Annotated in this window: 44 protein-coding genes and 2 other annotated features; of the genes, 41 read left to right on the top strand and 3 right to left on the bottom strand. The window is 39.7% G+C overall.

What is annotated here, in order from left to right:
- Nucleotides 1-132 precede the first annotated feature (132 nt).
- The 11 genes from OCF96_RS07580 to OCF96_RS07525 all read left to right on the top strand — a co-directional run bounded on the left by OCF96_RS07580 (nucleotide 133) and on the right by OCF96_RS07525 (nucleotide 11,123).
- Nucleotides 133-783, top strand: coding sequence for a helix-hairpin-helix domain-containing protein (locus OCF96_RS07580; RefSeq protein WP_084927567.1), 651 nt, complete (start codon nucleotides 133-135; stop codon nucleotides 781-783).
- Nucleotides 767-3,007: a DNA internalization-related competence protein ComEC/Rec2 gene (locus OCF96_RS07575; protein WP_261446840.1), complete on the top strand. Its 2,241-nt coding sequence runs from the start codon at nucleotides 767-769 to the stop codon at nucleotides 3,005-3,007. Before OCF96_RS07580 ends, OCF96_RS07575 begins: the two co-directional genes overlap by 17 nt.
- 412 nt (nucleotides 3,008-3,419) lie before the next feature.
- Complete coding sequence (locus OCF96_RS07565) at nucleotides 3,420-4,007, top strand: ABC transporter ATP-binding protein (protein ID WP_261446839.1); 588 nt, start codon at nucleotides 3,420-3,422, stop codon at nucleotides 4,005-4,007.
- A gap of 3 nt (nucleotides 4,008-4,010) precedes the next feature.
- Complete coding sequence (locus OCF96_RS07560) at nucleotides 4,011-5,195, top strand: hypothetical protein (RefSeq protein ID WP_261446838.1); 1,185 nt, start codon at nucleotides 4,011-4,013, stop codon at nucleotides 5,193-5,195.
- Between the two features lie 160 nt (nucleotides 5,196-5,355).
- Nucleotides 5,356-5,487: a sequence feature (ribosomal protein L20 leader region), on the top strand.
- Nucleotides 5,488-5,502: 15 nt separating this feature from the next.
- The gene (gene infC, locus OCF96_RS07555; protein WP_000848180.1) at nucleotides 5,503-6,033 is read left to right on the top strand and encodes a translation initiation factor IF-3; all 531 of its coding nucleotides are present in this window, start codon (nucleotides 5,503-5,505) and stop codon (nucleotides 6,031-6,033) included.
- Nucleotides 6,034-6,065: 32 nt separating this feature from the next.
- Complete coding sequence (rpmI, locus tag OCF96_RS07550) at nucleotides 6,066-6,266, top strand: 50S ribosomal protein L35 (RefSeq protein WP_001125943.1); 201 nt, start codon at nucleotides 6,066-6,068, stop codon at nucleotides 6,264-6,266.
- A 51-nt stretch (nucleotides 6,267-6,317) separates the two neighbouring features.
- Nucleotides 6,318-6,677 (top strand): 50S ribosomal protein L20, encoded by a 360-nt coding sequence (gene rplT / locus OCF96_RS07545; protein WP_000124834.1) that lies wholly within the window; start codon nucleotides 6,318-6,320, stop codon nucleotides 6,675-6,677.
- Between the two features lie 58 nt (nucleotides 6,678-6,735).
- Nucleotides 6,736-7,116 carry a lactoylglutathione lyase gene (gene gloA, locus OCF96_RS07540; protein ID WP_000157153.1) on the top strand — a complete coding sequence of 127 codons (381 nt, stop codon included), beginning with the start codon at nucleotides 6,736-6,738 and terminating at the stop codon, nucleotides 7,114-7,116.
- Nucleotides 7,117-7,364: 248 nt separating this feature from the next.
- The gene (locus OCF96_RS07535) at nucleotides 7,365-8,165 is read left to right on the top strand and encodes a dihydroorotate dehydrogenase electron transfer subunit (RefSeq protein WP_261446837.1); all 801 of its coding nucleotides are present in this window, start codon (nucleotides 7,365-7,367) and stop codon (nucleotides 8,163-8,165) included.
- Nucleotides 8,128-9,114: a dihydroorotate dehydrogenase gene (locus tag OCF96_RS07530; protein ID WP_192852008.1), complete on the top strand. Its 987-nt coding sequence runs from the start codon at nucleotides 8,128-8,130 to the stop codon at nucleotides 9,112-9,114. Before OCF96_RS07535 ends, OCF96_RS07530 begins: the two co-directional genes overlap by 38 nt.
- 128 nt (nucleotides 9,115-9,242) lie before the next feature.
- Complete coding sequence (locus tag OCF96_RS07525; RefSeq protein ID WP_261039273.1) at nucleotides 9,243-11,123, top strand: glucosaminidase domain-containing protein; 1,881 nt, start codon at nucleotides 9,243-9,245, stop codon at nucleotides 11,121-11,123.
- Nucleotides 11,124-11,329: 206 nt separating this feature from the next.
- Here the strand turns inward: OCF96_RS07525 and pavA are convergent, their stop codons facing one another.
- Nucleotides 11,330-12,985, bottom strand: coding sequence for an Rqc2 family fibronectin-binding protein PavA (gene pavA / locus OCF96_RS07520; RefSeq protein WP_261446836.1), 1,656 nt, complete (start codon nucleotides 12,983-12,985; stop codon nucleotides 11,330-11,332).
- A 104-nt stretch (nucleotides 12,986-13,089) separates the two neighbouring features.
- Between pavA and ybeY the strand changes: the two genes are divergently transcribed.
- The 29 genes from ybeY (at nucleotide 13,090) to OCF96_RS07375 (ending at nucleotide 41,368) form a co-directional block, all read left to right on the top strand.
- Nucleotides 13,090-13,587, top strand: coding sequence for an rRNA maturation RNase YbeY (gene ybeY, locus OCF96_RS07515; RefSeq protein WP_000275156.1), 498 nt, complete (start codon nucleotides 13,090-13,092; stop codon nucleotides 13,585-13,587).
- Nucleotides 13,568-13,963 carry a diacylglycerol kinase family protein gene (locus OCF96_RS07510; protein ID WP_049515195.1) on the top strand — a complete coding sequence of 132 codons (396 nt, stop codon included), beginning with the start codon at nucleotides 13,568-13,570 and terminating at the stop codon, nucleotides 13,961-13,963. The genes ybeY and OCF96_RS07510 overlap by 20 nt, the downstream gene beginning before the upstream one ends.
- Before the next feature lie 16 nt (nucleotides 13,964-13,979).
- A complete protein-coding gene (gene era, locus OCF96_RS07505) occupies nucleotides 13,980-14,879 on the top strand; it encodes a GTPase Era (RefSeq protein WP_000143264.1) in 900 nt (299 codons plus the stop codon).
- A 48-nt stretch (nucleotides 14,880-14,927) separates the two neighbouring features.
- Nucleotides 14,928-15,752 carry a DNA-formamidopyrimidine glycosylase gene (mutM, locus tag OCF96_RS07500; RefSeq protein ID WP_020902910.1) on the top strand — a complete coding sequence of 275 codons (825 nt, stop codon included), beginning with the start codon at nucleotides 14,928-14,930 and terminating at the stop codon, nucleotides 15,750-15,752.
- Nucleotides 15,752-16,357 (top strand): dephospho-CoA kinase, encoded by a 606-nt coding sequence (gene coaE, locus OCF96_RS07495; protein WP_020902909.1) that lies wholly within the window; start codon nucleotides 15,752-15,754, stop codon nucleotides 16,355-16,357. The genes mutM and coaE overlap by 1 nt, the downstream gene beginning before the upstream one ends.
- Nucleotides 16,344-17,543, top strand: coding sequence for a multidrug efflux MFS transporter PmrA (locus OCF96_RS07490; protein WP_261078420.1), 1,200 nt, complete (start codon nucleotides 16,344-16,346; stop codon nucleotides 17,541-17,543). Before coaE ends, OCF96_RS07490 begins: the two co-directional genes overlap by 14 nt.
- Nucleotides 17,543-17,692: a 50S ribosomal protein L33 gene (rpmG, locus tag OCF96_RS07485; RefSeq protein WP_001809104.1), complete on the top strand. Its 150-nt coding sequence runs from the start codon at nucleotides 17,543-17,545 to the stop codon at nucleotides 17,690-17,692. The genes OCF96_RS07490 and rpmG overlap by 1 nt, the downstream gene beginning before the upstream one ends.
- Before the next feature lie 39 nt (nucleotides 17,693-17,731).
- Nucleotides 17,732-17,965, top strand: coding sequence for a preprotein translocase subunit SecG (gene secG, locus OCF96_RS07480; RefSeq protein ID WP_020902907.1), 234 nt, complete (start codon nucleotides 17,732-17,734; stop codon nucleotides 17,963-17,965).
- A 100-nt stretch (nucleotides 17,966-18,065) separates the two neighbouring features.
- The gene (rnr, locus tag OCF96_RS07475) at nucleotides 18,066-20,420 is read left to right on the top strand and encodes a ribonuclease R (RefSeq protein WP_020902906.1); all 2,355 of its coding nucleotides are present in this window, start codon (nucleotides 18,066-18,068) and stop codon (nucleotides 20,418-20,420) included.
- Complete coding sequence (gene smpB / locus OCF96_RS07470) at nucleotides 20,383-20,850, top strand: SsrA-binding protein SmpB (RefSeq protein ID WP_001051750.1); 468 nt, start codon at nucleotides 20,383-20,385, stop codon at nucleotides 20,848-20,850. Before rnr ends, smpB begins: the two co-directional genes overlap by 38 nt.
- 14 nt (nucleotides 20,851-20,864) lie before the next feature.
- Nucleotides 20,865-21,725 carry an SAM-dependent methyltransferase TehB gene (gene tehB / locus OCF96_RS07465; RefSeq protein ID WP_261446835.1) on the top strand — a complete coding sequence of 287 codons (861 nt, stop codon included), beginning with the start codon at nucleotides 20,865-20,867 and terminating at the stop codon, nucleotides 21,723-21,725.
- A 72-nt stretch (nucleotides 21,726-21,797) separates the two neighbouring features.
- Complete coding sequence (locus OCF96_RS07460; RefSeq protein WP_261446834.1) at nucleotides 21,798-22,751, top strand: competence protein CoiA; 954 nt, start codon at nucleotides 21,798-21,800, stop codon at nucleotides 22,749-22,751.
- Nucleotides 22,752-22,769: 18 nt separating this feature from the next.
- The gene (gene pepF / locus OCF96_RS07455; RefSeq protein ID WP_261073582.1) at nucleotides 22,770-24,572 is read left to right on the top strand and encodes an oligoendopeptidase F; all 1,803 of its coding nucleotides are present in this window, start codon (nucleotides 22,770-22,772) and stop codon (nucleotides 24,570-24,572) included.
- 1 nt (nucleotide 24,573) lies between these two features.
- Entirely contained in the window at nucleotides 24,574-25,287 is a 714-nt protein-coding gene (locus OCF96_RS07450; RefSeq protein WP_261446833.1) for an O-methyltransferase, read from the top strand.
- A gap of 66 nt (nucleotides 25,288-25,353) precedes the next feature.
- Nucleotides 25,354-26,292, top strand: a complete 939-nt coding sequence (gene prsA / locus OCF96_RS07445) for a peptidylprolyl isomerase PrsA (protein ID WP_261446832.1) — start codon at nucleotides 25,354-25,356, stop codon at nucleotides 26,290-26,292.
- A 160-nt stretch (nucleotides 26,293-26,452) separates the two neighbouring features.
- Nucleotides 26,453-27,676, top strand: a complete 1,224-nt coding sequence (gene ftsW, locus OCF96_RS07440) for a cell division peptidoglycan polymerase FtsW (RefSeq protein WP_261446831.1) — start codon at nucleotides 26,453-26,455, stop codon at nucleotides 27,674-27,676.
- A 24-nt stretch (nucleotides 27,677-27,700) separates the two neighbouring features.
- Nucleotides 27,701-30,397, top strand: coding sequence for a phosphoenolpyruvate carboxylase (ppc, locus tag OCF96_RS07435; RefSeq protein ID WP_261446830.1), 2,697 nt, complete (start codon nucleotides 27,701-27,703; stop codon nucleotides 30,395-30,397).
- A gap of 96 nt (nucleotides 30,398-30,493) precedes the next feature.
- Nucleotides 30,494-30,711: a binding site (T-box leader), on the top strand.
- 110 nt (nucleotides 30,712-30,821) lie between these two features.
- Nucleotides 30,822-31,817: a tryptophan ABC transporter substrate-binding protein gene (gene trpX / locus OCF96_RS07430; RefSeq protein WP_261446829.1), complete on the top strand. Its 996-nt coding sequence runs from the start codon at nucleotides 30,822-30,824 to the stop codon at nucleotides 31,815-31,817.
- 75 nt (nucleotides 31,818-31,892) lie between these two features.
- Nucleotides 31,893-32,759, top strand: a complete 867-nt coding sequence (locus tag OCF96_RS07425) for an ABC transporter permease (protein WP_261446828.1) — start codon at nucleotides 31,893-31,895, stop codon at nucleotides 32,757-32,759.
- Nucleotides 32,756-33,514: an ABC transporter ATP-binding protein gene (locus tag OCF96_RS07420; protein WP_261446827.1), complete on the top strand. Its 759-nt coding sequence runs from the start codon at nucleotides 32,756-32,758 to the stop codon at nucleotides 33,512-33,514. The genes OCF96_RS07425 and OCF96_RS07420 overlap by 4 nt, the downstream gene beginning before the upstream one ends.
- Before the next feature lie 196 nt (nucleotides 33,515-33,710).
- Nucleotides 33,711-35,471, top strand: coding sequence for a DNA primase (gene dnaG / locus OCF96_RS07415; RefSeq protein WP_261446826.1), 1,761 nt, complete (start codon nucleotides 33,711-33,713; stop codon nucleotides 35,469-35,471).
- 2 nt (nucleotides 35,472-35,473) lie between these two features.
- Nucleotides 35,474-36,583, top strand: a complete 1,110-nt coding sequence (gene rpoD, locus OCF96_RS07410) for an RNA polymerase sigma factor RpoD (RefSeq protein ID WP_004259586.1) — start codon at nucleotides 35,474-35,476, stop codon at nucleotides 36,581-36,583.
- A 14-nt stretch (nucleotides 36,584-36,597) separates the two neighbouring features.
- Nucleotides 36,598-36,927, top strand: coding sequence for a metal-sulfur cluster assembly factor (locus tag OCF96_RS07405; protein WP_000331925.1), 330 nt, complete (start codon nucleotides 36,598-36,600; stop codon nucleotides 36,925-36,927).
- 115 nt (nucleotides 36,928-37,042) lie between these two features.
- A complete protein-coding gene (gene cpoA / locus OCF96_RS07400) occupies nucleotides 37,043-38,086 on the top strand; it encodes an alpha-galactosylglucosyldiacylglycerol synthase (protein ID WP_239822214.1) in 1,044 nt (347 codons plus the stop codon).
- A gap of 15 nt (nucleotides 38,087-38,101) precedes the next feature.
- Nucleotides 38,102-39,427, top strand: a complete 1,326-nt coding sequence (locus tag OCF96_RS07395; protein ID WP_261446825.1) for a glycosyltransferase family 4 protein — start codon at nucleotides 38,102-38,104, stop codon at nucleotides 39,425-39,427.
- Nucleotides 39,428-39,456: 29 nt separating this feature from the next.
- A complete protein-coding gene (locus OCF96_RS07390; protein WP_016399487.1) occupies nucleotides 39,457-39,633 on the top strand; it encodes a PspC domain-containing protein in 177 nt (58 codons plus the stop codon).
- Nucleotides 39,634-39,691: 58 nt separating this feature from the next.
- Entirely contained in the window at nucleotides 39,692-39,826 is a 135-nt protein-coding gene (locus OCF96_RS07385) for a DUF4044 domain-containing protein (protein WP_000863859.1), read from the top strand.
- 63 nt (nucleotides 39,827-39,889) lie between these two features.
- Nucleotides 39,890-41,200 carry a GTPase ObgE gene (obgE, locus tag OCF96_RS07380; protein WP_203213267.1) on the top strand — a complete coding sequence of 437 codons (1,311 nt, stop codon included), beginning with the start codon at nucleotides 39,890-39,892 and terminating at the stop codon, nucleotides 41,198-41,200.
- Nucleotides 41,201-41,209: 9 nt separating this feature from the next.
- Nucleotides 41,210-41,368 (top strand): hypothetical protein, encoded by a 159-nt coding sequence (locus OCF96_RS07375; protein ID WP_001808548.1) that lies wholly within the window; start codon nucleotides 41,210-41,212, stop codon nucleotides 41,366-41,368.
- Between the two features lie 43 nt (nucleotides 41,369-41,411).
- On the opposite strand, the gene OCF96_RS07370 is transcribed toward OCF96_RS07375, so the two are convergent.
- On the bottom strand, nucleotides 41,412-41,882 hold the full coding sequence (locus tag OCF96_RS07370) for an arginine repressor (RefSeq protein ID WP_001043024.1): 471 nt from the start codon (nucleotides 41,880-41,882) through the stop codon (nucleotides 41,412-41,414).
- 469 nt (nucleotides 41,883-42,351) lie between these two features.
- Nucleotides 42,352-44,634 carry a Xaa-Pro dipeptidyl-peptidase gene (locus OCF96_RS07365; RefSeq protein ID WP_261446824.1) on the bottom strand — a complete coding sequence of 761 codons (2,283 nt, stop codon included), beginning with the start codon at nucleotides 44,632-44,634 and terminating at the stop codon, nucleotides 42,352-42,354.
- Nucleotides 44,635-44,840: 206 nt separating this feature from the next.
- Here OCF96_RS07365 and OCF96_RS07360 point away from each other — a divergent pair.
- The coding region (locus tag OCF96_RS07360) for a mucin-binding protein (RefSeq protein WP_261446823.1) at nucleotides 44,841-55,699 on the top strand (10,859 nt) is incomplete at its 3' end.

Genomic DNA, 55,699 nt, shown 5'->3' with positions numbered 1-55,699 from the left:
ATGGGACTTTTTTTCTACACAAAAATAGGCTCCATAATATCTATAGGGGATTTACCCACTACAAATATTATAGAGCCGAAATTTTCGACTGTTTTTTCTTCCTCTTACGAATAATCTAAGAGAGGAGAAAATATGGAAGCAATTATCGAGAAAATCAAAGAGTATAAAATCATCGTCATCTGTACTGGTCTAGGCTTGCTTGTAGGAGGATTTTTCCTACTAAAACCAGCTCCACACACACCTGTCAAGGAAACGAATTTGCAGGCAGAAGTTGCAGCTGTTTCCAAGGATTCATTAACCGAAAAGGAAGTGAAGAAGGAAGAAAAGGAAGAATCCCTTGAACAAGATCTAATCACAGTAGATGTGAAAGGTGCTGTCAAAACACCAGGGATTTATGATTTACCAGTTGGAAGTCGGGTCAATGATGCTGTGCAGAAAGCTGGTGGTTTGACAGAGCAAGCAGACAGCAAGTCGCTCAATCTAGCTCAGAAAGTTAGTGATGAGGCTCTGGTTTACGTTCCATCTAAGGGAGAAGAAGCAGCTAGTCAACAGACTGCTTCTGGGACGGCCTCTTCAACGAGCAAAGAAAAGAAGGTCAATCTCAACAAGGCTAGTCTGGAAGAGCTTAAACAGGTCAAGGGATTAGGTGCCAAACGAGCTCAGGACATTATCGACCATCGTGAGGCAAATGGCAAATTCAAGTCGGTTGATGAACTCAAGAAAGTCTCTGGCATTGGTGCCAAGACCATAGAAAAGCTAAAAGATTATGTTACAGTGGATTAAGAATTTCCCCCTTCCCCTAATCTATCTGAGTTTTCTATTGCTCTGGCTTTACTACGCTATTTTCTCAGCATCTTATCTCGCACTGCTAGGTTTTGTTTTTCTGCTAGTCTGTCTCTTTATCCAATTTTCGTGGAAATCTGCTGGAAAAGTTTTAGCAATTTGTGGAATCTTTGGCTTCTGGTTTCTGTTTCAAACTTGGCAACAGAGTCAAGCGAGTCAAAATTTGGCGTATTCTGTTGAAAGGGTACGAATTTTACCAGACACTATTAAGGTCAATGGTGACAGTCTATCCTTTCGTGGCAAGTCTTATGGACGAATTTTCCAAGTTTATTATAAACTACAGTCCGAGGAGGAGAAAGAATCCTTTCAAGCTTTAACAGCCCTTCATGATATAGAATTAGAAGGAAAACTTTCGGAACCAGAAGGGAAGAGAAATTTTGGTGGTTTTGACTATCAAGCCTATTTGAAGACTCAGGGAATTTACCAGACTCTCAATATCAAAATAATCCAGTCACTTCAAAAGGTTAGCAGTTGGGATATAGGAGAAAATCTGTCGAGTTTACGCCGTAAGGCTGTAGTTTGGATTAAGACGCACTTTCCAGATCCTATGCGCAATTACATGACGGGGCTTCTATTAGGACATCTGGACACCGACTTTGAGGAGATGAATGAGCTTTATTCCAGTCTAGGAATTATCCATCTTTTTGCCTTGTCAGGTATGCAGGTAGGCTTTTTCATGGATGTTTTTAAGAAACTTCTCTTGCGATTGGGCTTGACCCAAGAAAAGTTGAAGTGGCTGACTTATCCCTTTTCCCTTATCTATGCTGGTCTGACAGGATTTTCAGCTTCGGTCATTCGCAGTCTCTTGCAAAAGCTACTGGCTCAACATGGCGTTAAGGGTTTGAATAATTTTGCCTTGACGGTCCTTATCCTCTTTATCGTCATGCCCAACTTTTTCCTGACTGCAGGAGGAGTTTTGTCCTGCGCTTATGCTTTTATCTTGATCATGACCAGCAAAGAAGGGAAGGGGCTCAAGGCTGTTGCTAGAGAAAGTCTAGTCATCTCCTTGGGCATATTGCCCATTCTGTCCTTCTATTTTGCGGAATTTCAGCCTTGGTCCATCCTTTTGACCTTTGTCTTTTCCTTTCTATTTGATTTGGTCTTCTTACCGCTCTTGTCCATCTTATTTGCCCTTTCCTTTCTCTATTCAGTCATTCAGCTGAATTTTATCTTTGAATGGTTGGAGGGCATTATTCGCTTGGTCTCTCAGGTGGCAAGTAGGCCTCTAGTCTTTGGACAACCCAATGCATGGCTTTTAATCCTATTGTTAATTTCCTTGGCTTTAGTCTATGATTTGAGGAAAAACATTAAAAAGCTAACAGTATTGAGTTTATTGATTACAGGTCTCTTTTTCTTTACCAAGCATCCACTGGAAAATGAAATCACCATGCTGGATGTAGGGCAAGGGGAAAGTATTTTCCTACGGGATGTAACTGGGAAAACCATTCTCATAGATGTAGGCGGTAAGGCAGAGTCTAGTAAGAAAATAGAAAAATGGCAAGAAAAGGCGACAACTAGCAATGCCCAGCGAACCTTGATTCCCTATCTCAAAAGTAGAGGAGTAGCCAAGATTGACCAGCTAATTTTGACTAACACGGACAAGGAGTATGTTGGAGATTTGTTAGAGGTGACCAAGGCTTTCCATATTGGGGAGATTTTAGTATCCAAAGGCAGTCTGAAACAGAAGGAATTTGTGGCAGAACTACAGGCGACTCAAACCAAGGTGCGTAGTGTGTCAGTGGGGGAACACTTGGCAATTTTCGGAAGGCAATTAGAAGTCCTATCTCCAAGGAAAATTGGAGATGGAGGTCATGAAAATTCCCTAGTTCTTTATGGGAAACTCTTGGATAAGTACTTTCTCTTCACAGGAAATTTGGAGGAGAAAGGAGAGAAGGATCTTCTGAAGCAATATCCTGACCTAGAAGTGGATGTTTTGAAAGCTGGCCAACATGGCTCTAAAAAATCATCAAGTTCAGCCTTTCTAGAACAGCTCAAACCAGAGATGACTCTCATCTCAGTTGGAAAGAACAATCGAACTAAATTACCCCATCAGGAAACCTTGACCCGACTGGAAGATATCAATAGCAAAGTTTATCGAACTGATCAGCAAGGAGCTATACGCTTTAAAGGGTGGAAAAGTTGGAAAATCGAAAGCGTTCGATAGGAGGAAAAGTTGTTATAGATTAGTAAGAAAACAAAAACCAAAAATCTGTTGCATAATAATGATAAAAACGATATAATGAAAGCGTGTTCAATGTTAAAGATATAAATGCAATAAAATCATTAAAAATTAGCAAAAATCGTTTAATTAGTTAGTTTATGATTATTGGTCTTTTTCAGTCCAGTATATCTGCTGTGAGCGTTCTTAAAACTTATAGGTATGATTGGAATACCTACTATAAGTCTAGTATGAATTGCTAGAGATATAACTATATTAATTCCCTGTTATGGTATCGTTATGACAGCTATTCTGAATATAAAATTGGTTCTGGTTGGAATTACGATTGTTATGAGGTAATAAACTACTACAGCAGAGGTTATTAATCTTTCAAGAGTGATAAAAAGGAGGGCTAGATATGTTGCAGCTTACTCATGTGACCTTAAAAACGCGACAAGTCATCTTACAAGATGTTGATTTTACATTTGAAAAGGGTAGTATTTATGGTATTCTTGCTATAAATGGCTCTGGAAAGACGACACTGTTCCGCGCCATTAGCAATTTAATTCCTATAAGTAGTGGAAATATCGTAGCCCCTCCTTCTTTATTTTATTATGAAAGCGTTGAATGGCTGGATGGAAACTTAAGTGGGATGGACTACCTTCGTCTTATCAAAAACATCTGGAAGTCAGGGCTGAACTTGGGGGATGAAATTGATTACTGGGAAATGTCTGACTATATCAGCCTTCCCATTCGCAAGTATTCCTTAGGCATGAAGCAACGATTGGTGATTGCCATGTATTTCCTCAGTCAGGCGAAATGCTGGCTTATGGATGAGATTACAAATGGCTTAGATGAGTATTATCGACAGAAGTTTTTTGATAGGCTGGCACAAATCGATAGACAAGAACAGCTGGTTCTTTTAAGTTCCCACTATAAGGAAGAGTTGCTTGATGTCTGCGATAGAGTAGTAACCATTCATCAGGGGCAAATAGAAGAGGTTTAGTTTATGAAAGATGTTAGTCTATTTTTATTAAAAAAAGTTTTCAAAAGTCGCTTAAACTGGATTATCTTAGCTTTATTTGTATCTGGACTCGGTGTTACCTTTTATTTTAATAGTCAGACTGCAAACTCCGTCAGCTTGGAGAGCGAGTTGGAAACCCGTCTTGTAAAAGATGAGAGAATCATCAATGAATATGAAGAGAAACTCTCTCAAATATCTGATACCAACTCGGAGGAATACCAGACTGCTAAAATTAATTTAGAATCGCAAAAAAATCTTTTTACTCAAAAGAAAGAAATTCTGGCTTTGTTAAAAGAAGGACGCTGGAAAGAAGCCTACTATTTGCAGTGGCAAGATGAAGAGAAGAGTTATGAAATTTTATCAAAGGAACCGACTTCTAGCTCTGACTTAAAAATGGCGGTTGACCGCGAACGAAAGACTTACCAAGCCCTATATCCCTTGAACATAAAAGCGCACAATTTATATTATCCGACCCACGGGATTGACCAGATTGTCTGGATTTTAGAGGCTATCATCCCAAGCTTGTTTGTGATTGCTATTATTTTTATGCTAACGCAACTATTTGCAGAAAGATATCAAAATCATCTGGATACAGCTCAGTTATATCCTTTTTCAAAAGTGGCATTTGCCATGTCCTCCCTTGGAGTTGGAGTGGGCTATGTAACTGTACTGTTTATCGGAATCAGCGGATTTTCTTTTCTAGTGGGAAGTCTGATAAGTGGTTTTGGACAGTTAGATTATCCCTACCCGATTTATAGCTTAGTGAATCAAGAGGTAACTATTGGAAAGATACAAGATGTATTATTTCCTAGCTTGTTACTAGCTTTCTTAGCCTTTATCGTCATTGTGGAAGTTGTGTATTTGATTACTTACTTTTTCAAGCAAAAAATGCCTGTCCTTTTTCTTTCACTTATTGGGATTGTTGGCTTATTGTTTGGCATTCAAACAATTCAGCCTCTCCAAAAGATTGCACATCTGATTCCCTTTACTTACTTGCGTTCAGTGGAGATTTTATCTGGAAGATTACCTAAGCAAATTGATAATGTCAATCTGAATTGGAGTATGGGAATGGTCTTACTTCCTTGCCTGATTGTCCTTTTGTTGGTGGGGATTCTATTTATTGAAAGATGGGGAAGTTCACGTAAAAAGGAAGTTTTTAATAGGTTTTAGTTTTTCTATAGGGAAAATAAGTAAAAACTAACATAGAGAGGGAATCAACTTGATTCTCTCTTTTTGATTCGAAAACCAAGCTAAACTGCAAACAAAAACTTTTCAAAAAAATAACTTTTTATCTTGACAAGGTCTAGAAAACTTGGTATCATATAAAAGTTGAGAAAAGCAGAAGTGAGAGCTTCTCGCCTTGTGACATTAAGTTGCCTGGCCCTACGGATGAAAAGTTTCTAAGAAACGCTATCATAACGTGCGGGCTTGTATATTTACGAGTCCGCTATTGTTTTTCTCTAATAAAACAAAAGAGGTGAAAACCATAGCAAAGCAAGACTTATTCATCAATGATGAGATTCGTGTACGTGAAGTTCGCTTAATCGGTCTTGAGGGAGAACAGTTAGGTATCAAGCCACTCAGTGAAGCGCAAGCTTTGGCTGATAACGCTAATGTTGACCTAGTGTTGATTCAACCCCAAGCCAAACCGCCTGTTGCAAAAATTATGGACTACGGTAAGTTCAAATTTGAGTACCAGAAGAAGCAAAAAGAACAACGTAAAAAACAAAGTGTTGTTACTGTGAAAGAAGTTCGTCTAAGTCCAACTATTGACAAGGGTGACTTTGATACAAAACTTCGCAATGCACGCAAATTCCTTGAAAAAGGAAATAAAGTTAAGGTATCTATTCGCTTTAAGGGTCGTATGATTACCCATAAAGAGATTGGTGCAAAAGTTTTAGCCGAGTTTGCTGAAGCAACTCAAGATATTGCCATCATCGAACAACGTGCTAAAATGGATGGACGTCAAATGTTCATGCAATTGGCGCCAGCGACTGACAAAAAATAATTGTCAGAAAGTTAAATAAAGGAGAAAAAATCATGCCAAAACAAAAAACACACCGCGCATCAGCTAAACGTTTCAAACGTACAGGTTCTGGTGGACTTAAACGTTTCCGTGCTTACACTTCTCACCGTTTCCACGGAAAAACTAAGAAACAACGTCGTCATCTTCGTAAAGCATCTATGGTGCATTCAGGAGATTACAAACGTATCAAAGCAATGCTTACTCGCTTGAAATAATAGCTTGACTGTAAGTAAAGAATTCTAGGAAATATTTGGAGGAAATAAAACATGGCACGTGTTAAAGGTGGCGTTGTATCACGCAAACGTCGTAAACGTATTCTTAAATTAGCAAAAGGTTACTATGGAGCTAAACACATCTTGTTCCGTACTGCAAAAGAACAAGTAATGAACTCTTACTACTATGCATACCGTGACCGTCGTCAGAAAAAACGTGACTTCCGCAAATTGTGGATCACTCGTATCAATGCAGCAGCTCGTATGAACGGACTTTCATACTCACAATTGATGCATGGTTTGAAATTGGCTGAGATCGAAGTTAACCGTAAAATGCTTGCTGACTTGGCTGTTAACGATGCAGCAGCTTTCACAGCTCTTGCAGATGCAGCGAAAGCAAAACTTGGTAAATAATAACAGATAAGACTGGAACAGGATTGTCCCAGTCTTTTTAAAAATAAAGGAGAAAAATATGGCTTCAAAAATGCTACACACTTGCTTGCGAGTAGAAAATCTTGAAAAATCAATTGCATTCTATCAAGATGCTTTTGGATTTAAAGAATTGCGTCGCAGAGATTTTCCAGACCATGCCTTCACGATTGTCTATCTAGGTCTTGAGGGTGACGACTATGAGTTAGAGTTGACTTATAACTATGATCACGGCCCTTATGTGGTTGGAGATGGCTTTGCCCATATCGCCCTCAGTACACCTGATCTTGAGGCACTTCATCAAGAGCACAGTGCCAAAGGATATGAAGTTACTGAGCCAAATGGCCTACCAGGAACTGCACCTAACTATTACTTTGTCAAAGACCCTGATGGCTACAAGGTCGAAGTCATTCGTGAAAAATAATCTTGTGAGGTCCAGTAGAATGTTCGTTTTCTACTTGACTTTTTTTAGCTGAAAGAGTATACTAATAAAAATTTAACCTTTAAGGGGAGTCCAGAGAGACTCACAAGGTGTCAGATAAAAGAATAGTACAATTTTCTAGAGGAGACTTTTTGAGTGTGCTCTCTTCTGTTGTACGATTTTAACTGAGGCCTTGCATTAGCAAGGTCTTTTCTTTGTCTGGTCCCCTTAAAATTTAAGGAGGAAAAGTCATGAATCCAACATGTAAGAAACGTTTGGGTGCAATTCGTTTGGAAACCATGAAGGTGGTTGCACAGGAGGAAATCGCGCCAGCAATCTTTAAATTAGTCCTAGAGGGGGAAATGGTTGAAGCTATGCGAGCAGGCCAATTTCTTCATCTGCGTGTGCCTGATGATGCCCATCTTTTGCGTCGCCCTATTTCAATTTCGTCTATCGATAAGGTTAAGAAGCAGTGTCATCTCATTTATCGGATTGAGGGAGCTGGGACAGCTATTTTCTCAACCTTAAGTCAGGGAGACACCCTTGATGTGATGGGGCCTCAGGGAAATGGTTTTGACTTGTCTGACCTTGATGAACAGAGCCAGGTTCTCCTCGTTGGTGGTGGGATTGGTGTTCCGCCCTTGCTTGAGGTGGCCAAGGAATTGCATGCCCGTGGGGTGAAAGTAGTGACTGTGCTCGGTTTTGCTAACAAGGATGCTGTTATTCTCGAAAAGGAATTAGCTCAATATGGTCAGGTCTTTGTAACGACAGATGATGGTTCTTATGGTACTAAAGGAAATGTTTCAGTTGTCATCAATGATTTAGATACTCATTTTGACGCCGTCTATTCATGTGGGGCTCCAGGAATGATGAAGTATATCAATCAAATCTTTTATGACCACCCAAGAGCCTATCTATCTCTGGAATCTCGTATGGCTTGTGGGATGGGGGCCTGCTATGCCTGTGTCTTAAAAGTGCCAGAAAGCGAGACGGTCAGCCAACGTGTCTGTGAAGATGGCCCTGTTTTCCGCACAGGAACAGTTGTATTATAAGGAGAAAATTATGACTAGAAATCGTTTACAAGTTTCTCTACCTGGCTTGGATTTGAAAAATCCGATTATTCCAGCATCAGGCTGTTTTGGCTTTGGACAAGAGTATGCCAAGTACTATGATTTAGACCTTTTAGGTTCTATTATGATTAAGGCGACGACCCTTGAACCCCGTTTTGGCAATCCAACTCCAAGGGTAGCAGAGACACCTGCTGGTATGCTCAATGCAATTGGCTTGCAAAATCCGGGTTTGGAAGTTGTTTTGGCTGAAAAGTTACCTTGGCTGGAAAGAGAATATCCAAATCTTCCTATTATTGCCAATGTAGCTGGTTTTTCAAAACAAGAGTATGCTGCTGTTTCTCATGGTATTTCCAAGGCAGCTAATGTGAAGGCTATTGAGCTCAATATTTCTTGTCCCAACGTAGATCACTGTAATCATGGACTCTTGATTGGTCAAGACCCTGATCTGGCTTATGATGTGGTGAAAGCAGCTGTCGAATCCTCAGATGTACCAGTTTATGTCAAACTAACCCCTAGTGTGACAGATATTGTCACCGTTGCAAAAGCAGCAGAAGATGCGGGAGCAAGTGGCTTGACTATGATTAATACTCTGGTTGGAATGCGTTTTGACCTCAAAAACAGAAAACCAATCTTGGCCAATGGAACAGGTGGAATGTCTGGTCCAGCAGTCTTTCCAGTAGCCCTCAAACTCATCCGCCAAGTCGCCCAAACTACAGACCTGCCCATCATTGGAATGGGAGGAGTGGATTCGGCAGAAGCTGCCCTAGAAATGTATCTGGCTGGAGCATCGGCCATTGGAGTTGGAACAGCCAACTTTACCAATCCATATGCCTGTCCTGATATTATTGAAAATCTGCCAAAAGTCATGGACAAATACGGCATTAGCAGTCTAGAAAATCTCCGTCAGGAAGTAAAAGCTAGCTTTAGATAAGCTAGAACATCTTTATCGTCAATAAGACACAGAATTTTCATCATTTTGTAATATTCTCATCTTTATAACTATGTTAGAATAAAATTAATCATGAATGATGTAGATGAATTTCTACTTAGGGGAGTAAAATGAAGAGAACACTACTTGTAAGCACAGCAGTGCTTGCATTGGCAATTGTGCCAACAACATCAGTATTTGCTGAAGATAAAACAACAGACCAAAGTCAAACGACAAATAAGAGTCAATCTGTGGATAAAAATCAGACTCCAACATCAGAAGAGAAAAAAGTTGTTGAATATACAAAGAATGAGACTGCAAAGACGGAAAAAAAGAAAGAACCAGTTGTTGTAGAAGAAGATAATTCTAAAAAAGAGGCTATTTCAAACAAAGAAAAAGTTGAAGAAGTTCCTAAGAATGGTTGGCAGAAAGAGAACGGGGAATGGCTTTTTTATGAGAATAATCAACCAATCAAAAACTGGAAAAAAATTGCGGGTGTCTGGTATTTCTTTGATCAAAATGGAATCATGGCTAGCAATAGGATTGTTAATGACTATGCTTTTCATACTAGTGGAGCAATGGTAGAAAATTCCTGGGTAAAAATTGCTGATAAATGGTATTATGCTACAGATTCAGGAAAGATTGTTCGTAATAGATGGGAAAGAGTTGGCAATGTTTGGTATTACTTCAACCAAGATGGAGTTATGGCTAGCAATACTCTAGTTGACGATTATCTTCTTAATAGCAGTGGGGCAATGGCTCAAAATGATTGGGAAAAAATTGCTGATAAATGGTATTATGCTACAGATTCAGGAAAGATTGTCCGTAATAAATGGGAAAAAATTAATGGAATATGGTACTATTTTAACAGTGACGGTGTGATGGCTAGTAATCAGTGGAAAGATGCTTACTATCTAAAAAATAGTGGAGCGATGGCTGAAAAAGAATGGATTTTTGATAAATCTTATAATAGCTGGTTTTACCTAAAATCAGGTGGTGCTTATGCTTCACGTGAATGGATTGATGCTTATTACCTCAAATCTGGTGGTTATATGGCCAAGAATGAATGGATTTTTGACCCTAACTACAATGCATGGTACTACCTAAAAGAAGATGGGAGTTATGTTACTGGTGCTTTTAACATCGAAAATAAATCCTACTTCTTCCAGGGGGATGGAAAGTGGATTCAAAGCCCCAAATATTTTAAGGTTAGACCAATCACAGCCTATATTTATAGCGAATCAGGAGATATTTTGAGTTATGTCAATCAGGGAAGTATTGTGACCTATGATAGCTCTAAAAGTAAGGGCAGTCGCCTTGCTGTTTCAATATCAGGCTTGTCTGGTTATATGAATCAAAACGATTTGACTTTAGTTGATGAAGAAAGTGAGTTTATTCCTCACTATACTACTGACGGAAGATTCCTATATCATGAACTTTCTCCATACACTAGTATTCGGGTAGCTCCACATACTTCAGCCATGAAAATTGGCAAGAAGTATTATTCAAATGATGGAGAACATTTTGATGGGTTTACTATCAAGAATCGTTTTCTTTTTAAGAATTTGACTGAACCAACCAACTATAGTGCGGATGAATTAAATAGAGTTTATTCGATGATGAATATCCGAAACAGCCGTCTTGCTGGTAAAGGAGCAATTTTTAAAGAAGCTGAAGAACGTTACGGTGTCAATGCTCTTTATTTAATGGCTCACAGTGCGCTAGAAAGTGCTTGGGGACGTAGCCAAATTGCTAATGATAAAAATAACTTCTTCGGAATAGCTGCTTACGATACCAGTCCCTATGATTCAGCTAAGAAATTTGATGATGTAGATAAAGGAATTCTTGGTGCGGCCAAGTGGATTCGTGAGAACTATATTGACCGTGGAAGAGATCACCTTGGAAATAAAGCGACAGGAATGAATGTACGCTATGCATCAGATCCGTACTGGGGTGAAAAAATAGCTAGTATCATGATGAATATCAATAGTCGACTTGGTGGAAAAGATTAGTCCTATAATTGGATATGATTTGAGTATAATACTCAATGAAAATCAAAGAGCAAACTAGGAAACTAGCCGCAGGTTGCTCAAAACACTGTTTTGAGGTTGTAGATAAGACTGACGAAGTCAGTCACATATATACGGCAAGGCGACGTTGACGTGGTTTGAAGAGATTTTCGAAGAGTATAAGCTAAAAATCCTGATTTCAAGTCGAATCAGGATTTTTTCATGGATGCGATTTTTTCGGGGTCTGGTGTGACACGGAGGGTCTTTTGTCCTGTGTAAGTGACAAAGCCAGGTTTTCCACCAGTTGGTTTGTTGAGTTTCTTGACTTCAATCATATCTACCTGGACCAGATTTGACAGGCGACCTTGAGAGAAGTAGGCGGCTAGTTCTGCCGCGTCTGTCTTGACTTCATCGGATGGGTCTAGATTTCCTGATATGACGACGTGGCTTCCAGGAATGTCCTTGGCGTGGAACCAAAGTTCCTCCTTGCGGGCCATTTTAAAGGTTAGTTCTTCGTTTTGAAGATTGTTTCTACCGACATAGATGATGGTTTTGCCATCACTCGCCAGATATTGTTCTGGTTTTTTGCGTTTCTGGATTTTCTCCCGTTGTCTTCTGCGGATAAAGCCTGTTTGGATCAATTCTTCACGAATTTCAGCGATTTCTTCTAGTCCAGCTTGATTGAGGACGATTTCTACACTTTCCAGATAGAGAATGGTTGCCTTGGTTTCTTCAATCAGATCAGTCAAGTATTTGACAGCTTCTTTGAGTTTCTGGTAACGTTTAAAGTAGCGTTGGGCATTCTGGTTGGGAGTCAAGGCCTTATCAAGCGCAATTGTGATTGGTTGATTAGTGTAGTAATTGTCTAGGATAACCTGGTTTTGGTCGTTAGGCACTTGATGGAGGAAGGTTGTCAGCAATTCTCCTTTTTGGCGAAATTCTTCAGCATTGTCTGTCGCCAGTAACTCTTTTTCTTGTTTTTTCAGCTTATGTCGATTTTTCTGAAGTTCATTTTCAACACGACGAATGAGTTCACTGGCTTGCTGTTTGACGCGGTCGCGCTCAGCCTTATCCTTATAGTAGGTGTCCAACAAATCAGAAAGACTGGCAAAAGGCTCTCCCACTTGATTTGCAAAAGGAACTGGACTGAAGGAAGTCTCAGTCAAGCATGGCTTGGTTTCTTGACTGAAAAAGCTACGGAAGGTAGATAGTTTATCACTAGCCAGAATATTTTCCAATTCATTTGCCGTATCACGTCCCAAGCCTTGAAAAAGGTTTTGAAGGTTTTTAGCTGTGGTTTCTTGTGTTTGTAAAATTTCAAAGAGCTTTTCATCTTTGATGGTGAAAGGATTGAGTGATTCCGTGCTTGGCGGAGCGATGTAGGTCGACCCAGGAAGCAAGGTGCGGTAGCTATTTTGTGAAAAACCGACGTGTTTGATCACTTCGAGGATTTTATGGCTACTTTTATCGACCAGTAGAATATTACTGTGTTTACCCATGATTTCGATAATCAAGGTAGCCTGGATATGGTCTCCAATCTCGTTTTTATTGGAAACTGTAATTTCCACAATTCGGTCATTTTCCACCTGCTCAATGGACTCAATCAGGGCACCCTGCAAATATTTTCTCAAAACCATGATAAAGGTAGAAGGTTGGGCTGGATTTTCAAAAGTCGTTTGGGTCAGTTGGATTCGTCCAAAAATGGGATGAGCAGAGAGGAGCAAGCGATGGCTTTGGCGATTGCTGCGGATTTGCAAGACCAACTCTTGTTCAAAAGGTTGATTGATTTTCTGAATGCGACCGTTCACTAACTCTCTGCGCAATTCCTCAACCATGTGGTGTAAAAAAAATCCGTCAAATGACATCGTTCTCTCCTTGTGATTGTATTCCATAGTATTATATCAAAAAGGTAGAATAAAATCATGGAAATGTGGTATAATAAAGCCAAGTAAAGAGAAACGAGAAGCACATGTATATTGAAATGGTAGATGAAACTGGTCAAGTTTCAAAAGAAATGTTGCAACAAACCCAAGAAATTTTGGAATTTGCAGCCCAAAAATTAGGCAAAGAAGACAAGGAGATGGCAGTTACCTTTGTGACCAATGAACGTAGTCATGAACTCAATCTGGAGTACCGTGACACCGACCGTCCGACAGATGTTATCAGCCTTGAATATAAGCCAGAGTTGGAAATTGCCTTTGACGAAGAGGATTTACTTGAAAATCCAGAATTGGCAGAGATGATGTCTGAGTTTGATGCCTATATTGGGGAACTGTTCATCTCTATTGATAAGGCTCATGAGCAGGCCGAGGAATATGGCCATAGCTTTGAGCGTGAGATGGGCTTCTTGGCAGTACACGGCTTTTTACATATCAACGGCTATGATCACTACACTCCAGAAGAAGAAGCGGAGATGTTCGGTTTACAAGAAGAAATTTTGACAGCCTATGGACTCACAAGACAATAAACGAAAATGGAAAAATCGTGACCTGATAGCCAGTTTAGAATTTGCCATCACAGGGATTTTTACTGCTATCAAGGAAGAACGCAATATGCGAAAACATGCAGTGACGTCTCTTGTCGTCATTCTTGCAGGTTTTGTTTTTCAGGTGTCACGAATCGAATGGCTCTTTCTCCTATTGAGCATTTTCTTGGTGGTAGCTTTTGAGATTATCAATTCTGCTATTGAAAATGTGGTGGATTTAGCCAGTCACTATCACTTTTCCATGCTGGCTAAAAATGCCAAGGATATGGCAGCTGGCGCGGTATTAGTAGTCTCTCTTTTCGCAGCCTTAACAGGCGCATTGATTTTTCTCCCACGAATCTGGGATTTATTATTTTAAACAGTAAGAGGAAATTATGACTTTTAAATCAGGCTTTGTAGCCATTTTAGGACGTCCCAACGTTGGGAAGTCAACCTTTTTAAATCACGTTATGGGGCAAAAGATTGCCATTATGAGTGACAAGGCGCAGACAACGCGCAACAAAATTATGGGAATTTACACAACTGATAAGGAGCAAATTGTCTTTATCGACACACCAGGGATTCACAAACCTAAAACAGCTCTCGGAGATTTCATGGTCGAATCTGCCTATAGCACCCTTCGTGAAGTGGATACCGTTCTTTTCATGGTTCCTGCTGATGAAGCGCGTGGTAAGGGGGACGATATGATTATCGAGCGTCTCAAGGCTGCTAAGGTTCCTGTTATTCTGGTGGTGAACAAGATCGATAAGGTTCATCCAGACCAGCTTTTGTCTCAGATTGATGATTTTCGTAATCAAATGGACTTTAAGGAAATCGTTCCAATCTCAGCTCTTCAAGGGAATAACGTCTCTCGTCTAGTGGATATTTTGAGTGAAAATCTGGACGAAGGTTTCCAATATTTCCCATCTGATCAAATCACAGACCATCCAGAACGATTCTTGGTTTCAGAAATGGTTCGCGAGAAAGTCTTGCACCTAACTCGCGAAGAGATCCCTCACTCAGTTGCTGTAGTGGTTGATTCGATGAAACGAGATGAAGAGACAGACAAGGTTCATATCCGTGCAACCATCATGGTCGAGCGAGATAGCCAAAAAGGGATTATCATCGGTAAAGGTGGCGCTATGCTTAAGAAAATCGGTAGCATGGCCCGTCGCGATATTGAACTGATGCTAGGAGATAAGGTCTTCCTAGAAACATGGGTCAAGGTCAAGAAAAACTGGCGTGATAAAAAGCTAGATTTGGCTGACTTTGGCTATAATGAAAAAGAATACTAAGCAGAGGTGGGCTCATGCCTGCTTCTTGTTTTTACAGAAGGAGGACTTATGCCTGAATTACCTGAGGTTGAAACCGTTCGACGTGGCTTGGAAAAATTGATTTTGGGAAAGAAGATTTCGAGTGTAGAAATTCGCTATCCCAAGATGATTAAGACGGATTTGAACGAGTTTCAAAAGGAAGTGCCTGGTCAGATTGTTGAGTCAATGGGACGTCGTGGTAAATATTTGCTTTTCTACCTGACAGACAAGATCTTGATTTCCCATTTGCGGATGGAGGGCAAGTATTTTTACTATCCAGACCAAGTGCCTGAACGCAAGCATGCTCATATTTTCTTCCAGTTTGCGGATGGTGGCACGCTTGTTTATGAGGATGTTCGCAAGTTTGGTACTATGGAACTCTTGGCGCCTGACCTTTTGGAAGTCTACTTTCTTTCTAAAAAACTAGGACCTGAACCAAGCGAACAAGACTTTGATTTGCAGGTCTTTCAAACTGCCCTAGCTAAGTCCAAAAAACCTATCAAATCCCATCTTCTAGACCAGACCTTGGTAGCTGGACTTGGCAATATCTATGTGGATGAGGTTCTTTGGCGAGCTCAGGTTCATCCAGCTAGACCTTCCCAGACTCTGACAGCAGAAGAAGCGACTGCCATTCATGACCAGACCATCGCTGTTTTGGGACAGGCTGTTGAAAAAGGTGGTTCTACCATTCGGACCTATACCAATGCCTTTGGGGAAGATGGAACCATGCAGGATTTTCATCAAGTCTATGACAAGGCTGGTCAAGAATGTTCACGTTGTGGTACTATCATTGAGAAAATCCAACTAGGCGGACGAGGAACTCACTTTTGTCCTCAGTGCCAAAGGAGGGGCTGATGGGAAAAATCATCGGAATCACTGGGGGAATTGCCTCTGGTAAGTCAACCGTGACAAATTTTCTAAGAAAGCAAGGCTTTCAAGTGGTGGATGCTGATGCAGTCGTCCACCAACTACAGGAACCTAGTGGTCGTCTGTTTGAAGCTCTAGTCCAGCACTTTGGTCAAGAAATTGTATTAGAAAATGGAGAACTCAATCGCCCTCTCCTAGCTAGTCTTATCTTTTCAAATCCTGAAGAACGAGAATGGTCTAAGCAAATCCAAGGAGAGATTATCCGTGAGGAACTAGCTACGTTGAGAGACCAGTTGGCTCAGACAGAAGAGATTTTCTTCATGGATATTCCCCTACTTTTTGAGCAGGCCTACAGCGCTTGGTTTGATGAGACTTGGTTGGTCTATGTGGACCGAGATGTCCAAGTAGAACGCTTAATGAAAAGGGACCAGTTGTCTAAAGATGAAGCTGAATCTCGTCTGGCAGCCCAGTGGCCTTTAGAGAAAAAGAAAGATTTGGCCAGCCAAATTCTTGATAATAATGGGAATCAGGACCAGCTTCTTACTCAGGTGTTCTCCCTGCTTGAGGGAGGTAAGCAAGATGACAGAGATTAACTGGAAGGATAATCTGCGCATTGCCTGGTTTGGTAATTTTCTGACAGGAGCCAGTATTTCTTTGGTTGTGCCTTTTATGCCCATCTTTGTGGAAAATCTAGGTGTAGGGAGTGAGCAAGTCGCTTTTTATGCAGGCTTAGCTATTTCTGTCTCTGCTATTTCTGCGGCGCTCTTTTCTCCTATCTGGGGTATTTTTGCTGATAAATACGGTCGAAAACCCATGATGATTCGTGCTGGTCTGGCCATGACTATCACTATGGGAGGCTTGGCCTTTGTGCCAAATATCTATTGGTTAATCTTTCTTCGTTTACTGAATGGTGTATTTGCGGGTTTTGTTCCCAATGCAACGGCCTTAATAGCCAGTCAGGTTCCCAAGGAGAAATCAGGCTCTGCCTTAGGTACTTTGTCTACTGGCGTAGTTGCAGGCACTCTAACTGGCCCCTTTATTGGTGGCTTTATTGCAGAATTATTTGGTATTCGTACAGTTTTCTTACTGGTTGGTAGTTTTCTATTCTTAGCTGCTGTTTTAACTATTTGCTTTATCAAGGAAGATTTTCAACCACTAGCCAAGGAAAAGGCCATCCCAACAAAGGAATTATTTACATCAGTTAAATATCCCTATCTCTTGGTCAACCTCTTTCTGACTAGTTTTGTCATCCAATTTTCAGCCCAATCAATCGGCCCTATCTTAGCTCTGTATGTACGCGACTTAGGCCAGACAGAGAATCTTCTTTTTGTCTCTGGTTTGATTGTATCTAGTATGGGCTTTTCCAGTATGATGAGTGCAGGAGTCATGGGAAAGCTAGGTGACAAGGTGGGCAACCATCGCCTCTTGGTTGTAGCCCAGCTTTATTCAGTCATCATCTATCTTCTTTGTGCCAATGCCTCTAGCCCCTTTCAACTAGGACTCTATCGTTTCCTCTTTGGCTTGGGAACCGGTGCTTTGATTCCCGGAGTTAATGCCCTTCTCAGCAAGATGACGCCCAAAGCTGGTATTTCGAGGGTCTTTGCCTTCAATCAGGTATTCTTTTATCTGGGAGGTGTCGTTGGTCCTATGGCAGGTTCTGCAGTAGCAGGAAAATTTGGCTACCATGCAGTCTTTTATGTGACAAGCCTTTGTGTTGCCTTTAGTTGTCTCTTTAACCTTCTTCAATTTCGAACATTATTAAAAGTAAAGGAAATCTAGTGCGAGTAAAAATTAATCTCAAATGCTCCTCTTGTGGCAGTATCAATTACCTAACTAGTAAAAATTCAAAAACCCATCCCGACAAGATTGAGGTTTTAAAGTATTGTCCCAAGGAAAGAAAAGTAACCCTACATCTTGAATCTAAGTAGATTTTATGGTAAAATAATAGGGATTTTAAGGAGTTTGATATGTATAACCTATTATTAACCATTTTATTAGTATTATCTGTTGTGATTGTGATTGCGATTTTCATGCAACCAACTAAAAACCAATCCAGCAATGTATTTGATGCCAGCTCAGGTGATTTGTTTGAACGCAGTAAAGCACGCGGTTTTGAAGCTGTAATGCAGCGTTTGACAGGGATTTTAGTCTTTTTCTGGCTATCCATTGCCTTAGCATTGACGGTATTATCAAGTAGATAAGAAAATAATGGGCAGGACTAGGTCTTTGCCTCTTTTTATTTTTAAAAGATATTTGAGAAGGTTTTACAGTAAAAGAAAATAAAAAATCTAGAAAGAAAATATGAAAGATAGAATAAAAGAATATTTGCAAGACAAGGGAAAGGTGACTGTCAATGACTTGGCTCAGGCTTTGGGAAAAGACGGATCTAAGGATTTTCGTGAGTTGATTAAAACCTTGTCTCTAATGGAAAGAAAGCACCAGATTCGCTTTGAAGAAGATGGCAGTCTGACCTTGGAAGTTAAGAGAAAACATGAGATTACTCTCAAGGGGATTTTTCATGCCCATAAAAATGGCTTTGGTTTTGTCAGCATAGAAGGAGAAGAGGACGATCTTTTTGTAGGGAAAAACGATGTCAACTATGCTATTGATGGAGATACTGTTGAGGTTGTCATTAAGAAAGTCGCTGATCGTAACAAGGGAACTGCTGCTGAAGCCAAAATTATCGATATCCTAGAACACAGTTTGACAACCGCTGTCGGTCAAATCGTTCTAGATCAGGAAAAGCCTAAGTATGCTGGCTATATTCGTTCAAAAAATCAGAAAATCAGCCAACTGATCTATGTTAAGAAACCAGCCCTTAAACTCGAGGGAACCGAAGTTCTCAAGGTCTTTATCGATAAATACCCAAGCAAGAAACATGATTTCTTTGTCGCGAGTGTCCTCGATGTGGTGGGGCATTCAACGGATGTCGGAATTGATGTTCTTGAGGTCTTGGAATCAATGGACATTGTATCCGAGTTTCCAGAAGCTGTTGTCAAGGAAGCAGAAAGTGTGCCTGATGTTCCGTCTCAAAAGGATATGGAGGGTCGTCTGGATCTGAGAGATGAGATTACCTTTACCATTGATGGTGCTGACGCTAAAGACTTGGACGATGCTGTGCATATCAAGGCTCTGAAAAATGGCAATATCGAACTCGGAGTTCACATAGCAGATGTTTCCTATTATGTTACTGAGGGTTCTGCCCTTGATAAGGAAGCTCTTAACCGCGCAACTTCTGTCTATGTGACAGACCGTGTGGTCCCAATGCTTCCAGAACGACTGTCAAATGGCATTTGCTCCCTCAATCCTCAAGTTGATCGCCTGACCCAGTCTGCCATTATGGAGATTGATAAACATGGTCGTGTAGTCAACTACACCATCACACAAACGGTTATCAAGACTAGCTTCAGGATGACCTACAGTGATGTCAATGATATCCTAGCTGGAGACAAGGAAAAGAGACAAGAATATCAGAAAATTGTCCCTAGTATCGAACTCATGGCCAAGCTTCATGAAACTTTAGAAAATATGCGTGTGAAACGTGGAGCCCTCAATTTTGATACCAATGAAGCTAAGATTTTAGTGGATAAACAAGGTAAGCCTGTTGATATCGTTCTTCGTCAGCGTGGTGTTGCCGAGCGCATGATTGAGTCCTTCATGTTGATGGCCAATGAAACAGTTGCCGAACATTTCAGCAAGTTGGATTTGCCTTTTATCTATCGAATTCACGAGGAGCCTAAGGCTGAAAAAGTTCAGAAGTTTATTGATTATGCTTCAAGCTTTGGCTTGCGCATTTATGGGACTGCTAGTGAGATTAGCCAGGAGGCTCTCCAAGACATCATGAGTGCTGTTGAGGGAGAACCTTATGCAGATGTATTATCCATGATGCTTCTACGCTCTATGCAGCAGGCTCGCTATTCGGAGCACAATCACGGCCACTATGGATTAGCAGCTGACTATTACACTCACTTTACCAGTCCGATTCGTCGTTATCCAGACCTTCTTGTTCATCGTATGATTCGTGATTACGGCCGTTCTAAGGAAATAGCAGAGCATTTTGAACAAGTGATTCCAGAGATTGCGACCCAGTCTTCCAACCGTGAGCGTCGAGCTATCGAGGCCGAGCGTGAAGTCGAAGCCATGAAAAAGGCTGAGTACATGGAAGAATACGTGGGTGAAGAGTACGATGCGGTTGTGTCCAGCATTGTCAAGTTTGGTCTCTTTGTCGAATTGCCAAACACAGTTGAAGGCTTGATTCACATCACTAATTTACCTGAATTTTATCATTTCAACGAACGTGATTTGACTCTTCGTGGAGAAAAATCAGGAACAACCTTCCGTGTAGGGCAACAGATTCGTATCCGAGTTGAAAGAGCCGACAAGATGACGGGTGAAATTGACTTCTCATATATCCCAAGTGAGTTTGATGTGATTGAAAAAGGCTTAAAACAGTCTAATCGCAGTGACAGGGGGCGTGGTTCAAGTCGTCGTTCAGATAAGAAGGAAGATAAGAGAAAATCAGGACGCTCAAATGATAAGCGCAAGCATTCACAAAAAGACAAGAAGAAAAAAGGAAAGAATCCTTTTTATAAGGAAGTAGCTAAGAAAGGAGCTAAGCATGGCAAAGGGCGAGGGAAAGGTCGTCGCACAAAATAAAAAGGCGCGCCACGACTATACTATCGTAGATACGTTAGAGGCAGGGATGGTCCTGACTGGAACTGAAATCAAGAGTGTACGAGCAGCTCGAATCAATCTCAAGGATGGCTTTGCTCAAGTGAAAAATGGAGAAGTCTGGTTGAGCAATGTCCATATCGCTCCTTACGAAGAGGGCAATATCTGGAACCAAGAACCAGAACGTCGTCGTAAACTCTTGCTCCATAAGAAACAAATCCAAAAATTAGAACAAGAGACTAAAGGAACAGGAATGACCCTGGTTCCCCTTAAGGTCTATATCAAAGATGGCTATGCCAAGCTCCTTTTAGGCCTAGCTAAAGGGAAGCATGACTACGACAAACGGGAGTCTATCAAACGTCGTGAACAAAACCGCGACATCGCGCGTGTCATGAAAGCTGTCAACCAGCGATAAAAAGAGGAATGAAAATGGAAAAACTAGTTGCCTACAAACGCATGCCACTGTGGACTAAAGAGACCATGCCAGAGGCGGTTCAGCAAAAGCATAATACCAAGGTCGGAACTTGGGGCAAGATAACTGTAGTAAAAGGAGCCCTCAAGTATATTGAATTGAGTGAAGAAGGAGAAGTTCTAGCTGAACACCTCTTTGAAGCAGGAGTCGACAATCCCATGGCACAACCACAAGCCTGGCACCGAGTAGAGGCTGCCACAGATGATGTGGAATGGTACTTGGAATTTTATTGCAAACATGAGGATTATTTTCCTAAGAAATACAATACGAATCCTGTTCATTCGGAAGTTCTAGATGCTATGCAAACAGTGAAACCGGGTAAAGCCTTGGATTTGGGTTGTGGTCAGGGACGTAATTCCCTCTTTTTAGCCCAGCAAGGTTTTGATGTGACAGCTGTAGATCAAAATGAACTGGCTCTTGAAATCTTGCAAAGCATTGTGGAGCAGGAAGATTTGGACATGCCTGTTGGTCTTTACGATATCAATTCAGCCAGCATTGGGCAATCCTATGATTTTATCGTTTCAACAGTTGTTCTCATGTTTCTACAAGCAGATCGTATTCCAGCTATTATCCGAAACATGCAGGAGCACACCACGGTCGGTGGTTACAATCTTATAGTCTGTGCCATGGACACGGAGGATTATCCTTGCTCAGTGAACTTTCCATTCACTTTTAAAGAAGGGGAATTGGCAGACTATTACAAGGACTGGGAAATGGTTAAGTACAATGAAAATCCAGGTCATTTGCACCGTCGCGATGAAAATGGCAATCGCATTCAACTACGTTTCGCGACCATGCTAGCTAAGAAAATCAAATAAAGACACATGAAGATTAGGAATTTTCCTGATCTTTTTTCTTTTTTACGAATAATATAGAAAAGGAGGGAAATCATGTTTGTTGCGAGAGATGCTAGGGGACAGCTGGTAAATGTGTTAGAGGATAAGCTCGAGAAGGAAGAATACACCTGCCCCGCTTGTGGAGGTCAGCTTCGTTTGCGTCAAGGACCAAGTGTACGAATGCATTTTGCCCATAAATCCTTAAAAGACTGTGATTATTCCTTTGAAAATGAAAGTCCAGAACACTTGGTAAATAAGGAATTCCTCTACCACTGGTTGAAAAAAGAGGCAGAGGTACAATTAGAGTACCCGCTTCCAGATCTTAAACAGATTGCAGATGTATTTGTAAATGGCAATCTAGCTCTAGAAGTTCAGTGTAGTTCCTTGTCTCAAAAAGTTCTTAAAGAGCGAAGTGAGGGCTATCGTAGTCAGGGTTACCAAGTACTGTGGTTGTTGGGTCAAAAACTGTGGCTCAAGGACCGCTTGACTCGTCTGCAACAAGGGTTTCTCTATTTCAGTCAAAACATGGGCTTTTATGTTTGGGAATTAGACAAGGAAAAACAGCTTTTAAGACTCAAATACCTGATTTACCAAGACCTCCGTGGTAAACTCCATTATCAAATCAAGGAATTTCCCTATGGTCACGGTAGTCTACTGGAGATATTACGTCTTCCCTATAAGAAACAAAAAATATCTAGTTTTAGTGTTTCTCAGGACAAGGACATCTGTAGTTATATCCGACAACAACTCTATTATCAAAATTCCATTTGGATGAAAGAACAAGCAGAAGCCTATCAAAAGGGAGAAAACCTCCTGACTTATGGCTTAAAAGAATGGTATCCACAAATTCGACCACTAGTAGGTGATTTTTGCCAAATTGAGAAGGATTTGACCAGCTATTATCAGTGTTTTCAAACCTATTATCAAAAAAATCCTCAAAATGATTGGCAAAAGCTCTATCCACCAGCCTTTTATCATCAATATTTCTTAAAAAATATGGTAGAATAGAAAGGATGGAGGAATCTAATGGTATTACAAAGACATGAAATAAATGAAAAAGATACATGGGATCTATCAACGATCTACCCAACTGACCAGGCTTGGGAAGAAGCCTTAAAAGATTTAACAGAACAACTGGAGAAAGTAAGCCAGTATGAAGGTCATCTCTTGGATAGCGCGGATAGCCTACTAGAAATTACTGAATTTTCTCTTGAAATGGAACGCCAAATGGAGAAGCTTTACGTTTATGCTCATATGAAAAATGACCAGGACACACGTGAAGCCAAGTACCAAGAGTACTATGCTAAGGCCATGACTCTCTATAGCCAGCTAGACCAAGCCTTTTCATTCTATGAGCCTGAATTTATGGAAATCAGTGAAAAGCAGTATGCTGACTTTTTAGAAGCTCAACCAAAATTGCAGGTTTATCAACACTATTTTGACAAGCTTTTGCAAGGCAAGGAACACGTTCTTTCACAACGTGAAGAAGAATTATTAGCTGGAGCTGGGGAAATCTTTGGTTCGGCAAGTGAAACCTTCGCTATCTTGGACAATGCGGATATTGTGTTCCCTTATGTTCTTGACGATGATGGTAAGGAAGTTCAACTCTCTCATGGGACTTACACACGTTTGATGGAGTCTAAAAATCGTGAGGTGCGTCGTGGTGCCTATCAAGCCCTTTATGCAACTTATGAGCAATTCCAACACACCTATGCTAAAACTTTACAAACCAATGTTAAAGTACAAAACTACCGAGCAAAAGTTCGCAACTACAAGAGTGCTCGTCATGCAGCTCTCGCAGCAAATTTTGTTCCAGAAAGTGTTTATGACAATTTGGTAGCAGCAGTTCGCAAGCATTTACCCCTCTTGCATCGTTACCTTGAGCTTCGTTCAAAGATTTTGGGAATTTCAGACCTCAAGATGTACGATGTCTACACACCGCTTTCATCTGTTGAATATAGTTTTACCTACCAAGAAGCCTTGAAAAAAGCCGAAGAAGCCTTGGCAGTCTTGGGTGAGGATTACTTGAGCCGTGTTAAACGTGCCTTCAGCGAGCGTTGGATTGATGTTTATGAAAATCAAGGCAAGCGTTCAGGAGCCTACTCTGGTGGTTCTTACGATACCAATGCCTTCATGCTTCTCAACTGGCAGGACAATCTGGACAATCTCTTTACTCTTGTTCATGAAACAGGCCACAGTATGCATTCCAGCTATACTCGCGAAACTCAGCCTTATGTTTACGGAGATTATTCTATCTTCTTGGCTGAGATTGCCTCAACCACTAATGAAAATATCTTGACGGAGAAATTATTGGAAGAAGTGGAAGACGACGCAACGCGCTTTGCGATTCTCAATAACTTCCTAGATGGTTTCCGTGGAACAGTTTTCCGTCAAACTCAATTCGCTGAGTTTGAACACGCCATTCACCAAGCGGATCAAAATGGTGAAGTTTTGACAAGCGATTTCCTAAATAAACTCTACGCAGACTTGAACCAAGAGTATTATGGTTTGAGTAAGGAAGACAATCCTGAAATCCAATACGAGTGGGCTCGCATTCCACACTTCTACTATAACTACTATGTATACCAATATTCAACTGGCTTTGCAGCAGCCTCAGCCTTGGCTGAAAAGATTGTTCATGGTAGTCAAGAAGACCGTGACCGCTATATCGATTATCTCAAGGCAGGTAAATCTGACTATCCACTTAATGTCATGAGAAAAGCTGGTGTTGATATGGAGAAGGAAGACTACCTCAACGATGCCTTTGCAGTCTTCGAACGTCGTTTGAATGAGTTTGAAGCCCTAGTTGAAAAATTGGGATTGTCATAAGATGGTTGAATCATATAGTAAGAATGCCAACCATAACATGCGTCGTCCTGTTGTCAAGGAAGAAATTGTGGACTTGATGCGCCAGCGCCAAAAGCAAGTCACAGGCTCTTTGAAAGAATTGGAAGACTTTGCTCGCAAGGAAAATATTCCTATTATTCCCCATGAAACAGTTGCTTATTTCCGTTTTCTCATGGAAACCATGCAACCTAAAAACATTCTGGAAATTGGGACTGCCATCGGTTTTTCAGCCCTCTTGATGGCTGAACACGCACCAAATGCTAAGATTACAACCATTGACCGCAATCCAGAGATGATTGGATTTGCCAAGGAAAATTTCGCCCAGTTTGACAGTCGTAAGCAAATCACACTCCTAGAAGGAGATGCGGTAGATGTCTTATCAACCTTGACAGAGTCCTATGATTTCGTCTTTATGGATTCAGCCAAGTCTAAATACATCGTCTTTCTGCCAGAAATCCTCAAACACTTGGAAGTTGGTGGTGTGGTTGTTTTGGATGATATTTTTCAAGGTGGTGATGTTGCTAAGGATATTATGGAAGTCCGTCGTGGCCAGCGAACTATTTACAGAGGACTTCAAAGACTATTTGATGCAACCTTAGACAATCCAGGACTCACCGCAACACTAGTACCTCTGGGGGACGGAATTCTCATGCTTCGTAAAAATGTAGCAGACGTTCAATTGCCTGAAAGCGAATGATTTTCAGAAAAATTTAAGAAAATATAGTAAAATAGATAGGGTAACACTTATCTCAAAGGAGTAGACATGAAGAAAAAACTATTGGCAGGTGCCATTATACTATTATCAGTAGCAACTTTAGCAGCTTGTTCCAAAGGTTCAGAAGGGGCAGACCTTATCAGCATGAAAGGAGATGTCATCACAGAACATCAATTTTATGAGCAAGTGAAAAGCAATCCTTCAGCCCAACAAGTCTTGTTGAACTTGACCATCCAAAAAGTATTTGAAAAACAATACGGTTCGGAAGTAGATGACAAAGAAGTTAATGACACTATTGCCGAAGAAGAAAAACAATATGGTGAAAACTACCAACGTGTCTTGTCACAAGCAGGAATGACCCTTGAAACACGTAAAGCTCAAATTCGTACTAGTAAATTAGTTGAGTTGGCAGTTAAAAAAGCAGCGGAAGCTGAATTGACAGATGATGCTTATAAGAAAGCCTTTGACGAGTACACTCCAGATGTAACGGCTCAAATTATCCGTTTGGACAATGAAGACAAGGCCAAAGAAATTCTTGAAAAAGCTAAGGCAAGTGGCGCAGATTTCGCTCAACTAGCTAAAGATAACTCAACAGATGAGAAAACGAAAGCGAACGGTGGAGAAATCACCTTTGATTCAGCTTCAACAGAAGTACCAGATCAAGTTAAGAAAGCAGCTTTTGCATTAGATGTAAATGGAGTTTCTGATGTGATTAGTGTTACTGGAACACAAGCCTACAGCAGCCAATATTACATTGTGAAACTCATTAAGAAAACAGAAAAATCATCTAATATCGATGACTACAAAGAAAAATTGAAAACTGTTATCTTGACTCAAAAACAAAATGACGCATCATTTGTTCAAAGCATTATCGGAAAAGAATTGCAGGCAGCCAACATCAAGGTTAAAGACCAAGCCTTCCAAAATATCTTTACTCAATACATCGGTGGTGGAGATTCAAGCTCAAGCAGTTCTTCAAAAGAATAAAACAGAAAAGAGCCAAGTGCTCTTTTTCTTATGAGAAAATCTTCTATCTTGAGGGTAAGAGTTTTTTTCTTTCGGAAAAAATGGTATAATAGCAATCAAAACTAGAAAATAAACGGAATTTGGGAATAATTTCTTTTGTTCTCATTAGATTGGTGATACTATGAAGATTAGTAAGAGGCACCTATTAAACTATTCTATTCTAGTTCCTTACTTACTTTTATCTATTTTGGGCTTGATTGTGGTTTATTCGACAACCAGTGCCATTCTTATCGAAGAAGGTAAAAGTGCCCTCCAATTGGTTCGAAGTCAGGGAATGTTTTGGATATTTAGTTTAATATTGATTGCCTTGATATATAAGCTGAAATTGAATTTTTTGAGAAAAGAACGACTTTTATTTATTGTTATGTTTGTTGAGCTGATTCTCTTAGCTTTGGCTCGCTTAATTGGTACGCCAGTCAATGGAGCCTATGGTTGGATTTCAGTAGGACCTTTGACCATTCAGCCAGCAGAGTATTTGAAGATTATCATCGTCTGGTACTTGGCCCAACGTTTTTCAAAACAACAGGATGAAATTGGGATTTACGATTTTCAAGTTTTAACTCAAAATCAATGGATTCCTCGTGCTTTTAATGATTGGCGCTTCGTCCTACTAGTAATGATAGGAAGTTTAGCTATTTTCCCAGATTTGGGGAATGCTACCATCCTAGTTCTTGTCGCCTTGATTATGTATACAGTTAGTGGAATTGCTCATCGTTGGTTTATAGTCTTTATCGGTGTATTATTTGGAGTTTCAGCCCTATCCTTATCAGCTATCTCTATGATCGGGGTTGATAAGTTTTCAAAAGTTCCAGTATTTGGTTACGTTGCTAAGCGTTTCAGTGCCTACTTTAATCCCTTTGCCGATTTGGCAGGGTCAGGCCACCAACTTGCAAATTCCTACTTTGCTATGGTAAATGGTGGATGGTTTGGTCTAGGATTAGGAAATTCAATCGAAAAACGTGGTTATTTACCAGAGGCCCATACAGACTTTGTATTTTCAATTGTCATTGAAGAGTTTGGATTTGTGGGAGCCAGTTTGATTTTGGCACTTGTCTTTTTCCTGATTTTGCGAATTATCCTAGTAGGAATTCGTGCTAAGAATCCCTTTAATTCTATGATGGCGATTGGGGTTGGGGGGATGATGTTGGTACAGGTCTTTGTCAATATCGGTGGAATTTCTGGTATTATTCCCTCGACAGGAGTAACCTTCCCCTTCTTATCGCAAGGAGGGAACAGTCTCCTAGTCTTGTCTGTAGCCATCGCCTTTGTCTTAAATATTGATGCAAGTGAAAAACGTGCCCGATTATATGAGGAGTTAGAAGCTCACTCATCAAACTATATGTAGAGCTGAGAGTGGAAAGGATTACCTATGTCTCTTCAAAAATTAGAAAACTATAGTAATAAAGCTGTTATACAAGAAGAAGTATTGATTTTAACAGAATTGTTAGAAGATATCACTAAAAACATGCTTGCCCCAGAGACTTTTGAAAAAATCATGCAGTTGAAGGAATTGTCAACTCAAGAAGATTATCAAGGCTTGAACCAATTGGTTACTAGCCTGACAAATGATGAAATGGCTTATATTTCACGCTATTTCTCAATTTTGCCTCTCTTGATTAATATTTCAGAAGACGTGGATTTGGCCTATGAAATCAACCACCAAAATAATATCGATCAAGATTATCTTGGGAAATTATCAGCAACAATCAAAATGGTTGCTGAAAAAGAAAATGCGGTTGAAATTCTTGAACACTTGAATGTTGTCCCTGTTTTGACTGCCCATCCAACACAAGTGCAACGTAAGAGTATGTTGGATTTGACCAACCATATCCATACCCTCTTGCGTAAGTATCGTGATGTGAAATTAGGCTTGATTAATAAGGAAAAATGGCATAATGATCTCCGTCGTTATATTGAGATTATCATGCAAACAGACATGATTCGTGAAAAGAAATTGAAAGTAACCAATGAAATCACGAATGTCATGGAATACTACAATAGTTCATTCCTGAAGGCTGTTCCTCATTTGACTGCTGAGTACAAGCGTCTGGCTAAAAAACATGGACTGGAGTTGAAACATCCTAAACCAATTACCATGGGAATGTGGATTGGTGGAGACCGTGATGGGAATCCTTTTGTTACAGCAGATACCTTGAAACAATCTGCTATGACCCAGTGTGAAGTCATCATGAACTACTATGATGAAAAAATTTACCAACTTTATCGTGAATTCTCCCTCTCAACTAGTATTGTCAATGTCAGCAAGCAAGTCAGAGAAATGGCTCGTCAATCCAAGGATAACTCGATTTATCGTGAAAAAGAACTTTACCGCCGTGCCTTGTTTGATATTCAATCAAAAATCCAAGCAACAAAAACCTATCTGATTGAGGATAAGGAAGTTGGGGCTCGCTATGAAACGGCCAATGATTTTTATAAGGATTTAATTACCATCCGTGATTCCCTCTTGGAAAACAAGGGTGAAGCACTGATTTCTGGTGATTTTGTTGAGTTAATTCAGGCAGTTGAAATTTTTGGTTTCTATTTGGCATCTATTGACATGCGTCAAGATTCTAGTGTTCATGAAGCTTGTGTAGCTGAACTCTTGAAATCAGCAGGCATTCATTCGCATTACAGTGAACTAAGTGAAGAAGAAAAATGCCAGCTTCTCTTGAAAGAATTAGAGGAAGATCCACGTATTCTTTCTGCCACTCACGTTGAAAAATCAGAGTTACTTGAAAAAGAATTAGCAATCTTTAAGGCTGCTCGTAAGTTGAAAGATAAGTTGGGAGATGATGTCATTCGTCAGACCATCATTTCACATGCAACCAGCGTATCAGACATGTTGGAATTGGCTATCTTACTAAAAGAAGTAGGGTTAGTTGATAAAGAAAGAGCCCGTGTTCAAATCGTTCCTCTCTTTGAAACAATCGAGGACTTGGACCATTCAGAAGAAACCATGAGAGAATACCTTTCTCTTGGTCTGGCTAAGAAATGGATTGCTTCACGTAATAACTACCAAGAAATCATGCTTGGTTACTCTGATAGTAATAAAGATGGTGGTTACCTATCATCATGTTGGACCCTCTACAAGGCTCAACAACAATTGACTGCTATCGGAGATGAATTTGGCGTTAAGGTCACCTTCTTCCATGGTCGCGGTGGTACTGTCGGTCGTGGTGGTGGACCAACCTATGAAGCCATCACATCTCAACCGCTTAAGTCTATCAAGGATCGTATCCGCTTGACGGAGCAGGGTGAAGTAATTGGGAATAAATACGGTAATAAAGACGCAGCTTACTATAACCTTGAAATGTTAGTATCTGCGGCCATTAACCGTATGATTACTCAGAAGAAGAGCGATACCAATACATCCAATCGTTATGAAGCTATTATGGACCAAGTAGTGGATCGTAGTTACGATATCTACCGTGATTTGGTCTTTGGTAATGACCATTTCTATGATTATTTCTTTGAGTCAAGTCCAATCAAGGCTATTTCAAGCTTTAACATTGGTTCTCGTCCAGCTGCTCGTAAGACGATTACTGAAATCGGTGGTTTGCGTGCCATCCCTTGGGTATTCTCATGGTCGCAAAGCCGTGTCATGTTCCCTGGCTGGTATGGGGTTGGTTCAAGCTTCAAGGAATTTATCGATAAAAATCCAGAGAATATTGCTATCTTACGAGATATGTACCAAAATTGGCCTTTCTTCCAATCGCTCCTTTCAAATGTTGATATGGTCTTGTCAAAATCAAATATGAACATTGCTTTTGAATATGCCAAACTGTGTGAGGATGATCAAGTAAAAGCAATCTATGAGACTATTTTAAATGAATGGCAAGTGACCAAGGAAGTTATCTTGGCTATCGAAGGGTATGACGAACTCTTGGCTGAAAATCCATATCTAAAAGCCAGTTTAGATTATCGAATGCCTTACTTTAATATCCTCAACTATATCCAGTTGGAGTTGATTAAACGTCAACGTCGAGGAGAATTATCAAGCGATCAAGAAAAATTAATTCATACAACCATCAATGGAATTGCGACAGGTCTTCGTAATTCAGGCTGATACCTATCAAACTTCCTCTTTTCTATAGGGGAAGTTTTTGAATAGTTCAAAAAAATTCTCAAATACTATTGACAAGTAATTGAAAAATGATATAATTTAACCATTCAGAAAAGTAATCATATAAACTTTTTAGAGAGTCTGTGGTAGCTGAAAACAGATAAGTGATGATGATGAAAATTGGGCTGAATGTTATTTAGAATTTGAAATCATAAAAATTCGGTGAGCACACCTTACAGTGCATCTCGTTATTGCGAGACAGAGCGATAGGGAAATTCCCTATAATTGAGGTGGTACCGCGCATCGACGTCCTCACACAAGTTTTTTGTGTGAGGACTTTTTTGATGGAGGTTAGTATGGAAAGAAAACGATGGCGTCACTTGTTTCGATAAGTGAAGTATTTTAAAGGAATAAAAGGAGAAATAGAATGAAAAATAAACGTTTAATTGGGATTATCGCTGCATTAGCAGTCTTAGTAGCAGGAAGCTTGATTTACTCTTCAATGAATAAACAAGAAGCTAAGAATGAGAAGAAAGTTGCCAAAGTTGGTGTTCTTCAGTTTGTGAGCCATCCATCTCTTGACTTGATTTATAAAGGAATTCAAGATGGACTTGCTGAGGAAGGCTATAAAGATGATCAGTTGAAAATTGACTTTATGAACTCAGAAGGCGACCAAAGTAAGGTTGCGACAATGAGCAAACAGTTGGTTGCAAATGGCAATGACCTTGTGGTTGGTATTGCAACACCAGCTGCTCAAGGTTTGGCTAGTGCAACAAAAGATCTACCGGTTATCATGGCAGCTATTACTGACCCAATCGGAGCGAACTTGGTTAAAGATTTGAAAAAACCAGGCGGCAACATTACAGGAGTATCTGACCACAATCCAGCTCAACAACAAGTTGAACTCATTAAGGCTCTGACACCAAATGTGAAAACAATAGGAGCCCTTTACTCAAGCAGCGAAGACAATTCAAAAACACAGGTCGAAGAATTTAAGGCTTATGCTGAAAAAGCAGGTTTGACTGTAGAAACATTTGCTGTTCCTTCAACAAATGAAATTGCTTCAACAGTTAACGTTATGACTAGCAAAGTTGATGCTATCTGGGTTCCAATCGATAACACTATTGCTTCAGCCTTCTCAACAGTTGTATCAAGTAATCAATCAGCTAAAAAACCAATCTACCCAAGCGCAACTGCCATGGTAGAAGCAGGTGGTTTGGCATCAGTTGTAGTTGACCAACACGACCTTGGTGTGGCAACTGGTAAAATGATTGCGCAAGTCTTGAAAGGTGCAAAACCAGCTGATACTCCAGTCAATGTCTTTTCAACTGGTAAATCAGTAATCAACAAAAAATTGGCACAAGAACTAGGTATTACGATTCCTGAATCAGTTTTAAAAGAAGCAGGACAAGTGATTGAATAATCTGTAATGGAGGAGTTGGGGACATCTCCTCCAATTTTTTACAATAGAAATCATATAGAAAAGGTTAAGAAACAAATGATATTATCTATTATTTCTCAAGGATTTGTCTGGGCTATTCTAGGTCTGGGAATCTTTATGACATTTAGGATTTTGAACTTTCCAGATATGACGACAGAAGGTTCCTTCCCTCTTGGGGGAGCTGTTGCTGTCACTCTGATAACGAAAGGTGTGAATCCCTTTTTAGCGACACTTGTTGCTGTTGGAGCTGGTTGTTTGGCTGGAATGGCAGCAGGACTTCTTTATACAAAAGGGAAGATTCCAACTTTGCTCTCAGGGATTTTGGTGATGACTTCTTGTCACTCTATCATGCTCTTGATTATGGGACGTGCAAATTTAGGATTGCTTGGAACCAAGCAAATTCAGGATGTTTTGCCTTTTGATTCGGATTTGAATCAACTCTTGACAGGTTTCATCTTTGTCAGTATTGTTATTGTTCTCATGCTCTTTTTCTTGGATACCAAACTCGGACAAGCCTATATTGCTACAGGTGACAATCCTGATATGGCTAGAAGTTTCGGAATTCATACTGGACGCATGGAGCTTATGGGCTTGGTCTTATCAAATGGTGTGATTGCCCTTGCAGGTGCTCTTATTGCTCAGCAAGAAGGTTATGCCGATGTATCTCGAGGAATTGGGGTTATCGTTGTAGGTCTTGCAAGTTTGATTATTGGGGAAGTTATTTTCAAGAGTTTGAGTTTGGCAGAGCGTCTGGTTGCCATCGTTGTGGGTTCTATCGCCTATCAATTCTTAGTATGGGCGGTTATTGCCCTTGGCTTTAATACAAGTTACCTTCGTTTGTACAGTGCCTTGATTTTGGCAGTCTGTCTCATGATTCCAACATTTAAGCAAACAATCTTGAAAGGAGCCAAGTTAAGCAAATGACAGCAATTGTAGAATTAAAAAATGCAACCAAAGTCGTTAAAAATGGCTTTGATGAAGAAAAGATTATTTTAAATGATGTTTCATTAGAAATTTTTGAACAGGATTTTATCACGATTTTAGGTGGAAATGGTGCTGGTAAATCGACCCTCTTTAACACTATTGCAGGAACCTTATCACTAACCAGTGGAACCATCCGTATTTTAGGTGAAGATGTCACTAAGTTTTCACCAGAGAAGAGAGCCAAGTATCTGTCTCGAGTTTTCCAAGATCCAAAGATGGGGACAGCTCCTCGTATGACAGTGGCAGAGAATCTCTTGATTGCCAAGTTTCGTGGTGAAAAGCGTGGATTGTTACCACGACGCTTGACTAGTTATAAGGATGAATTTCAGGCAACTATTGAAAAAGTAGGAAATGGTCTTGAGAAACATTTGAATACACCGATTGAGTTCTTATCAGGTGGGCAAAGACAAGCCTTAAGTCTCTTGATGGCAACATTGAAGCGACCAGAGTTGCTCTTGTTAGATGAGCATACTGCAGCTCTTGATCCAAAGACTAGTGTAGCCTTGATGGAATTGACAGATGAATTTGTCAAGAAAGATCAGCTGACAGCCTTGATGATTACCCACCATATGGAGGACGCGTTGAAGTACGGAAACCGTCTGATTGTCATGAAAGAAGGTCGTATAATTCAAGATCTTAATAATGAAGAAAAAGCTAAGATGAAAATCTCAGACTACTATCAATTATTTGAATAGATGAACTTTATTTTCATCAAAAAATAGAGAAGAAAAACTTAGAAGCATTAAAATGTTTCTGAGTTTTTTAACTTTCTTTTATATTTAGAAAAATAAGGCAAAGATAATTACGGAAAGCGTATGAAATGGTTTACTTTTTTTCAGAAATAAGCTATACTAGTTTACGTGATACTATGATAAGATGGAGGTATTGTGTATGGTTGACAAACAAGTCATTGAAGAAATCAAAAACAATGCCAACATTGTGGAAGTCATAGGAGATGTGATTTCTTTACAAAAGGCAGGACGGAACTATCTAGGGCTCTGTCCTTTTCATGGTGAAAAAACACCTTCTTTCAACGTTGTAGAGGACAAGCAGTTTTACCACTGTTTTGGTTGTGGTCGCTCAGGTGATATCTTTAAGTTCATCGAGGAGTACCAAGGTGTTCCCTTTATGGAGGCTGTCCAAATCTTAGGTCAGCGTGTCGGGATAGAGGTGGAAAAACCGCTTTATAGTGAACAGAAGCCAGCCTCGCCTCACCAATCTCTTTATGATATGCACGAAGATGCGGCTAAATTTTATCATGCTATTCTCATGACAACGACCATGGGGGAGGAGGCCAGAAATTACCTCTATCAGCGTGGTTTGACAGATGAAGTGCTCAAGCATTTTCGGATTGGTTTGGCACCTCCAGAACGAAACTATCTCTATCAACGTTTGTCTGGTCAGTATCGTGATGAGGATTTCCTAGATTCAGGACTGTTTTACCTCTCGGATGCCAATCAATTTGTAGATACCTTTCACAATCGGATTATGTTTCCCCTGACAAATGACCAAGGAAAGGTTATTGCCTTCTCAGGTCGTATCTGGCAGAAAACGGATTCACAAACTTCTAAGTATAAAAATAGCCGATCGACTGCAATTTTTAACAAAAGTTACGAATTATATCATATGGATAGGGCAAAAAAATCTTCTGGTAAAACCAGTGAGATTTACTTGATGGAAGGATTCATGGATGTCATTGCAGCCTATCGGGCTGGAATCGAAAATGCTGTCGCATCTATGGGAACAGCCTTGAGTCGAGAGCATGTTGAGCATCTGAAAAGGTTAACCAAGAAGTTGGTTCTTGTTTACGATGGCGATAAGGCTGGGCAAGCTGCGACATTGAAAGCGCTGGACGAAATTGGTGATATGCCTGTGCAAATCGTCAGCATGCCTGATAACTTGGATCCAGATGAGTATTTACAAAAAAATGGTCCAGAAGACTTGGCCTATCTATTAACAAAAACTCGTATTAGTCCGATTGAGTTTTACATTCACCAGTACAAGCCTGAAAATAGTGAAAATTTGCAGGCTCAGATTGAGTTTATTGAAAAAATAGCGCCCTTGATTGTTCAAGAAAAGTCCATCACTGCTCAAAATACCTACATTCATATTTTAGCTGACAGTCTGGCGTCCTTTGATTATGCCCAGATTGAGCAGATTGTTAATGAGAGTCGTCAGGCGCAAAGACAGAATCGCATGGAAGGAATTTCCAGACCGACGCAAATCACTATGCCTGTCACCAAGCAGTTATCAGCTATTATGAGGGCAGAAGCTCATCTACTTTATCGAATGATGGAGTCCCCTCTTGTTTTGAATGATTACCGTTTGCGAGAAGACTTTGCATTTGACACACCTGAATTTCAGGTCTTATATAACTTGCTTGGCCAGTATGGTACCCTTCCTCCAGAAGTTTTAGCAGAACAGACAGAGGAGGTTGAGAGAGCTTGGTATCAAGTCTTAGCTCAGGATTTACCATCTGAGATGTCACCTCAGGAACTTAGTGAAGTAGAAATGACTCGAAACAAGGCTCTCTTGAATCAGGACAATATGAGAATCAAAAAGAAGGTGCAGGAAGCTAGCCATGTAGGAGATACCGACACAGCCTTAGAAGAATTGGAACGTTTAATTTCCCAAAAGAGAAGAATGGAGTAATAATGGCAACAAAACAAAAAGAAGTAACAACATTTGATGTACAAGTAGCAGAATTTATCCGTAATCATAAGCAAAAAGGGACAGCAACAGACGATGAAATCAATGCAAGTCTGGTTATTCCTTTTACCTTGGACGCTGATGGGATTGAAGATCTCTTGCAACGAATCCAGGATGCAGGAATTTCAATCACAGATAACGAAGGAAATCCCAGTGCGCGTGTTCTTAGTGCAGAAGAAGAACCAGAACTCAGCGATGAGGATTTGATTGGTTCAACTTCTGCTAAGGTCAATGACCCTGTCCGTATGTACTTGAAAGAAATCGGGGTCGTACCTCTTTTGACCAATGAAGAGGAGAAAGAATTGGCACTAGCAGTTGAAGCTGGTGATATCGAAGCCAAACAACGTCTTGCGGAAGCCAACCTTCGTTTGGTTGTTTCCATTGCCAAGCGTTATGTCGGCCGTGGTATGCAGTTCCTTGACTTGATTCAAGAAGGGAACATGGGCTTGATGAAGGCGGTTGACAAGTTTGACTATTCTAAAGGATTCAAGTTCTCAACTTACGCAACTTGGTGGATTCGTCAGGCTATCACTCGTGCTATTGCGGACCAAGCTCGTACCATCCGTATCCCTGTTCACATGGTTGAAACCATTAATAAATTGGTTCGTGAACAACGTAATCTCCTTCAAGAATTGGGACAAGATCCAACGCCAGAACAAATCGCTGAACGTATGGATATGACTCCTGACAAGGTACGTGAAATCTTGAAGATTGCCCAAGAGCCAGTATCGCTTGAAACACCAATCGGTGAAGAGGATGATAGCCACCTTGGGGACTTTATCGAAGATGAAGTGATTGAAAATCCAGTGGACTACACAACTCGTATCGTCTTGCGTGAGCAGCTGGATGAGGTCTTGGATACTCTTACAGACCGTGAAGAAAACGTCTTGCGTCTACGTTTTGGACTAGATGATGGTAAAATGCGGACCCTTGAAGATGTAGGTAAAGTCTTTAATGTAACCCGTGAGCGTATCCGTCAGATTGAAGCCAAGGCTTTGAGAAAACTTCGTCAACCAAGTCGCAGCAAACCGCTTCGTGATTTTATTGAAGACTAATAGTGAGGAAAAATATGGCTTATACAGAAGAGCAAATTGAAAATATCAAAACAAGAATTTTATCAGCCTTGGAAGAAGTCATCGACCCTGAGTTGGGAATCGATATTGTCAACCTTGGTTTAATCTATGAGATTCGTTTTGACGGTGACACAGGTCAAACAGAGATTGATATGACTTTGACAACCATGGGTTGTCCCCTAGCAGACCTTTTGACGGACCAGATTTATGATGCTATGACAGAGGTACCAGAAGTAACGGATACTGAGGTTAAATTAGTCTGGTATCCAGCCTGGACAGTTGAAAAAATGAGTCGCTATGCACGCATTGCCCTAGGCATTAAGTAAACATACAATAGCATGTGAGAGATTATTGGAAAAGCGAGGAAATTTCCCCCTCTTTTCCTCTAGTCTCTCCTTTCTTTTGCTGATTTTATTCAAAGAAAATGATATAATAGTAGTTATGGAAAAAAAGAAATTACGCATCAATATGTTGAGTTCAAGTGAGAAAGTAGCAGGGCAGGGAGTCTCAGGTGCTTACCGTGAATTAGTTCGTCTTCTTCACCGTGATGCCAAGGATCAATTGATTGTTACAGAAAATCTTCCAATCGAGGCAGATGTGACTCACTTTCATACGATTGATTTCCCCTATTATTTATCAACATTCCAAAAGAAACGCTCAGGGAGAAAAATTGGCTACGTGCATTTCTTACCTGATACACTTGAGGGGAGTTTGAAAATTCCATTTTTCTTAAAGGGAATTGTTAAGCGCTATGTATTTTCTTTTTACAACCGGATGGAGCACCTGGTTGTGGTTAATCCTATGTTTATCGAGGATTTGGTGGCAGCTGGTATTCCACGTGAAAAAGTGACCTATATTCCTAACTTTGTCAATAAGGAAAAATGGCATCCTCTTCCACAAGAAGAGGTAGCGAGTCTGCGAACAGAGCTAGGTCTTAGTGACAATCAGTTTATCGTAGTAGGTGCTGGTCAAGTTCAGAAACGCAAAGGGATTGATGATTTTATCCGTCTGGCTGAGGAATTGCCTCAGATTACCTTTATCTGGGCTGGTGGTTTCTCTTTTGGTGGCATGACAGATGGTTATGAGCGCTACAAGAAAATAATGGAAAATCCTCCTAAGAATTTGATTTTTCCAGGTATCGTGTCACCAGAGCGGATGCGCGAATTGTATGCCTTAGCAGATCTTTTCTTGTTGCCTAGTTACAATGAACTTTTTCCGATGACTATTCTAGAAGCTGCCAGTTGTGAGGCTCCTATTATGCTACGTGATTTGGATCTTTATAAGGTGATTTTAGAGGGAAATTATCGGGCGACAGCAGATAGAGAAGAGATGAAAGAGGCTATTTTAGAATATCAAGCAAATCCTGCTGCCTTAAAAGACCTCAAAGAAAAAGCTAAGAATATTTCCAGAGAGTATTCTGAAGAGCATCTGTTACAAATTTGGTTGGACTTTTATGAGAAACAAGCCGCTTTAGGGAGAAAGTAAAAAGTGAGGTAATCTATGCGAATTGGTTTATTTACAGATACCTATTTTCCTCAGGTTTCTGGTGTTGCGACTAGTATTCGAACCTTGAAAACAGAACTTGAAAAGCAAGGACATGCAGTTTTTATCTTTACGACGACTGATAAGGATGTCAATCGCTATGAAGATTGGCAAATTATCCGCATTCCAAGTGTACCCTTTTTTGCTTTTAAAGATCGCCGCTTTGCCTACCGAGGTTTTAGCAAGGCGCTTGAAATTGCCAAACAGTATCAGCTAGATATTATTCACACTCAGACAGAATTTTCTCTTGGCCTGTTGGGGATTTGGATTGCGCGTGAATTGAAGATTCCCGTTATTCATACCTATCACACCCAGTATGAAGACTATGTGCATTATATTGCCAAGGGGATGTTGATTCGTCCTAGCATGGTCAAGTATCTGGTCAGAGGTTTCCTGCATGACGTGGATGGGGTGATTTGTCCGAGTGAGATTGTCCGTGACTTGCTATCTGACTATAAGGTCAAGGTTGAAAAAAGGGTCATTCCAACTGGGATTGAATTAGCCAAGTTTGAGCGTCCAGAAATCAAGCAAGAAAATCTAAAAGAACTGCGTAGTAAATTAGGGATTCAAGAGGACGAACAGATGTTGCTGAGTCTTTCCAGAATTTCTTATGAAAAAAATATTCAAGCAGTATTAGCAGCTTTTGCAGAAGTTCTGAAAGAGGAAGACAAGGTTAAACTGGTGGTAGCTGGGGATGGTCCTTATTTGGATGATCTTAAAGAGCAAGCCCAGAAACTAGAGATTCGAGACTCGGTTATCTTTACAGGAATGATTGCTCCTAGTGAGACGGCTCTTTACTATAAGGTAGCAGATTTCTTCATCTCGGCCTCAACAAGTGAAACGCAGGGTTTGACATACTTGGAAAGCTTGGCCAGTGGAACGCCTGTCATTGCTCACGGAAATCCTTATCTGGACAATCTTATCAATAACAAGATGTTTGGAACTTTATATTACGGCGAGCATGATTTGGCTGGAGCTATTTTAGAAGCTCTGATTGCAACGCCAGATATGAATGAGCATATCTTATCAGCGAAATTATACGAGATTTCAGCTGAGAACTTTGGAAAACGGGTGCATGAATTTTATCTGGATGCTATTATTTCAAATAATTTCCAGAAAGATTTAGCCAAAGATGATACGGTCAGTCAGCGTATTTTTAAAACAGTTTTGTATCTTCCGCAACAGGTGGTTGCTGTACCGGTAAAAGGCTCTAGACGGATGCTGAGGGCTTCAAAAACACAGCTGATTAGCATGAGAGATTATTGGAAAGACCGTGAAGAATAGAAAGAGGAAAAGCTATGAAAAAACAATTAATGAGAAGCGGTCGTGATAAAAAGATTGCTGGTGTTTGTGCCGGGGTGGCCCATTATCTAGATATGGATCCAACTATCGTTCGCGTAATATGGGGTGTCCTTGCTTGCTGTTACGGAGCGGGAATTGTAGCTTATATCATTTTATGGATTATCGCACCAGTAGCAACTGACTATTGAAAACTAGCTAAATTCATGCTAAGATAATAGAAAATAGAATGTAACGAAGGAGAGAAAAATGGCATTTGGAGATAATGGAAATCGTAAAAAAACGATGTTTGAGAAAATAACCTTGTTTATCGTGATTATCATGCTAGTAGCAAGTTTATTGGGAATTTTTGCAACTGCAATTGGTGCCCTCAGTAATCTATAAAATAGATTCAAGAAAATTTAGTGACTGGGATTTCCCAGCCCTTTTTTAAAGTGAGAAGAAAAAATGAGTATGTTTTTAGATACGGCCAAGATTAAGGTCAAGGCTGGTAATGGTGGCGATGGCATGGTTGCCTTTCGTCGTGAAAAATATGTCCCTAATGGCGGTCCTTGGGGTGGTGATGGTGGACGTGGAGGGAATGTCGTCTTCGTTGTAGACGAAGGACTACGTACCTTGATGGATTTCCGTTATAACCGTCATTTTAAGGCTGATTCTGGTGAAAAAGGAATGACCAAAGGGATGCATGGTCGTGGTGCAGAGGACCTCAGAGTTCGAGTGCCGCAAGGTACGACTGTGCGTGATGCAGAGACTGGCAAGGTCTTGACAGATTTGATTGAACATGGACAAGAATTTATTGTAGCCCACGGTGGTCGTGGTGGTCGTGGAAATATCCGCTTTGCAACACCAAAAAATCCTGCACCGGAAATCTCTGAAAATGGAGAACCAGGTCAGGAACGTGAGTTACAATTGGAATTAAAAATCTTGGCAGATGTTGGTTTAGTAGGCTTCCCCTCTGTTGGGAAATCAACACTTTTAAGTGTTATCACCTCAGCTAAGCCTAAAATTGGTGCCTACCACTTTACGACCATTGTGCCAAATCTAGGTATGGTTCGTACCCAATCAGGTGAATCCTTTGCAGTAGCTGATTTACCAGGTTTGATTGAAGGGGCTAGTCAGGGTGTCGGTTTGGGAACTCAGTTCCTCCGTCACATTGAGCGTACACGTGTCATCCTTCATATCATTGATATGTCAGCTAGCGAAGGGCGTGATCCATATGAGGATTATCTTGCTATCAATAAAGAGCTAGAGTCATACAATCTCCGTTTGATGGAGCGTCCACAGATTATCGTAGCCAATAAGATGGATATGCCTGAGAGTCAGGAAAATCTTGTAGAATTCAAGAAAAAATTGGCTGAAAACTACGATGAATTTGAAGAGTTACCAGCTATTTTCCCAATTTCTGGATTGACCAAGCAAGGTTTGGCTACGCTTTTGGATGCTACAGCTGAATTGCTAGACAAGACACCAGAATTCTTGCTCTACGACGAGTCAGATATGGAAGAAGAAGTTTACTATGGATTTGACGAGGAAGAAAAAGCCTTTGAAATTAGTCGTGATGACGATGCGACATGGGTGCTTTCTGGTGAAAAACTCATGAAACTCTTTAATATGACCAACTTTGATCGTGACGAATCAGTCATGAAATTTGCTCGCCAGCTTCGTGGTATGGGGGTTGATGAAGCCCTTCGTGCGCGTGGAGCTAAAGATGGGGATTTGGTCCGCATTGGTAAATTTGAGTTTGAATTTGTAGACTAGGAGACTGATATGGGAGATAAACCGATATCTTTCCGAGATGCGGATGGCAACTTTGTTTCCGCTGCAGATGTTTGGAATGAAAAGAAATTGGAAGAACTATTTAATCGTCTCAATCCAAATCGTGCTCTGAGATTGGCACGAACTAAAAAAGAAAATCCATCTCAGTAAAGAATATAACAAAATTCCGTGCCACATCAGACACGGAATTTTCTTATTCTTCAAAGAAAAATGGTGGAGCGAATTTTTTCAATTCTTCAAAGCATTTTTGAGCAGCTTCTGCATCTTCACAGATGACAAGACAGACATCATCGCCACAGAGGCTAGCAATAGCGTCGGGGAAGCTCAAGGCATCAATGATAGAACCAAAGGATTGGGCAAGTCCAGGAAGAGTTTTTAGTAGGACTTGATGTTGAACTGGGCGCATCAAGACAAGAGCATCTTCCATGTAAATTTCGAGACGTTTTTCCCATTTTGAGATAGAACCTGTATTGAGCACGTAGTAAGAGTTGTCTTCTTCTCGTACTTTTGAGAGGTTCATGCTTTTAATATCTCTCGAAAGTGTAGCTTGTGTAACTTGAATATCATTATCAGCAAGAAGAGCTTGTAGCTCAGCTTGAGTATGAATCTTGTTTTTCGTTACAAGAGCTCGTATGAGTTGGTGTCGGTGTTCAGATTTATTCATAAAATATTACTCCTTGTACTAGGTACAGAAAGCGTGGACTGAACGAAATCGTCAGTCGGGTGGTAAGCGGTATTGTCACGTATGATGATTTCAAAGTCAGTAGTATAGGACTAAATGGAGAAAATCCCACTCTTTTAACTTGTCACTAGTTGAGTGTAGATGAATTGGGTATCTATCCGTTTATCTACATTGGTGTCCTCTACTAACAGTAAATCATTCAATTAGGGTAGCCTTTTGTCACGACTTATTGTGAATTTATGATTAATGTTAATTCACAAAGATTTTTCAACATGTGGTGTGGTAGCGAGTATTATTAATGAGTACACATGTTGGTTAGGGTTTTAGTATCTTTTGTCAAAGCTTCCGTGTAGACCTATCATAAGCCTATATCGGGATTGCATTTGATACTAAGTTTATGTTTCCTTAGACTCTTCAAGTGGAAATCTTTCCATACTGAAAGTCTGTTACATTATACCTTTTGACAAGGTAAGATAAGTGTAGACTGTTCAAGATCAACAGTCAGGTGGTAAGCGGTATTGTCACGGACGGTGATTTCAAAGTCAGTAGTATAGAGTACTAAACGAAGAGTATCTCCTTCTTTTAACTTGTAAATAGTCGGTTGCAGTTCAAACTGGATATCCATCCATTCATCTGCCTTAATATCCTCTACTAACAGTAAATCATTTCTATTCTGTAAATTAAGGTAGCCTTTTGTCACGACTCGCTGTTGATTTTCACGAAATGGTAATTCACAGAGATTTTCCAACATGTGGTAGCGACCATTGTCAATGGTTCTAGCACTTAAAACAGCTGGATAAGGTTGTAGGTATTTTTTCTGTCCAAATTCTAGCAGTTGGGCTGATAATAAACCCTTGTTTGTGCTGGATTTGATGCGAAGATTGAGTTGAGCTCGACCGTTCAAGTGAATGTCTTTGATCACAGGAAGGTCAATTGTAATTTGATTGACTTTTCCTTGATAAAGTTCCGTATTGAAGGTCTGGTAGGTTTTACCATAGCGCTCAAAATCCTTATCTGAGTACTGGTTTTGAATGACTTGCTCTTCTTGCCTAAGTGAAAAGGTTTCAAAGTTATCTTGCCCACCGAAGTTATCAAGTGATAACCAAGTCTGAGGGGCTGTATTGTCCTGCCAGATAACAGTAGGCAGTTGGTAATTCGTTTCCTGTCCCAGCAATTTTTTAGTCAATAAGGCATTCATGGACTCACGGAAGTCAATAGACTGCCAGTTGTTCATATACACATGGGCGCCATTATGGAAAAAGAGATGCTTGTTGATATGAGCAGGCAGGGCATGGAACATCTGGTAAACATGAAGTGGTTTGACATTCCAATCCTGAGAACCATGAGTAAAGACAACCTCTGCTTTTACCTTATGGGCATTGAGCAAATAGTTGCGATCATGCCAAAATTGATTGTAGTCGCCAGACTTGCGATCCAGTTGCTCTTTTACTTTTTCTAAGTCAGCTTGGTGAGCTTCATTGCCACGAATATAATCGCCAGCCAAGAGATTCCGAGAGTAGGTTAGCTCAGCAAGGGAGTCAAAGTCCTCACCAGGATAACCACCTGGGCTAGTCACCAGACCGTTTTCACGATAGTAGTTGTACCATGATGAAATGCCTGCCTCGGCAATGATAACTTCTAAACCATCGACACCTGTGGTCGCTAGACCATTAGACATGGTACCTAGATAGGATAGTCCAGTTGTAGCGACTTTTCCATTTGACCAGTCAGCCTTAACTTGACGCTGGCGCGTGTGGTCGATAAAGGCACGGCAACGACCATTAAGCCAATCTATGACATTTTTATAAGCCTCGATTTGCTGGTAGTCCCCATTAGTCATGAAACCAGTAGAGTCTTTGGTACCAACCCCTGAAACATATAGATTAGCAAAACCTCGTGGAAGGAAGTAGTCGTTGAGTGTATAACTAGCGTTGATGTGCGTTAGCCTTTCCTCAGCTTCTGACACAAGCTCAGCTTGGCCTTGAGGTTGGACAAGATTGACTTGAGGTTTTTCTAGCTCAATCCTATGAGCAGGCTTAACCTCGAGCTCGCTCTCCATCTTGTAGAGAGCCTTGTCGCTCGCCTTGTCATTTGTTCCCTGATGGTAGGGACTAGCTGTCATGATGGCAGGGATTTGTCCGTCATAACGAGGACGAATAATGCTAACCTTGACTAGGTCTGGTAGACCTTTTTGGTCAGTATCGACACGAGACTCAACGTAAACGACTTCTCGAATGACATCATGGCTAGAAAAAGTAGCCAAACTCTTACCGTTAAAGTAGTGATAGTCATTATCCTCAGGAATAAGACCGTCACTAACAAGTTGGTCGATAAGAGTATTCCCTTTTTTAGTGCGAGTATTGAGTAATTGATAGAGATTTTCAATCAAATCACCGTATACGATGGGAAAACCAGTTTCTTTACGGAAAACATCACTGTCTTCAAAGTCAACCAAATAAGAAAAACCTAAAAGTTGAAAAGCCACAGTATAGAAAATATCTGCAGTCAACTCTTTATCTGATTGAAAAAATGTCAATAAGTCAGTTTCTGTATCAACTGCTAAACTTGATAGAGGATAGGAGCTGTTTTTAAAATTAAAAAAGAAACGAATAAGAAACGCTTCAAGCATTTGTTTATTTGTAATGTTGACTGGTAAATCAAATCCATACTTTTTTAATTCAAAGATAATTGTATCTCTAGGTAGCGCTAAATAGCTGAATTGATTAAAACGCATAGAACCTCCAGTGAAATTATACTTTAATTTATTATATCAAAAAATTAAAAAAATACCAAAGATAAAATCAAAAACAACAAAAATGTATTGATATATATATATATATATATAATTATTTTTCTTGAACTGATAGTGTTTTTGTGATAAAATATATACTATATAACTGTAACTTGCAGTTACATAATTAAAAAAGGAAAGTTAACATTATGTATAAATCAAAAAGACAAAAAAATAAATCTTTTGATTGGTATGGCTTAAGCCAACGTTTCTCTATTCGTAAGTACCATTTTGGTGCTGCGAGTGTGTTGTTGGGGACAGCCTTGATTTTGGGTGCTGCCCAAACGACTGCCAAGGCAGAAGAAGCAACTACTGAAAATAAAACAGAAGCCGTAACCCCTACTTCAAAAGATGCTGAGGCGGCAGCTACTCCGGCTAATGTGACCTTGCCAGCTACTGAAGCTACAACAGGTGCTCCTGTTCTAGATAAAAAAGAGTTGAGCGAAGAAGAAATCGCGAAGTTAGCTGCTGAAGTATCTAAAAAGGATGAAAAAGCATCTGAAACAGATACAGCTGAAAAAACAGAAGTATCTGACAAAGAAAAAGCAACACTAACTGCTCCTTCAACAGACAAAAAAGTTGATAAAACAGTTGATGAAAAAGCTGATAAAAAGGATGAAAAGAAAGCAGAAAATCCAATTACTGCTACAAAGAAAATCCTTGAACAATTGACTTCTGAAGCTGAAGTTCTTAATACAACTGCAGCAAACTATGCTGAGAAAAAAGTTGAAGATAAGTCTTCTAAAGAAGCTATTGCTGCTGCAGTAGCGACAGCTAAGACTGAAATTGCTGCTTCGAAGAAAGCTCTTGAAGCTGGAGAAATTACAAAGGCAGAACTAGATGCCCAACTGCAACGTATCTCATCAGCCATTGAAGCAGTGTATGCAGAGATGAAACGTGGTGGACATATCGGTAAGGTTGAGGCAGTATTGGCAGAAACAAATGCTGAAAACGCTGGTGCTAAAAACAACCCACCAAAAGAACTTACAGTAATCAAAAACCCTATGGAACTTGATGATGAAGAAGAATTAACAATCATCAGAAATGTTCGTAATGCTAACCCAGGTTTAACTTCTGAAGACCAAATCATTGTGTCTAGAACGGGCGCAAATGGGAATGCTGGTGGCGTAACGATTAAATATGCTGACGGAAGTCCAAGTGTAAGTTTTTCACCGGGGAATGTTGTAACTTCTACAGCAGGAGCTAAAAACTTAGAACAATTATCAGATTCTATTAACTGGTTTGATTTTGCTACAGCAAAAATCACGTATACAGACGGATCTACAGCATCTCGTGTTAAATATTTAGATAATGCTGTTAATAAAACATTAACAGGAACAACAGGTTCTACCGGTCGTACATTTACAGGCAAATTCACAATGTACCGTGAAGTTACATTAGGTAAAGATTACGTAGTGGATGGCGTTACTTATGCAAAAGGAACAAAAATTAGTACTCTTGACGATGCATTCTTAAAAATGGGAATTGCGAAATATGAGCAACATATTTACTACTCAGGTAGTGCCCAAAATGGTGGAGAAATTTATGAAGTTCTTCAAGAGGGAATGAAATTTAACGTTCCAACTAAAGTTGAAGGATATAACCTTGTTGCAACAGTGGCAAAATTAGGTCCTAAAACAGTAGCAACTGACCTTGCGAAAGAAAAGGGTTACACAGGAAATACCTTACGTTATAGAAAAGATAGTCCTACAGGTACAGAAAGTAATTCATTGTATAACTTGGTAGATGCTCCAGATGGTGGTGGAAGAAGAACAGATATTCTTTTAACGACTATCAATAAAGATTATAGCTATTTAGAAAAAGCAGGAATTTCCACTGCGCATAGGGAATATAAGGAGGGAGACTCTGATTATAAACCTACTGGAGAAAAACGTGACGGTCTTGTTTCTTTCACATCTTCACGTGATAACTCAAACTTTGGGGTAACATTATCGTTAAGTGCTACATACAATGGTGTACCAGTGGCGGTTAATGCTATCGTAGCTGATGGGGATGAATCTGGTAATCGTGAATTTTCACAATTCGAAACAGATGGTTCGAATTGGTCAGAATTGATGGAATTACACTGGGATAACCGCCAAGTAGATGCAAACAAAAAAGTTGTAGAAGCAGCAAACGGTAACTTAGTTGTAACCGATAATAATGGTGATGCATATCTTGACAGTAAAGGGAACCCTATTATTATCAATAGAACAAAGCAAGTTCAAGAAGAAACCGTTCAAGAGGGAGCTAATTCTTATACTCGTTACTATTTAACATCTGCAGATGGTTATAAGGTAGTAGTTTCAGAGAAAAGTAAAGCTTTAGCACTTGATGAATCAGGTAATCCATATGTGTATGATAAATCTGGAGCGTTATCAACGACAACAAAAGCAGGAATGTTTAAAGACCTAGAAGATGGTACTCGTAAGTTAGTGGATGGTGAAGGCCGTGACATCTATTTAGGATTTAACCATTCTACTGCAGGTTTAGAAACAATTGTATTACCTGCTGGAGTAACAAATCTAGAATTCGTATCAGATACACCGGAAGACACTAATAATGGCTGGAAAAAGACAAAGTTATATGGAACAGTAAATGGTGTTCGTCAACTGATAACTACCGATGCCTATGGTCATTCACTTGTTGCTAAAAATGGATATTTATTTGAAGAATGGTCAAAAGACAACCGTGTAAACGGTATTAAATTTGGAAAGTTAGAAAAAAATGCACCAAGAGTAGCAAGCGCTGGGGATTTAAGTGACTTTGCTGCTTATGGATATAATCCTTCAGAATGGGCTACGAATAAAGAAGTTTATGGTTCGAAACAATTTGGTTCAAACATTACAGCATTCAGTTCGAAAAATAAATTACCAATTGCGTTAACGCAAGATGTAAAAACATTATCATTCTACGGTAACTCATCAAGTTCTGTATCTGGAGTTGTAGGTTTCATTATTTATGATGGTGGGGATGCTCCAGCTTCATATGGCTCAGCACAGCATATTATTGGTAACTTCAATAAGACTGTAAAAGGACGTGAAGTAACAGCGACACAACCATATATCGGTAGTCAACCTGCTGACGTGGACTTCCGTTCATCCGTTAATGAACCTTCAGGGGCATGGACGTTAGATGACTTAGTTCATACAGAAAAATATCATGAATTATCTATTGGCGCAGATGCAACAGAAGATAGTCAAAGAAAACGTGTAACAAATCAACAAGGTGATGAAGGTGTATTCTTAATCACATCAACAGGTAATGCTGTTATCCGTAAAGATAATGGACAACAAATTGCTGTTAAGCAAGGAGAAGTTCTCACTACTATAGACGAAAGAACGCAAACACCAGTAACAGGTATTTATAACCAAGCAACACGTATGCTTGGTATCGGGGCTCTTCCAGACGAAGGAGTAAACCAATTAATTGACCCAGAAGCAGTAGATGATAAAGGTGAAAAAGTTGGAAGTAAAGAATATACACTTCGACAAGCTTCAGATACTGAATACGTACTATACGGTGTTCGAGCAAATCCAGGACAATACAATGAAAAAGCTTATTTACGTGGTTGGGTAGACTTTGATGGAAATGGTAAATTTGATAGTTATGAAGAATCAGAACTAATCGAAGTTACTCCAGATAAAAAAACTTACAATATCAAATTTAAAAATACACCACAGTTATTAGACACATCTATTGACAAAGTAGGAATTCGTTTACGTATTGCTTTACCAGTTAAAAATGAAAAAGGTCAAGAAGAGAAACAATTAGCATCACCTACTGGAGTTGAAGCTAGTGGTGAGGTTGAAGACTTCCAAACACACGTTGTTCACTTCCCTCGTGGAACTAGACATGAATCTAAGGACTACCAAGGACAAGAACAAACTGTTAAAATCCCAACAAATGCAATGTTTATTGCAAATGGTAAATCTAAAGATTCTGGCTATACAAACTGGGCTCAAATTAACAATGCTGAATTATCTCCAAAAATCGTATTGACAGATAAAGTTGTAAATCCAGCTACTACAGAATCAGTAGATCCAAATTCTATAAAAGATAGTACAGAATTAGGAAATAAGGGAATCGTTTCATCATTACGTAAAAATGCTGATGGTTCAATTTACACTAACGCTGATGGTAATGTGTTTATTGATAAGAAAGATGAAACAGTTTTAACAGGGAAACTAGTTAAAGTTAAAGATAAAAATAACAACGTACTAGGAACAGCTTTAGAAGTTGTGAACCCTAATAACAAAAAAACTGAGTACCTATTAGCTGAGTATAATGAATATGATAGCGTAGGGAACAAAGTAGGGACATATAAGATTAATCCTGCAACTTCAGGAGGAAATAAAGAAATTGCAGGTGGTTTCTATGAAACAACTGTAACATTCAAACCTGAAATTGGATTTGTAGGAAAAGCAAAAGGAATTGCAATCCGTGCATGGGATGACAATAATAACTCAACAGGTTGGGAAGCGTCTGATCAAACTATTGCACAATCACAAAGATCAACAACACTTGCTGATAAAGATAGAATTACTGGTAATGTTAATGATGGAGTTAACAATTACAAATCTATGGATACAACGTATATTCCAACAGTAATTGACATCAAACCAGTTGGTAAAGATGAGACTACGATTGATGAACAAGGTAAGAAGCAATCAGCAACTCCAAGAATTCCAGACCATGGTACAGTAGAGTCAATTAATAATGAACATATCGATGAAGCGAAAATCGATAAAGCTCACGTGTTAATTGATAAATCAAAACCTATTAAATTTGCGACTACTGAAAGTACAGCTGCCAAAACATATACTGAAGATACAAAGGTAACAGAAGAAACAGTTGTAACATACGAAGATGGTGGAACGGAAACATTCAAACCAGTAGATAAAATTCCTGCGGGCGCAGTTGTATTTGATAAGAACCAATCTTATCCAGTAACTGGAACAGGTAATATAACAGTAAATAAAGTGAACTATGGTGGAGGAGCTGTTCCACAAGGAGCTATTCTAACTGGATCTGAGCCAACAGCACCGGTGCCTGTAACGGTTCTTCGTAATGGAGTAGAGGTTATCGTTCCTACTGGAGAAAAACTGAAAAAAGGAGATCAACTAGTTACGCCTTTACCAGTTCACGGTGGAGCACAACGTACAGAATGGACAATTACTTATCAAAAAGGTGAAACAATTCCGGGTAAACGAACATCAACAGATTTAATATTAGCGAATGAAATTACGGTAGATCAATTATTAGGTAAAAAAGGCGATTCTATTACATTTGATGGAAAAACTTACACTAATAATAATGATACTATTCCTAAAGGAACAAAAACTCGTGGAACTGAGAAGGATTTATTAACTAAAAAACTTCCAAAAGCAACACACGTTAATCCAACAACTGGAGAAGTGACTACTGTAGAACGTCGTTACACTAAAGTGACTGATACTGAAATTGTTATTGAAAATGAAGGAACATACACATTAGTTCCGAAAACAAAAACAAATGAAAAAGGCGAAACAGTATACGAAGATGCAGAAATTGTCTTCACGCCACACCCAAGTTTTGTAGGTGTAGGTACAGGGGTAACGATTAAACAACCTGACGTCGACTATGATCATCCAGATAAAAATGATAGTGTAAGAAGCCGTTACGGAACGGACTACGGTTATGCTAAATACACACCAACAGTAACACCAAACTTAACAGCAACTATCACACGTAAGATCCACTATGTATACGAAGGTGATGCGTCTGTACCGCCTCAAGATAAAACACCAATCTTAACAATCGATGGTAAACCAGTTACAAACGAACAAACATTAACTTATAACCGTGATTATATTGTTATGTCTCAAGATGGACAAACTGAAAAAGACATCACAGTAGCTACAGAGATGACTTTAGAAAGTCCAATCACAGTTGATCGTTATGTGCGTAAAGCTACAGGAGAAGTAGTAAAAGAGGCAACTCAAGTTACTCAACTTAAACCAGGAGATGTTGTTAAAGCTGGAACACAATTACCAGCTGGAACAGTAATTGTCGGTGCATGGAAACCAATTAACCCAGAAAATGATCACTTTACAAGTATTATTTCTCCAACGCTTAAAGGTTATACTGCAGAAGTTCAATTACCAGTAACAGAATATACGAAGAAAGAAAATAATGGTGTTCAAACTCACGTGCGTAATACAAACAGTACGCCTGTAGGAACATACACACCAACTATTAAAGATGGTGAAGTGAATACAAAAGACGTAGGTGCATATGATCCATTAGTATCAGCAGTAACTGCAGATAATCAAGATGACTTTGATGTATATGTATACTATAAAGCTGACAAACAAGTAGCTCGTGTTGTTTATATCGATATGGATGCCACCAACAATGATAGACAAGGTGTTTTAGAAGTCCACACTGGTTCTACATTAGAAGCTAAAGCAGCAGCAGATGCTCAAGATTCTTCAGTTATTAAGAAAGAAGAATTAAATGGTGATTCTGCTACACGTATTAAGTATTCAACAGCAGCAACAATTGCTAAGTTTGAAGCTATGGGATATGAATTGAAACGTGATGGATTCACAAATGATGACAATGGAGACCGTGTAGTAGGTGGACGTAAGTTTGACGAAGAATCAGTTGCGGATTCAGCAAATGCTGGTGAAAAACCTCAAAACCAAACATTCTATGTATTCTTAGGACACAAACGTGATACAGGTGCTAAGACTGAAGAAGAAAGTGTAACACGTACAATCAACTATAAGTATAAGAAGGATAATACAAAAGCTGCGGATTCTGTAACAGAAACATTAAACTTCAAACGTGAAATCACAATTGACATGGCTTTAGCAGCGGCAGAATTTAAGGCGGAAACAGCAACATTCAACGCTGAAAACACTAAAGCTACACAAAAAGAAAAAGATGATGCACAGAGAGCATACAATCTAGCAGAGAAAGACTATAATGCTGCAGCAGAAAAAGTAAAAGTAGATAAAACTACTTCAACAGCATTATCAGATGCAGACAAAGCACTTGTAACTGCAGAGAAAGCATTATCAGATGCGAAAAAAGCTAATGCAGCAATTATACTAGCAGCTGAGTCTACACAAGCACAACGAGATGCAAAAGCAGCAGCACAAGAAGCAGTACAAGCAGCACAGACAGCATATGATAATGCAGTAAGTTCTCGTGATACAGCTAGAACAAACTACTTATCTGCAAATAACTCTGACTTAGCGAAAAAAGTAGTAGAAGCTCAAAAAGCATTAGATGCAGAAAACGTTAAAGTAGCAGCAGCAAAAGCAGCATACGAAGCAAAAGATAAAGATACAACAGCTTCGGCAGCTGATAAACAAGCAGCTCTTGACAAATTTGTAGATGCGAAAGCAACAGCAAAAGTTGCAGCAACAAAAGTAGCAGAAGCAAAAACAGCACTTGAAAATGCTCAAAACGAAGCAGAATCATTAAAAGATGCTAAAGAAGCTGAAGCAACTAAGAATACAGAAATTCAAAGCAGAGCTCTAACAACTGAAGAAGCAAAAACAGCAGCTCGTAACGCTTACTATGATGCAATCATTGCTAAAGTGAAAGAGGAAGCTAAGAAAGAAACTCCTGATAAGAATAAACTTGCAGTAGTAAGCTTCGGTGAATGGAAAGCTTTAGGAAGTACAGCAACGAACTTACCAGCAAATGAACAATTATCTGATTCTGAAAAACTATCTGATAATGCGTTTAACCATGTAACATCACCAACTATCGCAGGATACGTAGCAGATAAAGTGTCTATCGATAGAACAGATGCTATTGATCCATTAGCAGCTGACTACTCAGTCGATGTATTCTATGTACAAGGTGAACAACGTGCAACAGTTAAGTTCGTAGAAGTAGATCCTACAAATACGAATACTGTAGTAACACCAGGTGTAGCAGAAGATTTAGTTGAAGTTGGTAAAACAGGTGATAACTTCGCAACTCTTACTACAGATGCGGTAGCAGCAACTATTAAGAAATTACAAGATAAAGGTTATACTCTAGTATCTAATGGATTTGCAAATCCAGGAGAAGGTGTAAACAATACAACATTCGACAACGATCCTGAAGTAAATCAAGAATTCGTTGTTAAAGTGAAAGCTACGGATGTGGATATTCCATCATTCGATCCAACTAAACCATCAAGTAATGAAAATCCAAAACCAACACCAGGAGTAACACCAATCGATCCATCAAATCCATCAGGACCAAAATGGACTGAAGACTTAATCAAAGCTGTAAAAGTTCAAGAAGAAGTGACACGTACAATTAAGTATGTTTACGAAGATGGAACAGAAGTGCCAGCTGAAAAACTTACAGATGTAGCGGATAAGAAAGTTAAAACACTTACATTCACTCGTCCAGGTAAGATTAATGTAGTGACAGGAGAAATTACTTACGGAGACTGGTCAGCAAACCAAACATTCGAAAAAGTAACTTCACCAACTATCGAGAACTACACAGCAGCAGTTGCTGGAGTAACTCCAACAACACCAGATGTACCAACTAAAGAAGTAGCAGCTACAGACAAAGATATCGAAGAAGTTGTAGTGTACAAAACTAAAGTAATTACAGTGGATCCAAATTCACCAAGTTACAAAGAACCTAAGAAAGATCAACCAATCGATCCAACAGATCCAAATTCACCAAAATGGACTGATGAGTTACTAGCGAAACTTAAGAACACAGAAAAAGTAACACGTACAATTTCATACGTTTATTCAGAAGATGCAAACAAATTAAATCAAGCTGAAAAAGACGGAAATAAAGGTGGAGCTAATGTTGTTAAAGATAACACTGAAGTTACTCCATTTGTAACTGAAGTTAACTTCACTCGTGTAGCAAAAGTAAACCCAGTAACAAATGAAATTACTTATGAAGATTGGAAACCAACAACACCAGCTGGTGCAACAGCCCCTGACGATACATTAGAAGGAAAAGCAACTGTTCCAGTTATCCCAGGATATGTAGCAACAGCGGATGTAGAAAAATCTAAGACAGATGTAACATCAGTTAAAGCAGAAGATAAAGATATTACGGATAAAGTAGTGTACGAAGCTTTAGGTAAATACGTACCAGTAGTACCAGAAGGATTCACACCACCAACAATTGAAAATCCACAATATCCAAATAACAATGATGATCCATCTAAACCAGGTGATCCAACAACTACAACAACGATTCCATACGTACCAGGAACTACACCAGTAGGACCAGATGGACAACCGTTGAAACCAAAAGTAGAAGGTGATCCAAAACAAGGATATGTACCGCCAGCTCCAACAACACCAACTGGAGATACAACAATTGTGTACGTTAAAGACGGATCACAAGTTGCGGTAACGAAATTCGTAGATGTTGACGGTAAAGGATTAGAACCATCAGTAGTAGATACAGGTGATACAGGTAAAGCATTCACGAAAGATGCTGATGTAACAGCGGCGATCAACAAGATCTTAGCTCGTGGATATGAAAAAGTAGCTAACGTAAACGCAGGTGAAAAAGATTATCCATCAACGGATGCTGAAAAAGTATTTGATGCAGATGCGAAAACGAACCAAGAATTTACTGTGACATTCAAACCAATTGTTAAAGAAGTACCAGTAGATCCAGCGACACCAGGAACTAAACCACAACCTGGTCAACCAGTAGATCCAAGTAATCCAACTGGACCAAAATGGCCAAATTCGGTTAAAGATCTGAAGAATTCAGATACTGTAAAACGTACAATTAAGTATGTATACGAAGATGGAACGCCAGTAATTGATCCAGCAACGGGTGCACAAAAAGTAGTAGAACAAACTGCAGAATTCACACGTACAGCAAATGTTAACTTAGTAACAGGAGACATTACTTACGGAGATTGGACACCAGCGAAGGAACTTGTGGCAGTAGCGTCACCAACAGCAACTGATATTCCAGCGGTAGCAAACTATATCGTAAGTACAGCAACAGTACCAGCGGTAACAGTTGCGGCAGAAGCAGATGATATCACAGAAACAGTAGTATATCGTAAAGCTAAACCAGTAACGATTACACCAACTGATAATGTTCCAAATGATGATCCATCTACACCAGTAGATCCTAACAACCCAATTCAACCAGGTAAACCAATTGATCCAAACAATCCAGATGGACCAAAATGGACTAAAGACTTGATTGATAAGTTAAGAGATGCTCGTTCAGAAACAGTAACACGTACAATTACGTACAAATACTCAGATGTAACAAGTGAACTAAAAGCTGAAGACGCTGCTAAAGCAGGTCAATTAGCAGCTGACACAGTTACAAACACAGTAACATTCAAACGTCCAGTAACAATCGATCCAATTACAAAAGAATTCACTTATGGAGATTGGGTAGCTACAAATGGAACTACATTAGCAGGTAAAGCTGATCTTCCAGTAGTAGCAGGATATGTTGCAACTGGTGATGTAGAAGCTTCTAAGAAAAATGTAGAAAACGTTAAAGCAACTGATAAAGATATTACTGAAAATGTAGTCTACAAAACAGTAGGTAAATATGTACCAGTAATTCCAGATGGAATCACACCTCCTGCAAATACAAACGTAGATCCAAAACCTTATAACAATGATCCACAAGATGGTTCAAAAGTTAAAGATCCAGATCCAACGAACCCAGTGGTACCAGGAACAACAACACCAATCGTTCCACAAATCCCAGGAACTACACCAGTAGGACCAGATGGAAAACCATTGAAACCAGTTGATTCAAACGATCTAAGTAAAGGATACGTACCACCAACACCAACAGATCCAACGAAAGATACATCAATTATCTACGTTAAAGACGGATCACAAGTAGCGGTAGTACACTTTGTGGATGAAAAAGGTAACTCAGTAAACGAATCAGTAGTTGAAACTGGAGATACCGGAAAAGAAATTAGCAAATCTAATGTAGACTCAATTAAAGCTAAATTAGAAGCTAAAGGATATGAAGTAGTAGCTCC

Source organism: Streptococcus mitis (genome assembly GCF_946190065.1).
Taxonomy (GTDB): domain Bacteria; phylum Bacillota; class Bacilli; order Lactobacillales; family Streptococcaceae; genus Streptococcus; species Streptococcus mitis_DE.
This window is presented reverse-complemented; position numbering and strand designations above follow the sequence as displayed.

Excerpts from the sequence above, each read along its gene's own strand:
- OCF96_RS07580 (WP_084927567.1), top strand. The coding sequence starts at position 133 with ATGGAAGCAATTATCGAGAAAATCAAAGAGTATAAAATCATCGTCATC.
- OCF96_RS07575 (WP_261446840.1), top strand. The coding sequence starts at position 767 with ATGTTACAGTGGATTAAGAATTTCCCCCTTCCCCTAATCTATCTGAGT.
- OCF96_RS07565 (WP_261446839.1), top strand. The coding sequence starts at position 3,420 with ATGTTGCAGCTTACTCATGTGACCTTAAAAACGCGACAAGTCATCTTA.
- OCF96_RS07560 (WP_261446838.1), top strand. The coding sequence starts at position 4,011 with ATGAAAGATGTTAGTCTATTTTTATTAAAAAAAGTTTTCAAAAGTCGC.
- rpmI (WP_001125943.1), top strand. The coding sequence starts at position 6,066 with ATGCCAAAACAAAAAACACACCGCGCATCAGCTAAACGTTTCAAACGT.
- rplT (WP_000124834.1), top strand. The coding sequence starts at position 6,318 with ATGGCACGTGTTAAAGGTGGCGTTGTATCACGCAAACGTCGTAAACGT.
- gloA (WP_000157153.1), top strand. The coding sequence starts at position 6,736 with ATGGCTTCAAAAATGCTACACACTTGCTTGCGAGTAGAAAATCTTGAA.
- OCF96_RS07535 (WP_261446837.1), top strand. The coding sequence starts at position 7,365 with ATGAATCCAACATGTAAGAAACGTTTGGGTGCAATTCGTTTGGAAACC.
- OCF96_RS07530 (WP_192852008.1), top strand. The coding sequence starts at position 8,128 with ATGGCCCTGTTTTCCGCACAGGAACAGTTGTATTATAAGGAGAAAATT.
- OCF96_RS07525 (WP_261039273.1), top strand. The coding sequence starts at position 9,243 with ATGAAGAGAACACTACTTGTAAGCACAGCAGTGCTTGCATTGGCAATT.
- pavA (WP_261446836.1), bottom strand. The coding sequence starts at position 12,985 with ATGTCATTTGACGGATTTTTTTTACACCACATGGTTGAGGAATTGCGC.
- ybeY (WP_000275156.1), top strand. The coding sequence starts at position 13,090 with ATGTATATTGAAATGGTAGATGAAACTGGTCAAGTTTCAAAAGAAATG.
- OCF96_RS07510 (WP_049515195.1), top strand. The coding sequence starts at position 13,568 with ATGGACTCACAAGACAATAAACGAAAATGGAAAAATCGTGACCTGATA.
- era (WP_000143264.1), top strand. The coding sequence starts at position 13,980 with ATGACTTTTAAATCAGGCTTTGTAGCCATTTTAGGACGTCCCAACGTT.
- mutM (WP_020902910.1), top strand. The coding sequence starts at position 14,928 with ATGCCTGAATTACCTGAGGTTGAAACCGTTCGACGTGGCTTGGAAAAA.
- coaE (WP_020902909.1), top strand. The coding sequence starts at position 15,752 with ATGGGAAAAATCATCGGAATCACTGGGGGAATTGCCTCTGGTAAGTCA.
- OCF96_RS07490 (WP_261078420.1), top strand. The coding sequence starts at position 16,344 with ATGACAGAGATTAACTGGAAGGATAATCTGCGCATTGCCTGGTTTGGT.
- secG (WP_020902907.1), top strand. The coding sequence starts at position 17,732 with ATGTATAACCTATTATTAACCATTTTATTAGTATTATCTGTTGTGATT.
- rnr (WP_020902906.1), top strand. The coding sequence starts at position 18,066 with ATGAAAGATAGAATAAAAGAATATTTGCAAGACAAGGGAAAGGTGACT.
- smpB (WP_001051750.1), top strand. The coding sequence starts at position 20,383 with ATGGCAAAGGGCGAGGGAAAGGTCGTCGCACAAAATAAAAAGGCGCGC.
- tehB (WP_261446835.1), top strand. The coding sequence starts at position 20,865 with ATGGAAAAACTAGTTGCCTACAAACGCATGCCACTGTGGACTAAAGAG.
- OCF96_RS07460 (WP_261446834.1), top strand. The coding sequence starts at position 21,798 with ATGTTTGTTGCGAGAGATGCTAGGGGACAGCTGGTAAATGTGTTAGAG.
- pepF (WP_261073582.1), top strand. The coding sequence starts at position 22,770 with ATGGTATTACAAAGACATGAAATAAATGAAAAAGATACATGGGATCTA.
- OCF96_RS07450 (WP_261446833.1), top strand. The coding sequence starts at position 24,574 with ATGGTTGAATCATATAGTAAGAATGCCAACCATAACATGCGTCGTCCT.
- prsA (WP_261446832.1), top strand. The coding sequence starts at position 25,354 with ATGAAGAAAAAACTATTGGCAGGTGCCATTATACTATTATCAGTAGCA.
- ftsW (WP_261446831.1), top strand. The coding sequence starts at position 26,453 with ATGAAGATTAGTAAGAGGCACCTATTAAACTATTCTATTCTAGTTCCT.
- ppc (WP_261446830.1), top strand. The coding sequence starts at position 27,701 with ATGTCTCTTCAAAAATTAGAAAACTATAGTAATAAAGCTGTTATACAA.
- trpX (WP_261446829.1), top strand. The coding sequence starts at position 30,822 with ATGAAAAATAAACGTTTAATTGGGATTATCGCTGCATTAGCAGTCTTA.
- OCF96_RS07425 (WP_261446828.1), top strand. The coding sequence starts at position 31,893 with ATGATATTATCTATTATTTCTCAAGGATTTGTCTGGGCTATTCTAGGT.
- OCF96_RS07420 (WP_261446827.1), top strand. The coding sequence starts at position 32,756 with ATGACAGCAATTGTAGAATTAAAAAATGCAACCAAAGTCGTTAAAAAT.
- dnaG (WP_261446826.1), top strand. The coding sequence starts at position 33,711 with ATGGTTGACAAACAAGTCATTGAAGAAATCAAAAACAATGCCAACATT.
- rpoD (WP_004259586.1), top strand. The coding sequence starts at position 35,474 with ATGGCAACAAAACAAAAAGAAGTAACAACATTTGATGTACAAGTAGCA.
- OCF96_RS07405 (WP_000331925.1), top strand. The coding sequence starts at position 36,598 with ATGGCTTATACAGAAGAGCAAATTGAAAATATCAAAACAAGAATTTTA.
- cpoA (WP_239822214.1), top strand. The coding sequence starts at position 37,043 with ATGGAAAAAAAGAAATTACGCATCAATATGTTGAGTTCAAGTGAGAAA.
- OCF96_RS07395 (WP_261446825.1), top strand. The coding sequence starts at position 38,102 with ATGCGAATTGGTTTATTTACAGATACCTATTTTCCTCAGGTTTCTGGT.
- OCF96_RS07390 (WP_016399487.1), top strand. The coding sequence starts at position 39,457 with ATGAGAAGCGGTCGTGATAAAAAGATTGCTGGTGTTTGTGCCGGGGTG.
- OCF96_RS07385 (WP_000863859.1), top strand. The coding sequence starts at position 39,692 with ATGGCATTTGGAGATAATGGAAATCGTAAAAAAACGATGTTTGAGAAA.
- obgE (WP_203213267.1), top strand. The coding sequence starts at position 39,890 with ATGAGTATGTTTTTAGATACGGCCAAGATTAAGGTCAAGGCTGGTAAT.
- OCF96_RS07375 (WP_001808548.1), top strand. The coding sequence starts at position 41,210 with ATGGGAGATAAACCGATATCTTTCCGAGATGCGGATGGCAACTTTGTT.
- OCF96_RS07370 (WP_001043024.1), bottom strand. The coding sequence starts at position 41,882 with ATGAATAAATCTGAACACCGACACCAACTCATACGAGCTCTTGTAACG.
- OCF96_RS07365 (WP_261446824.1), bottom strand. The coding sequence starts at position 44,634 with ATGCGTTTTAATCAATTCAGCTATTTAGCGCTACCTAGAGATACAATT.